This is a genomic window from Chryseobacterium sp. FP211-J200 (assembly GCF_001643375.1).
GTDB lineage: Bacteria > Bacteroidota > Bacteroidia > Flavobacteriales > Weeksellaceae > Epilithonimonas > Epilithonimonas ginsengisoli.
Genome location: NZ_LSHB01000025.1, coordinates 1 through 56,634, shown reverse-complemented (window position 1 = coordinate 56,634; position 56,634 = coordinate 1). Strand labels below are relative to the sequence as shown.

Annotated in this window: 67 protein-coding genes (1 of these 67 only partly in view); 51 read left to right on the top strand and 16 right to left on the bottom strand. The window is 35.4% G+C overall.

The window, feature by feature from the left end; genetic code table 11:
- From AXA65_RS09220 to AXA65_RS09060, 34 genes are all read left to right on the top strand, one after another.
- On the top strand, positions 1-487 hold the 3' portion of the coding sequence (locus AXA65_RS09220) for an N-acetylmuramoyl-L-alanine amidase (protein WP_063969821.1). The gene continues 245 nt to the left of window position 1, outside the view; only the last 487 of its 732 coding nucleotides appear in the window; its start codon lies beyond the left edge, outside the window; it ends in the stop codon at positions 485-487.
- Positions 488-790, top strand: coding sequence for an N-acetylmuramoyl-L-alanine amidase (locus tag AXA65_RS19505; RefSeq protein ID WP_086048140.1), 303 nt, complete (start codon positions 488-490; stop codon positions 788-790). It begins immediately after the preceding gene.
- Positions 783-1,757, top strand: a complete 975-nt coding sequence (locus AXA65_RS09210) for a hypothetical protein (protein WP_063969819.1) — start codon at positions 783-785, stop codon at positions 1,755-1,757. Before AXA65_RS19505 ends, AXA65_RS09210 begins: the two co-directional genes overlap by 8 nt.
- A 420-nt stretch (positions 1,758-2,177) precedes the next feature.
- Positions 2,178-3,233, top strand: coding sequence for a hypothetical protein (locus AXA65_RS09205; protein WP_063969858.1), 1,056 nt, complete (start codon positions 2,178-2,180; stop codon positions 3,231-3,233).
- A 13-nt stretch (positions 3,234-3,246) separates the two neighbouring features.
- Positions 3,247-5,478, top strand: coding sequence for a molybdopterin oxidoreductase family protein (locus tag AXA65_RS09200; RefSeq protein WP_063969818.1), 2,232 nt, complete (start codon positions 3,247-3,249; stop codon positions 5,476-5,478).
- Positions 5,479-5,491: 13 nt separating this feature from the next.
- Positions 5,492-6,067 (top strand): 4Fe-4S dicluster domain-containing protein, encoded by a 576-nt coding sequence (locus AXA65_RS09195; RefSeq protein ID WP_028122325.1) that lies wholly within the window; start codon positions 5,492-5,494, stop codon positions 6,065-6,067.
- Between the two features lie 10 nt (positions 6,068-6,077).
- The gene (locus AXA65_RS09190; RefSeq protein WP_028122324.1) at positions 6,078-6,605 is read left to right on the top strand and encodes a ubiquinol-cytochrome c reductase iron-sulfur subunit; all 528 of its coding nucleotides are present in this window, start codon (positions 6,078-6,080) and stop codon (positions 6,603-6,605) included.
- 154 nt (positions 6,606-6,759) lie between these two features.
- A complete protein-coding gene (locus AXA65_RS09185; protein WP_028122323.1) occupies positions 6,760-7,044 on the top strand; it encodes a DUF6755 family protein in 285 nt (94 codons plus the stop codon).
- Positions 7,028-8,026 carry a GTP 3',8-cyclase MoaA gene (moaA, locus tag AXA65_RS09180; protein WP_063969817.1) on the top strand — a complete coding sequence of 333 codons (999 nt, stop codon included), beginning with the start codon at positions 7,028-7,030 and terminating at the stop codon, positions 8,024-8,026. Before AXA65_RS09185 ends, moaA begins: the two co-directional genes overlap by 17 nt.
- A 70-nt stretch (positions 8,027-8,096) precedes the next feature.
- Positions 8,097-8,705 (top strand): molybdopterin-dependent oxidoreductase, encoded by a 609-nt coding sequence (locus AXA65_RS09175; RefSeq protein ID WP_063969816.1) that lies wholly within the window; start codon positions 8,097-8,099, stop codon positions 8,703-8,705.
- A gap of 64 nt (positions 8,706-8,769) precedes the next feature.
- Positions 8,770-9,966 (top strand): molybdopterin molybdotransferase MoeA, encoded by a 1,197-nt coding sequence (locus AXA65_RS09170; RefSeq protein ID WP_063969815.1) that lies wholly within the window; start codon positions 8,770-8,772, stop codon positions 9,964-9,966.
- Positions 9,954-10,280 carry a winged helix-turn-helix domain-containing protein gene (locus AXA65_RS09165; RefSeq protein ID WP_063969814.1) on the top strand — a complete coding sequence of 109 codons (327 nt, stop codon included), beginning with the start codon at positions 9,954-9,956 and terminating at the stop codon, positions 10,278-10,280. The genes AXA65_RS09170 and AXA65_RS09165 overlap by 13 nt, the downstream gene beginning before the upstream one ends.
- A gap of 29 nt (positions 10,281-10,309) precedes the next feature.
- Positions 10,310-10,879, top strand: coding sequence for a molybdenum cofactor guanylyltransferase (locus tag AXA65_RS09160; protein WP_063969813.1), 570 nt, complete (start codon positions 10,310-10,312; stop codon positions 10,877-10,879).
- Entirely contained in the window at positions 10,876-11,676 is an 801-nt protein-coding gene (locus tag AXA65_RS09155) for a TonB-dependent receptor plug domain-containing protein (RefSeq protein ID WP_063969812.1), read from the top strand. The genes AXA65_RS09160 and AXA65_RS09155 overlap by 4 nt, the downstream gene beginning before the upstream one ends.
- A gap of 153 nt (positions 11,677-11,829) precedes the next feature.
- Positions 11,830-12,063, top strand: a complete 234-nt coding sequence (locus AXA65_RS09150) for a MoaD/ThiS family protein (protein ID WP_063969811.1) — start codon at positions 11,830-11,832, stop codon at positions 12,061-12,063.
- 11 nt (positions 12,064-12,074) lie between these two features.
- Positions 12,075-13,163 carry a HesA/MoeB/ThiF family protein gene (locus AXA65_RS09145; protein ID WP_228391656.1) on the top strand — a complete coding sequence of 363 codons (1,089 nt, stop codon included), beginning with the start codon at positions 12,075-12,077 and terminating at the stop codon, positions 13,161-13,163.
- Positions 13,160-13,597, top strand: coding sequence for a molybdenum cofactor biosynthesis protein MoaE (locus tag AXA65_RS09140; protein ID WP_063969810.1), 438 nt, complete (start codon positions 13,160-13,162; stop codon positions 13,595-13,597). The genes AXA65_RS09145 and AXA65_RS09140 overlap by 4 nt, the downstream gene beginning before the upstream one ends.
- 57 nt (positions 13,598-13,654) lie before the next feature.
- Entirely contained in the window at positions 13,655-14,560 is a 906-nt protein-coding gene (gene moaCB, locus AXA65_RS09135) for a bifunctional molybdenum cofactor biosynthesis protein MoaC/MoaB (protein ID WP_063969809.1), read from the top strand.
- 164 nt (positions 14,561-14,724) lie between these two features.
- A complete protein-coding gene (locus AXA65_RS09130; RefSeq protein ID WP_063969808.1) occupies positions 14,725-15,681 on the top strand; it encodes a DUF438 domain-containing protein in 957 nt (318 codons plus the stop codon).
- A gap of 79 nt (positions 15,682-15,760) precedes the next feature.
- Entirely contained in the window at positions 15,761-16,192 is a 432-nt protein-coding gene (locus AXA65_RS09125) for an RrF2 family transcriptional regulator (RefSeq protein WP_028122311.1), read from the top strand.
- Between the two features lie 132 nt (positions 16,193-16,324).
- Complete coding sequence (nirK, locus tag AXA65_RS09120) at positions 16,325-17,359, top strand: copper-containing nitrite reductase (protein WP_028122310.1); 1,035 nt, start codon at positions 16,325-16,327, stop codon at positions 17,357-17,359.
- Positions 17,360-17,600: 241 nt separating this feature from the next.
- Positions 17,601-18,422 (top strand): formylglycine-generating enzyme family protein, encoded by an 822-nt coding sequence (locus AXA65_RS09115; RefSeq protein ID WP_086048139.1) that lies wholly within the window; start codon positions 17,601-17,603, stop codon positions 18,420-18,422.
- Between the two features lie 15 nt (positions 18,423-18,437).
- A complete protein-coding gene (locus AXA65_RS09110) occupies positions 18,438-19,001 on the top strand; it encodes an SCO family protein (protein ID WP_063969807.1) in 564 nt (187 codons plus the stop codon).
- Positions 19,002-19,012: 11 nt separating this feature from the next.
- Positions 19,013-19,438 (top strand): c-type cytochrome, encoded by a 426-nt coding sequence (locus AXA65_RS09105; protein ID WP_063969806.1) that lies wholly within the window; start codon positions 19,013-19,015, stop codon positions 19,436-19,438.
- A 214-nt stretch (positions 19,439-19,652) separates the two neighbouring features.
- Complete coding sequence (ric, locus tag AXA65_RS09100; RefSeq protein WP_063969805.1) at positions 19,653-20,378, top strand: iron-sulfur cluster repair di-iron protein; 726 nt, start codon at positions 19,653-19,655, stop codon at positions 20,376-20,378.
- 13 nt (positions 20,379-20,391) lie between these two features.
- Positions 20,392-22,638, top strand: a complete 2,247-nt coding sequence (locus AXA65_RS09095) for a nitric-oxide reductase large subunit (protein WP_063969804.1) — start codon at positions 20,392-20,394, stop codon at positions 22,636-22,638.
- A 153-nt stretch (positions 22,639-22,791) separates the two neighbouring features.
- Entirely contained in the window at positions 22,792-23,244 is a 453-nt protein-coding gene (locus AXA65_RS09090) for a hemerythrin domain-containing protein (RefSeq protein WP_063969803.1), read from the top strand.
- Between the two features lie 33 nt (positions 23,245-23,277).
- Positions 23,278-23,502, top strand: a complete 225-nt coding sequence (locus AXA65_RS09085) for a hypothetical protein (protein WP_034981154.1) — start codon at positions 23,278-23,280, stop codon at positions 23,500-23,502.
- Between the two features lie 160 nt (positions 23,503-23,662).
- Positions 23,663-24,409 (top strand): molybdate ABC transporter substrate-binding protein, encoded by a 747-nt coding sequence (gene modA / locus AXA65_RS09080; RefSeq protein ID WP_063969802.1) that lies wholly within the window; start codon positions 23,663-23,665, stop codon positions 24,407-24,409.
- Positions 24,410-25,093, top strand: coding sequence for a molybdate ABC transporter permease subunit (gene modB, locus AXA65_RS09075; RefSeq protein WP_063969801.1), 684 nt, complete (start codon positions 24,410-24,412; stop codon positions 25,091-25,093).
- Positions 25,090-25,713, top strand: a complete 624-nt coding sequence (locus AXA65_RS09070; protein ID WP_063969800.1) for an ATP-binding cassette domain-containing protein — start codon at positions 25,090-25,092, stop codon at positions 25,711-25,713. Before modB ends, AXA65_RS09070 begins: the two co-directional genes overlap by 4 nt.
- A 78-nt stretch (positions 25,714-25,791) precedes the next feature.
- The gene (locus AXA65_RS19500) at positions 25,792-25,938 is read left to right on the top strand and encodes a hypothetical protein (RefSeq protein WP_218281634.1); all 147 of its coding nucleotides are present in this window, start codon (positions 25,792-25,794) and stop codon (positions 25,936-25,938) included.
- Positions 25,939-25,961: 23 nt separating this feature from the next.
- Positions 25,962-27,164, top strand: a complete 1,203-nt coding sequence (locus AXA65_RS09065) for a hypothetical protein (RefSeq protein WP_063969799.1) — start codon at positions 25,962-25,964, stop codon at positions 27,162-27,164.
- A gap of 250 nt (positions 27,165-27,414) precedes the next feature.
- Entirely contained in the window at positions 27,415-29,217 is a 1,803-nt protein-coding gene (locus AXA65_RS09060) for a hypothetical protein (protein ID WP_063969798.1), read from the top strand.
- Positions 29,218-29,226: 9 nt separating this feature from the next.
- On the opposite strand, the gene AXA65_RS09055 is transcribed toward AXA65_RS09060, so the two are convergent.
- From AXA65_RS09055 to AXA65_RS09035, 5 genes are all read right to left on the bottom strand, one after another.
- Positions 29,227-29,664, bottom strand: a complete 438-nt coding sequence (locus AXA65_RS09055; RefSeq protein ID WP_086048137.1) for an RrF2 family transcriptional regulator — start codon at positions 29,662-29,664, stop codon at positions 29,227-29,229.
- Between the two features lie 175 nt (positions 29,665-29,839).
- Positions 29,840-31,126, bottom strand: coding sequence for an alginate export family protein (locus tag AXA65_RS09050; RefSeq protein ID WP_063969797.1), 1,287 nt, complete (start codon positions 31,124-31,126; stop codon positions 29,840-29,842).
- A gap of 6 nt (positions 31,127-31,132) precedes the next feature.
- Positions 31,133-31,597, bottom strand: coding sequence for a hypothetical protein (locus AXA65_RS09045; protein WP_063969796.1), 465 nt, complete (start codon positions 31,595-31,597; stop codon positions 31,133-31,135).
- Between the two features lie 21 nt (positions 31,598-31,618).
- Positions 31,619-32,950, bottom strand: coding sequence for an MFS transporter (locus tag AXA65_RS09040; protein ID WP_063969795.1), 1,332 nt, complete (start codon positions 32,948-32,950; stop codon positions 31,619-31,621).
- Between the two features lie 27 nt (positions 32,951-32,977).
- Positions 32,978-34,465, bottom strand: coding sequence for an MFS transporter (locus AXA65_RS09035; RefSeq protein WP_063969794.1), 1,488 nt, complete (start codon positions 34,463-34,465; stop codon positions 32,978-32,980).
- Between the two features lie 339 nt (positions 34,466-34,804).
- Between AXA65_RS09035 and AXA65_RS09030 the strand changes: the two genes are divergently transcribed.
- The 3 genes from AXA65_RS09030 to AXA65_RS20180 all read left to right on the top strand — a co-directional run bounded on the left by AXA65_RS09030 (position 34,805) and on the right by AXA65_RS20180 (position 37,824).
- The gene (locus tag AXA65_RS09030; protein ID WP_063969793.1) at positions 34,805-35,239 is read left to right on the top strand and encodes a cytochrome c; all 435 of its coding nucleotides are present in this window, start codon (positions 34,805-34,807) and stop codon (positions 35,237-35,239) included.
- A complete protein-coding gene (locus AXA65_RS09025; RefSeq protein WP_063969792.1) occupies positions 35,229-36,353 on the top strand; it encodes a cbb3-type cytochrome c oxidase subunit I in 1,125 nt (374 codons plus the stop codon). Before AXA65_RS09030 ends, AXA65_RS09025 begins: the two co-directional genes overlap by 11 nt.
- A gap of 1,117 nt (positions 36,354-37,470) precedes the next feature.
- Entirely contained in the window at positions 37,471-37,824 is a 354-nt protein-coding gene (locus AXA65_RS20180) for a hypothetical protein (RefSeq protein ID WP_228391655.1), read from the top strand.
- 632 nt (positions 37,825-38,456) lie between these two features.
- Here the strand turns inward: AXA65_RS20180 and AXA65_RS09015 are convergent.
- The 3 genes from AXA65_RS09015 to AXA65_RS09005 form a co-directional block, all read right to left on the bottom strand.
- On the bottom strand, positions 38,457-38,849 hold the full coding sequence (locus tag AXA65_RS09015) for a helix-turn-helix domain-containing protein (RefSeq protein ID WP_371131540.1): 393 nt from the start codon (positions 38,847-38,849) through the stop codon (positions 38,457-38,459).
- A gap of 87 nt (positions 38,850-38,936) precedes the next feature.
- Entirely contained in the window at positions 38,937-39,593 is a 657-nt protein-coding gene (locus AXA65_RS09010; RefSeq protein WP_228391654.1) for a nucleotidyl transferase AbiEii/AbiGii toxin family protein, read from the bottom strand.
- Complete coding sequence (locus tag AXA65_RS09005) at positions 39,593-40,075, bottom strand: transcriptional regulator (protein ID WP_063969790.1); 483 nt, start codon at positions 40,073-40,075, stop codon at positions 39,593-39,595. Before AXA65_RS09005 ends, AXA65_RS09010 begins: the two co-directional genes overlap by 1 nt.
- Before the next feature lie 550 nt (positions 40,076-40,625).
- Between AXA65_RS09005 and AXA65_RS08995 the strand changes: the two genes are divergently transcribed.
- From AXA65_RS08995 to AXA65_RS08955, 9 genes are all read left to right on the top strand, one after another.
- Entirely contained in the window at positions 40,626-41,021 is a 396-nt protein-coding gene (locus AXA65_RS08995) for a single-stranded DNA-binding protein (protein WP_063969788.1), read from the top strand.
- A 25-nt stretch (positions 41,022-41,046) separates the two neighbouring features.
- Entirely contained in the window at positions 41,047-41,469 is a 423-nt protein-coding gene (locus AXA65_RS08990; RefSeq protein ID WP_063969787.1) for a hypothetical protein, read from the top strand.
- 9 nt (positions 41,470-41,478) lie between these two features.
- A complete protein-coding gene (locus AXA65_RS08985) occupies positions 41,479-42,036 on the top strand; it encodes a hypothetical protein (RefSeq protein ID WP_063969786.1) in 558 nt (185 codons plus the stop codon).
- A 17-nt stretch (positions 42,037-42,053) separates the two neighbouring features.
- Positions 42,054-42,272 (top strand): PRTRC system protein C, encoded by a 219-nt coding sequence (locus AXA65_RS08980; RefSeq protein ID WP_028122929.1) that lies wholly within the window; start codon positions 42,054-42,056, stop codon positions 42,270-42,272.
- A gap of 17 nt (positions 42,273-42,289) precedes the next feature.
- Entirely contained in the window at positions 42,290-43,174 is an 885-nt protein-coding gene (locus AXA65_RS08975; RefSeq protein ID WP_317040344.1) for a hypothetical protein, read from the top strand.
- A gap of 278 nt (positions 43,175-43,452) precedes the next feature.
- Positions 43,453-44,175 carry a PRTRC system protein B gene (locus tag AXA65_RS08970; RefSeq protein ID WP_063969785.1) on the top strand — a complete coding sequence of 241 codons (723 nt, stop codon included), beginning with the start codon at positions 43,453-43,455 and terminating at the stop codon, positions 44,173-44,175.
- Positions 44,175-44,981, top strand: a complete 807-nt coding sequence (locus AXA65_RS08965) for a PRTRC system ThiF family protein (protein ID WP_063969784.1) — start codon at positions 44,175-44,177, stop codon at positions 44,979-44,981. The genes AXA65_RS08970 and AXA65_RS08965 overlap by 1 nt, the downstream gene beginning before the upstream one ends.
- A 595-nt stretch (positions 44,982-45,576) precedes the next feature.
- Complete coding sequence (locus tag AXA65_RS08960) at positions 45,577-46,251, top strand: DUF6904 family protein (protein WP_063969783.1); 675 nt, start codon at positions 45,577-45,579, stop codon at positions 46,249-46,251.
- 28 nt (positions 46,252-46,279) lie between these two features.
- Positions 46,280-46,984, top strand: coding sequence for a GNAT family N-acetyltransferase (locus AXA65_RS08955; RefSeq protein ID WP_063969782.1), 705 nt, complete (start codon positions 46,280-46,282; stop codon positions 46,982-46,984).
- Between the two features lie 24 nt (positions 46,985-47,008).
- Here AXA65_RS08955 and AXA65_RS08950 read toward each other — a convergent pair whose 3' ends face one another.
- The 8 genes from AXA65_RS08950 to AXA65_RS08915 all read right to left on the bottom strand — a co-directional run bounded on the left by AXA65_RS08950 (position 47,009) and on the right by AXA65_RS08915 (position 53,256).
- Positions 47,009-47,914, bottom strand: a complete 906-nt coding sequence (locus tag AXA65_RS08950) for a hypothetical protein (RefSeq protein ID WP_063969781.1) — start codon at positions 47,912-47,914, stop codon at positions 47,009-47,011.
- A gap of 657 nt (positions 47,915-48,571) precedes the next feature.
- A complete protein-coding gene (gene arsB, locus AXA65_RS08945) occupies positions 48,572-49,603 on the bottom strand; it encodes an ACR3 family arsenite efflux transporter (RefSeq protein ID WP_063969780.1) in 1,032 nt (343 codons plus the stop codon).
- Between the two features lie 3 nt (positions 49,604-49,606).
- Positions 49,607-49,984, bottom strand: coding sequence for a glycine cleavage system protein GcvH (gene gcvH / locus AXA65_RS08940; protein ID WP_063969779.1), 378 nt, complete (start codon positions 49,982-49,984; stop codon positions 49,607-49,609).
- 18 nt (positions 49,985-50,002) lie between these two features.
- Positions 50,003-50,776, bottom strand: a complete 774-nt coding sequence (locus AXA65_RS08935; RefSeq protein WP_063969778.1) for a metallophosphoesterase family protein — start codon at positions 50,774-50,776, stop codon at positions 50,003-50,005.
- Positions 50,777-50,834: 58 nt separating this feature from the next.
- Positions 50,835-51,968, bottom strand: coding sequence for a chromate efflux transporter (chrA, locus tag AXA65_RS08930; RefSeq protein WP_063969777.1), 1,134 nt, complete (start codon positions 51,966-51,968; stop codon positions 50,835-50,837).
- The gene (locus tag AXA65_RS08925) at positions 51,958-52,389 is read right to left on the bottom strand and encodes a DoxX family protein (RefSeq protein ID WP_063969776.1); all 432 of its coding nucleotides are present in this window, start codon (positions 52,387-52,389) and stop codon (positions 51,958-51,960) included. Before AXA65_RS08925 ends, chrA begins: the two co-directional genes overlap by 11 nt.
- Positions 52,390-52,400: 11 nt before the next feature.
- Entirely contained in the window at positions 52,401-52,874 is a 474-nt protein-coding gene (locus AXA65_RS08920) for a DUF6428 family protein (protein WP_063969775.1), read from the bottom strand.
- 55 nt (positions 52,875-52,929) lie between these two features.
- Entirely contained in the window at positions 52,930-53,256 is a 327-nt protein-coding gene (locus AXA65_RS08915) for an ArsR/SmtB family transcription factor (RefSeq protein ID WP_002981116.1), read from the bottom strand.
- A 204-nt stretch (positions 53,257-53,460) separates the two neighbouring features.
- Between AXA65_RS08915 and AXA65_RS20035 the strand changes: the two genes are divergently transcribed.
- The 5 genes from AXA65_RS20035 (at position 53,461) to AXA65_RS08890 (ending at position 56,618) form a co-directional block, all read left to right on the top strand.
- The gene (locus AXA65_RS20035) at positions 53,461-54,246 is read left to right on the top strand and encodes a hypothetical protein (protein WP_185114320.1); all 786 of its coding nucleotides are present in this window, start codon (positions 53,461-53,463) and stop codon (positions 54,244-54,246) included.
- A gap of 85 nt (positions 54,247-54,331) precedes the next feature.
- On the top strand, positions 54,332-55,249 hold the full coding sequence (locus AXA65_RS08905; RefSeq protein WP_063969773.1) for a hypothetical protein: 918 nt from the start codon (positions 54,332-54,334) through the stop codon (positions 55,247-55,249).
- A 62-nt stretch (positions 55,250-55,311) separates the two neighbouring features.
- On the top strand, positions 55,312-55,626 hold the full coding sequence (locus tag AXA65_RS08900; RefSeq protein ID WP_063969772.1) for a hypothetical protein: 315 nt from the start codon (positions 55,312-55,314) through the stop codon (positions 55,624-55,626).
- A gap of 33 nt (positions 55,627-55,659) precedes the next feature.
- Positions 55,660-56,211: a hypothetical protein gene (locus AXA65_RS08895; RefSeq protein WP_063969771.1), complete on the top strand. Its 552-nt coding sequence runs from the start codon at positions 55,660-55,662 to the stop codon at positions 56,209-56,211.
- Between the two features lie 53 nt (positions 56,212-56,264).
- The gene (locus tag AXA65_RS08890) at positions 56,265-56,618 is read left to right on the top strand and encodes a hypothetical protein (protein WP_063969770.1); all 354 of its coding nucleotides are present in this window, start codon (positions 56,265-56,267) and stop codon (positions 56,616-56,618) included.
- Positions 56,619-56,634 lie beyond the last annotated feature (16 nt).

Genomic DNA, 56,634 nt, shown 5'->3' with positions numbered 1-56,634 from the left:
TGGATATAAACAAGTTTCTGATGAAGATTTTAAATTTAAGATAAAAAAAATTTTCAATCGAATTTTGGAAATGAATTCTAATAACAATATTATTTATCTAAATTATTTTGATAGGTGTAGTAAAACTATTATAAAATATCCTAATAACGGAACTGATTATAACGGAACTTATATTATTAAAAATCAAAAAATGATTACCGATTTCTATTATCTACCAGAGTTAATTGATTATGAAAAAAAATATCCACAAATATATGATAATGAAAACACCGAATCAAATGTTGTTTATGATATTGCTATTTTAATGAAGGAAGCAATTGAAAAACAAGGACATACTGTATATATAACAAGAAGTCAAAGGAAAACAATTAAATTATCAGAAGAATCAAATTTTGAAAAATACTTAGGAGGTACTGCAACCAAAGCTGGTGCAATTAATTTTAGATCAAAAATGGCATCAACATTAAAAGCTGATTACTTTATTTAAATACACTGTGATGGATGGACTGACTTTTCAAAAGGAGCGCATACAATATACAATGATGAGACATCAAAGCAATTAGCTATTGATTTATTAGATAATTATGATATTACAAACATCTTGCCTAAATCTCCACATAAAAGAAGTGATTTAGGAGTATTAGGTTCATCAAATAAATCTAAAAAGAAAGTATTAATAGAATTGGGATACTTGACAAGTCCAATCGATGCAAAAAATATTGTTACAAATAAAAATAAAATTGCAACCCTTTTAGTAAATGGTTTAACTAAAAATATTAATAATGCTTAAAAATTTTCCAATCATCATAGTCTGTATTTTTATTTTTCTCTCATGTAAAAAAAATACAAATGCACAAGATTTTTCCGCCAAAAAAGAACTAAGAAATGATACTCTTGAAGTAAATTACTATTCCAATAAAAAAATTAAGGATGTTTTATTGTCTGAATATAAAGGAGAAAAAAATGTAAAATTATTTTTCTCACAAAATGGAGTACTCACATCTAAAACGACAAATTTCAACGAATATCCACAAATAAATTCAGAATATAATGGCAATGGTAAAGTAATACATCAATGGACAGAGGGAGATATTGGAGGGTGTATTGGTGTAAAAGGCAAGGAGTTTTTTTGGGATAATCAAGGAATTTTAATCAAAGAAATAATACATGAGAGTACAAATGCTAGTTGTAGTGAAAAAATTATTATTAGAAAAGAGAAAGAATATTATAATAATTCAAAAACTATTAAGACAATAAAGAATTTTCATGAAAGCTATGAGGGTAGTGAAGATTGTCCATGTGGTGAATGGTTAAACTACAATAAAAATGGAAATTTAATTGGTAAAAAAATATATACTTCTTGTGAAGAATTACCAATTTGTACTATGGATGTTTCAGCCTCAAATGAGGCTATTTCAGAAAAGTGGATTGGTAGTTATAAATTAATTATTCAAGGCAAGGGAAGTAGAGAAGGAAATCAATACAATGTAAATTTGAATATAAATAAAGATAATGTAATTTTTGAATTAGATGGTTATCAGGTATATCAAAATTTTATCCTTTCTGCCACAGAAAATAATAATGAAATTCAACTGACTTATAAGGAATCTATCGATGACACTAAATCTTGGGCATTGGAAAAAACTAAAAATTTTGGCGTTATTACACATAGTAACGACAAATATATATGGAGCAGTCCTTATTTGGATATAAGCTTTACTGATGGAAAAAAAAATCAATATGTGCTTAAAAAATAATTTACACTCATGAAATGTATTTTTCTTTTCATTACATGAAGATATCATCTCATTTACAGGTAAAAAAATTGAAATAATAAACCTCAATAAATTAAAATCAATCAAGAAATAATATAAAATAATAGAAAAAGTTTTTAAGCACCTTTTAATAGGTGTTTTTTTTTTGATTTTGATTGATGGATTGAATCTGAATAGGTGCGATTTGAAGAAATCACTTAAATAAGATCGGTATGATGCAAATCATATTAATGATAAAGGTTTGTCATTCAGTTAACTAGTTTGTATTATTTAAACTATTTATTTTGAATCATTTTAAATAAGATAAATTAGTCTTATTTAAGGATCTGTTGCTGTATATTTGTGAAAGAAAATAAACGTTCTTCTTTGATCGTAAGTGAGTTAGCATTAAAATTCTTCAAAATGTTCAGCATTTTTACAAATATCAATAAAAAAGCATTCATCAACGCCATTATTGCAACCCTCGTTGTGATTGCTGCCACGGTTATCGGCTCTGTCAATCTGCAGAATTTTGATGCGGCGCTCAGTATCTATTTCTTCGGAACCATTTGTATGACTTTCGGAGTGGTATATCATCACTCAGTCTGGAAACAGCGTCCTGCAACACAGAAATATTGGAAGCGCACCTGGGAATTCATTTTCAGCAAAGATTATCCTATTTATATGAAAGAGGTTGTTCGTCTTTCTATTCGTAATATTTTATTTCAAAAATTTATTATGCCAAGAGGAAGAATGCGATGGTTTGGGCATTTTCTCTTGGCTACAGGATGTTTGATTTCTTTTGCCGTAACATTTGGATTGACTTTCGGATGGATGCATTTTACCCTGAAAGAAGGCACAATCGATATGTACGAAACCCATATGATGGGTTTCACAGTGATGACTTTTCCTTTAAATACAGTAATGGCGACCATTCTTTTCCACATTTTGGTTTGGACGGCGATTATGGTCATCGTAGGTTGTTTAATTATGATGCACAGAAGGTTTGTAGATGAAGGATTAATCGCAACACAATGGTTTGAAAGAGATTGGCTTCCCTTGATTTTACTTGTAGCAGTTTCCGTCACTGGTTTGGGAATTTGGTTTGATTATTCTTATCTCGAAGGAAAGATGAGCCAGTTTATGGCAATTATTCACGCAATTACCGTTGCAATGTTTCTGATGTGGATTCCGTTCGGAAAATTTTTTCACATTTTTCAAAGACCGGCGCAAGTTGGCGCAAACATCTATAAAATTGAAGGAAAACGCCGTGGAATGCAAACTTGTCCACACACCGGCGATGAATATACGACTTCAATGCACATCGAAGATTTAAAAGAAATAACCCAAGAAATGGGATTCGATTTAGAAAATGAAGAAGGGAAAAGCTACTTGGATTTTAGTCCCGAAGGAAAACGGGCAATGCTTGCAAAAGCGCATCTGAAAGCACGACAAGAATCTGGAACTTATTTTGGTTAAAATTTAAAATAAAATGGCAAAATTACCCGTAACAGCCGACGAAATTATCAATGTTTTCGGACCGCACAAACATTATCCAAACAAAGGTACCGTGAGGTCTAATCCTCAAAATCCTGATGCTTTGGTAAAAACGCATTGCTGTTTTTGTGGTTTGCAATGTGGCATTCAATTAAAAGTAAAAGACAAAAAAGTAGTAGGTTTTGAACCTTGGAATGAGTTTCCGTTTAATGAAGGCAGACTTTGCCCAAAAGGTGTACAGCGCTACATGCAGGACAATCATCCGGACCGTTTGCTTTCACCGTACAAAAGGGTAGAAGGTAAAGGTTTTGTGCCGATAGAATGGGACGAAGCGTACGATGTTGTCATTAATGAAATCAAAAGAATACAGGAAAAATACGGGAAAAATTCTTTCGCAATGTTATCCGGCGTTTCTCTTACGAACGAGAAAAGTTATATGGTCGGGAAATTTGCCAGAGTTGCCCTGAAAACTGCAAACCTCGACTATAACGGTCGTCTTTGTATGGTAAGTGCAGGTGCAGGAAACAAAAAAGCCTTCGGGATGGACAGGTCTTCCAACAGTTGGGCAGATTTGGCGCACGCAGAAGTCATCATCATTACCGGAGCAAATGTAAGTGAATGTTTCCCTGTTTTAACCCATAAAATCTGGGAAGCTCGTGATAATGGAGCCAAATTAATTGTCATCGACCCACGCCAAATCCCGATTGCCAGAACTGCCGATATTCATCTGCCATTGAGACCCGGAACCGATTCTGCATTGACGAATACAATGTTGAAAGTTTTAATTGATAACAATTGGCTGGATAACGATTTTATTAATAATTACACTTCAGGATTTGAAGAAACCGTTGCAGCAGTACAAGAATGTACGCTAGAATGGGGCGAAGAAGTTACAGGAATTCCCAAAGAATTAATTTATAAAGCCGCAGAAATGTGGGGTAAAGCCAAAACCAGTTTCCTGATGCACGCTCGCGGAATCGAACATCATTCTAAAGGTGTTCAGAACGTTTCAAGCTGTATCAATTTAGTTTTGGCAACCGGAAGAATAGGAAAACCTTATTGCGGTTACGGAACCATTACCGGGCAAGGGAACGGACAAGGCGGTCGTGAACACGGTCACAAATGCGACCAACTTCCAGGAAACAGAGACATCGAAAATCCCGAACATCGAAAATTTGTTGCCAATGTTTGGGGAATCAAAGAAGAAGATATGCCCGGAAAAGGTTTAAGTGCCTACGAAATTATTGAGGCGATTAACCGAGGCGAGATTAAAGGTTTACTTTCAATTTGTTTTAATCCTTTGGTTTCTTTGCCAAACAACAGTAACGTTCGTGCAGCATTAGAAAAATTAGAGTTTTATGCCGGAATTGATTTCTTTTTATCAGAAACTTTGCGCCACGCCAACATTATTCTCGCTGGTTCTTTGCAGGAAGAGGAAGAAGGAACAACAACTTCTGCGGAAGGTCGCGTCATCAGAATCCGTGCAGTGGTTGACCCACCGGGAAAAGCTAAGCGAGACAGCGAAATTTTAATGGAGCTCGCCAGAAGATTAGACCAAGGTGATAAATTTAATTATAAAAACAGCGAAGAAACTTTTAATGAATTAAGAGTTGCATCCAGAGGAAGCGCCGCAGATTATTACGGAATTACCTACGAAAGAGTAGAAAAAAATCTCGGAATTTTCTGGCCTTGTCCAACCGAAGACCATCCCGGAACACCGAGACTTTGGGAAGACAAAGTTTTCAATACAAACGATAAAAAAGCGCATTTCAACCCAACGCCTTATAAAAAACCAACTGAAGAACCAGATGAAGATTATCCTATTGTGTTGACGACGGGTAGAGTTGTAAGCCAATATTTAAGCGGTTCACAAACCCGTAGAATTGGGAAATTGGTTGATTTGTATCCGGAACCTTTGCTGGAAATTCATCCAAAATTGGCAGCAAAATATGGCATCGAAGAAAATGATTTGGTTAAAGTTTCTACAAGACGTGGAAGCGCATTATTTCCTGCAAATGTGGTGGAGACCATCAGACAGGACACTGTTTTCATCCCTTATCATTGGGGCGGAGTGAATTCTGCAAACCAATTAACCATCGATGCTTTGGACCCGGTTTCAAAAATTCCTGAGTTTAAAGTTTGTGCCTGCAAAGTGGAAAAAACAGGACGTAAAAAAGGAGAAAATTCAGAAGAATTTGCCAACCAAAGTAGAGATATTCAATATTAAATTTTAAAAAATTATGGCGGAGCAATTTGAAAAATTTAATGATATGGAGTTCTTCGTGGATATGCAGCGATGCATTGGCTGTCACGCGTGCGAGATGGCTTGTGCAGAGTGTGAAACCAACGGAGAAACCTCAATGATTCATATTCATTATGTTGACAGAGCAGAGACGATTCAGACTACAGTTCAGGTTTGTATGCACTGCGAAGACCCTATTTGCGCAAACGTTTGTCCGGCAGACGCAATCACAAAAGATGAATACGGAATCGTGCACACAGCAGATACTTCCAAATGCATCGGTTGTGCCAATTGCGTCATCGGTTGTCCGTTCGGCGTTCCACAGATTCCGGATCAAAGCGCAATGTTGATGATGAAATGCAATATGTGCTACGATAGAACAAGTACTGGACTCAAGCCAATGTGTGCAACAGTTTGTCCGAGTGGCGCATTAACCTTTGATACCAGAGAAAATGTGGCGAAGAAAAGACCAAACAGTTCACCTGTCAACCGCTTTATTTTCGGGAAAGAAGTCGTGAATACCAAAGTGAATATCATGATGCCGAAAGGCAGCGAAGAATTAAAAGTTTTTTAATCATAATACAATGTCAGAAGATAATAAAAAAATCCCCGCCTGGAAAGCCGATTTTCCCATCAAAAAACGAGAAGCAGCCTACGTTTCCCGCAAAGAATTCATCAAACTCATCACCTTTTTCTCTGGGACTTTAGCATTGGCAAATGTTGCGATTCCGGTGTTCAATCATTTCAAAAAAGAGGAAAAACTCGGCGAATATTTCGTGGGATTGACCACCGACCTCAATGTTGGTGGTATGCGGACTTTCTACATCAACGAAGACCACAGAAATCCCTATATGCTCATCAGATTAGCCGAAGACAAATGGAAAGTTTTCGAGCAAAAATGCACGCATCTTTCGTGTTCTGTCCTATACAATCACGATGAAAAAGTGATAGAATGTCCTTGTCATCATGGTTTTTTCAATCCGGATGATGGTTCTGTCATTCAAGGTCCGCCACCAAGACCGCTTCCACAATTGACGGTTGTTATCAAAGAAGATAAAATTTTCGTGACAGATTTCATCAAAGAAGCCAAGGAAACAAACGGTCACGGATAAAACGATATTTAATTTGGCAACTATTTCCGTCTTAAGTCCCCGCTTTTTTGCAAATTTCCCGAGGCTTTTCCCAAGTTAAAATTCACAAAAAGAGCTCGGTTCAAGCCGGGTTGCAATCATTCGAAGGTTCTAAATAAACTTTAAAAATAACAAAATGTCAATACGAAAGAAACCCATCAAAAAAGTAACCTTCCGCGTCAACGAAATGTTGGTTGCCATCATCAGCATTTACATATTGTTGGTCAGTATGCAGATGTGGCTTTTGTTTGGAACCATCAACAAAGCTTTAGACAAAGAACATATCGATTTTGCGTGGTATTCCGCAATCGGTTCTGTTGTGATATTTCTCTGTACCATTTTCTTTTTGAGATATGTACCCGATGTTCCGACCGGACAAATCAAAAATTCAGAAGCCGAAAACGATGACAAAGCCTACTGATTTACTCGATTCCTTCGGGCGAAAACACGATTATCTCCGACTCTCGATTACCGATAGTTGCAATTTCCGATGTCTGTATTGTATGCCCGATGAACCGTTCAAAAGTACACCTTCCATCGAGTTGATGAACAGTCAGGAAATTTTCGAAATTTCTAAAATTTTCGTTCAACAATTTAATATCAATAAAATCAGAATTACAGGTGGCGAGCCTTTGGTAAGAACCGATTTTGAAACCATTATTCAACGAATTTCTACCTTGGATGCGCGTATTGGAATTACAACTAACGGCGTTTTGCTTCATAAATATTTTGATTTATTTGAGAAATGTGGCGTCAGAAATCTCAATATCAGCATCGATTCTCTTGATCGGGAAAAATTTAAATACATAACGAAAAGAGACCTTTTTCAAACGGTTTGGGACAATATCAAAGAAAGCATAAAACGTGGATTCAATGTAAAACTAAATGTTGTTGTGATGCGAGGTTTCAATGAGGACGAAATCCCTGAATTTATCGCACTCTCTCATCATTATCCCATAGAGTTGAGGTTTATAGAATTTATGCCATTTACAGGAAATTCTTGGGAGAAAAATAAAGTCATTCCCATTTCAGAAATGCTCACCTTGGTTTCAGAACATTTCACTTACGAAAAGGTGGCAGACGGCAAGAGTGATACCTCCAGAAAATACAGAATTAATAAAGAAAGTAAAGGTGTCTTTGGTTTGATTTCTACAATGAGCAACTCCTTTTGCGCTGGTTGCAATCGAATCCGTATCACATCTGACGGAAAAATGAAAAACTGTTTGTTTGGTGCCGATGAATTCGATTTGTTAAAATCTTTTAGAAATAATGAAAATTTAACCGAACTTATCCAACTCGGAATCATCAAAAAACACAAAGAAAAAGGCGGACAGTTCTCCGAAATGGAAAATGTAAACAACCAGAAAATCATCAACAGAAGTATGATAAAAATTGGCGGATAAAAATTTTGCCAACCGATAGGATAAAAAAAACATAACCATAAGATTTCAAACAATTCATTAGTAATTACCAATGAAAAAATTATCCAATTTGATTACGATTGTGATGATTGCAATCACAATGTTACAATGCAAAAAATCTGAAGCAACCAATACAGCGAACGATAATTCTGCAAAAACTTCTCAAAAACATTCTGAAGAAAAAGAAAACCACAAACACGACGAGAAAGATGATTTAAAATATGTGAGTAAAGAAATAAAAGTAACAGGGGATGTCGTAACACCATTGACTTTAACGGTCGATTCTTTGAAAAAAATGAAAGTCGTAGAACTCAACGATTTCAAAATTGTTTGCCAGACAGGATTGACCAAAGACAGCATAGAATCTACAAAAGGAGTTTTGCTAACCGACATTTTGGAAAAAGCAAAAATCGCACAACAAGAGCATAAAGACCGCAATTTCTACATTGTTGCAAGAGCTTCAGACGATTACAAAGCCACATTTTCTTGGGCAGAATTATTCAACAATCCGACTGGCGAAAAAGTATTTGTATTATTTGAGCAAAACGGAAAACCGCTGAAAGAAAAAGGAGAAATGATTTTAGTAAGTATGACTGATGCCAAAACCGGTCCACGCCATGTCAAATGGCTGAAAAGCATCGAAGTAACCCGCGTGAAATAATTCGAAATTGTGTAAGAAATGACCTTTAAGACTTCCATCATCAAACATTCAACACTCATCAAAAATGAACCATTACATCTCCGTTTCCGAAGCTAAAAAAATAATAGAAACACAAATTTTCCGTACAGAAAAAGTGACGCTCCCAATTTTAGATGCACAAGGTTCTTACACCTCAGAACCGATTTTTGCAACATTAGATGTTCCGTCTTTCGACAATTCTGCGATGGATGGTTACGGATTTCGATTTGAGGATTTGGAAGATTTTTCAGAGTTAAAAGTCACTGAAATCATTCCTGCTGGTATTTCCAAAAACGATTTTATTTTGAGTAGAGGAGAAGCGGTGCGCATTTTTACGGGAGCAAAAATTCCTAATGGTGTCGATACCGTGATTATGCAGGAAAAAACAAGCAGAATTGACGACAGAATACAATTAAATGATGATGAAATTTCAAAAGAAAAAAATATTCGTTTGAAAGCTTCTCAAACCAAAATCGGAACAAAAATAATCGAAGAAAATACGTTGGTCAATCACGCAGTCATCGGGTTTTTAGCAGGATTTGGAATTGAGAAAATAGCCGTTCACAAAAAATTAAAAATCGGATTTCTGTATACGGGAAATGAATTGGTGGAAATAGGGAAACCACTTCTGGAAGGGGAAATTTACAATTCTAACACCTACACCCTTCAATCGGCTTTGGCAGAAATTAATCATCAGTTTTCGTTCACTAATCACGTTGAAGATACGGAGGAAGCAACTTTTTCTGCTATAAAAAAAGGCTTAGAAACGGTGGATGTTTTATTGATTACAGGCGGAATTTCTGTAGGAGATTATGATTATGTGAAACCCGCTTTGGAAAAAATAGGTGTTTCAGAATTATTTTACAAAATCAAACAAAAACCCGGAAAACCTTTGTATTTCGGAAAAGTTGAAGAGAAATTTGTTTTTGCGTTGCCCGGAAATCCAGCTTCTGTTTTTTCCTGCTATCATCAATATGTGAAGCCGTTTTTGCTCGGTTGCATTGGACGAAAAGAGTTTGATGAAGAACAAGATTTGGGCATTTCAGAATCTTTTGCAAAGAAAAAAAACAAAGAGCAAACCCAGTTTCTGAAAGCTTTTTACGCAAAAGGAAAAGTACAAATTCTCAATGCGCAGGAATCTTATAAAATGGATTCTGTAGCACAAGCCAACTGTCTGGTGGAATTTGCTGAAGGCGAAACAGAAATCAACATCGGAGAAAAAGTCAAAATATGGAAAGTCTGAAAATCAAAGGCAGAATCTGGATTGAAACCGAATCCGGACTGAAAATCGGCATCGGAAGAGCTAGGCTTTTGGAGCAAATCGATGAGTTGGGTTCCATCACAGAAGCTTCAAAAATTTTGAAAATTCCGTATCGAAAAGCGTGGGGAATTGTGCGGGACATCAACGCCAATTCGTCCAAAGAAATCGTCATCAAAGAAGCGGGCGGGAAATCCGGCGGAAAAAGTTCACTCACAGAATACGGAAAAAAAATTGTAAAAAAATTCAAAACAGCCGAGGAATGTTTTATGAAATTTTCTGAAGATGAGATGTTTTGATGTTCCAAAATTTTAAATAAAATAATAAAATGCAAGCCATCATTTTAGCAGGAGGCAAAAGCTCCAGAATGGGACAAGATAAAGCCTCGATGATTTTGGGCGGAAAAACCGTGATACAGCACGTTATCGATAATTTGTTTTTTGTTTTTGAAGAGATTTTTATTTCAGGAAATCATAATAATTATCCTATTTCGAAGGGTATTATTAAAGATGTTACGACACAAAAAGGTCCCATTGGTGGAATTCGCTCCGCCTTAGAATTTTGCCAGGAAGATATTTTTGTTTGCAGTTGCGATATGCCCTTCGTTTCTTCAGATTTAATTAAAAATATTCTTCAAAAAAAAATAGAAAACAGAATCAATGTCGTGCGTTTTGGCGAAAAATTGTATCCGGTTTTAGGCATTTATCCTTTTTCTATTCTTACAGATTTAAAGAAAACCATCGAAAGCGGAAACCTCAGAATGATTAGCTTTCTGGAACAACAAAACGCTCATTACATCGATTTAGAAGACAGTTTTGAGCATCAGCTTTTAAATATAAATACGCCGGAAAACTTCCGGAATGCAGAAATTATATTCAACAACAATTTATACAAATGAATAAGAATTATGCAGTGGCAGGAGCAATTCTGCTATCATTAAACGTGTACGCACAGGAAAAAACTAAGATAGATTCCTTAAATAATTATTACGAAATCCAGGAAGTAAATATCTTGGGAAAAGAAAAAAATGAAGGCCCAATTCACAAGATTGATGCGCAGTTGATTAAGGATTTTAATAAAACGAATGTTGTAGATGCAGTCAATCTTTTGTCCGGTGTGAGTATTACGCAAATAGGTGCTATAAATGAGGGAAGTATTTTGGTAAGGGGATTCAACTCGCTCAGAACGCCTGTTTTTTTTGATGGAATTCCTATTTATACGCCTTACCATGGCAATTTTGATTTGAGCCGTTTTACGACTTTTGATATTAATAGTATTTCTGTGGAAAAAGGTTTGGTTTCTGTACAATATGGGCCAAATACGATGGGTGGAGCTGTGAACATCGTATCCAAAAAACCTATCAAAGCTTTGGATATTAATGGTCAATCGGGCGTTGGTTTTGCGGACGGAACGGGTGTGAATTCTTATTTCACGGCGCTCAACATCGGATCCAGACAAGATAAATTTTACATTATGGGTTCTGCTTCTTTTTTGAACGTTGATAATTATCTGAGTTCAAGAAAATTTGACAGAACTCCGCTACAACCTTCATTGGAAAGGGTAAATTCTAAATTTATGGATGTGAGATTGAGTGCGAAATTCGGTTACACGCCAAACAAAACAGACGGGTATTCATTCAGTATTATTTCCCAAAATGCGGATAAAGACATCGCCTCCGCAATTTACCTTGGTTAATGCAAAATTATCGGTAAATATTGTCAAAGGAGTCAACTTCGATTTGGGTGTTAGAAATTTATTTGACAAAAATTATTACCTTTCTTACTTCTATCCAAAAGAGGGTAGAAAATTCATCACAGCAGTGAATTATCATTTTTAAATTTAATTAAAATGAAACTAAAAATATTTGGAAAACTGACCGATATTTTCAACGGAAACGAATACGATTTGGATTCTGAAAACGTAACGTCTGTTTCAGAATTAAAAGTAAAACTCTTCGAAAAATTCCCAGAATTGAAAGAATCAACTTTTTTAATTATCGTAAACGGCGTGAAAGCAAACGATAGCAAAATCATTTCCATACCATCAGAAATTGCTTTGTTACCGCCATATTCGGGAGGTTAAAATGTAAAATTATGATGAATTTAGAAAGATACAACAGACAAATCATCCTTCCGGATTTTGGGATTTCTTCGCAAGATAAATTGTTGAATTCTTCTGTGTTGGTGGTTGGTTCGGGAGGTTTGGGTTGTCCTGCGCTTCAGGTTTTGGTTTCTTCGGGAATTGGAAAAATCGGGATTGTAGATTTTGATGTGGTTGAAATTCAAAATCTGCATCGCCAGTTTTTGTTTGATGAAAAAGATATTGGTTTCCCCAAAGTTATCGTTGCCGAAAAACATCTGAAAAACAGAAATTCCGAAGCCGAAATTGAAATTTTTAATGAGCGCATAACGACCGGAAATGTTATTCATTTAATTGAAAATTACGACATTATTGTAGATTGCACCGACAATTTTAAAACCCGATATCTACTGAATGATGCTTGCTTTTTGATGAAAAAACCTTTGGTCTATGCATCGATTTTTCGGGATGAAGGTCAGGTTTCGGTTTTTAATGTGGAAAAGGAAAATCAAGTGACCAATTATCGTGACCTTTTCCCGATTCCGCCCAATCAAAATGAAGTTCCGACTTGCAATGAGGCGGGAGTTTTGCCGTCGCATTCGGCTGTTATCGGGACTTTTCAGGCGAATGAAGTCATCAAATTAATAACCGGCTCTCCCGAAACTCTAATTCACCAATTATTGATTTTTAATACCAAAAATTATCAATCAATGACAATTAATTTTAATGAAAATCAAGAAAAATCGGGACCAAAAACTATTGAAGAATTTCAAAACTTTGATTATAACGAGTTTTGTAATCTTAATAAAAATGATGAAATAAGTTCGTTTTCAGAGCTTCAATTGTTTTTAAATCAAGAGGATAGCATTTTGATTGATGTGAGAGAAGCCGATGAGCAACCGAGAATTTTATCATTAAAAATCTTAGAATTTCCTTTAGTTTCATTAGAAGAAAATTTAAATCAATTCAATTCCTATAAAAATCTCTGTTTCGTTTGCGCATCTGGAATCCGAAGCAAAAAAGCATTAGAAATCGCAAAAAACCATTTTCCGGAAAAGGAAATCAAGCATTTTCCAGCCGGAGCAAAATCAATTTTAAAATGAAAAAAATCAAAAATATCTTTATTGAAGGTCCCATCAATCCTACCTTTGTTGCGGAAAGTATTACAAAACACACCGTTAAAACCACGATTGGCGGACACAGCATTTTCCTAGGTCAGATTCGTGAAGATGCGATTGATGACAAAAAAGTTCAGGCGATAGATTTTACAACTTACGAAGAAATGGCGCTCGAAAAAGCCCATGAAATCCGTGAAGAGATCATCACAAAATATGGGTTGACCTGCGCCCATATTTACCATTCCTTGGGAAAAATTAAGGTTGGGGAAATTTGTCTTTTCGTTTTCACATCTGCGCCACATCGCAAAGAAGCCATCAATGCGTGCGATGAAATGGTGGATAGAATCAAGAAAGAAATTCCACTTTGGGGAAAAGAAATTTTGGAAGACGAATCTCATTCTTGGAAAGAGAATAAGTAATTTTTTTCAATTTATATTTTTATCAAATTCATTAAAATAATTTAAAAATAGTAGATAATGGTTAATATTACTCATAAAAATAACACACTCAGAAAAGCAATTGCTGAAGCCGTTCTCAGCGTGAGTTCGCAGGAAACAATCGATGCGATTGTGAACAACAAAGTTCCTAAAGGAAATGTTTTCGAAATGTCAAAAACAGCTGGATTATTCGGAGCGAAAAAAACCAGCGACATCATTCCCGATTGTCATCCGCTTCCTGTCGAATATGCTTCAATTCAGTTTGAAATCAGGAATCTGGAAGTTTATATCACATCTGAAATTCATACCATTTACAAAACCGGAGTAGAAGTAGAAGCGATGCATTCGGCTTCTGTAGTGGCTTTGACGATGTACGATATGCTGAAACCCATCGACAAAAATATCGAAATCAAAAACATCAGATTGATTGAAAAGAAAGGTGGGAAATCTGACATTAAAGATTCAGGAGAAGGAATTAATGCTTCAGTTATTGTTTGTTCCGACAGTATTTTTGCAGGAAAAAAAGAAGACAAAGCCGGAAAAGCGATTATTTCATCTTTGGAAAAGAATAATGTAACAATAAACGATTATGTGATTATTCCTGATGAAATTTTAGATATTCAAAATAAAATAAAATCTGATGTTGAAAACGGAATCGGCTTAATAATGATTACTGGCGGAACTGGACTTTCAAAAAGAGACGTTACACCGGAAGCTGTTCGTCCGCTTTTAGACAGAGAAATTCCTGGCGTTGCCGAAGCCATCAGAAGTTACGGGCAATTACGTACACCATATTCTATGCTTTCCAGAAGCGTTGCAGGAATGATTGGCGACACTTTGGTCATCGCACTTCCCGGTTCTACAAAAGGCGCGGAAGAATCGATGGATGCAGTGTTTCCCGGGATTTTGCATATTTATAAAATTTTGAATGGTGGGAAGCATTAATTTGAACTGATTAATATCAGATTAATAAAATACTAAAACATCTTTTATTTGAATTTCAAACCTTAAATTTGTCAATCTAAAAAGGAAAAGAGAAAACCAAAACACTTTGGTTTTCTTTATTAAAATAAAAGACAAAAAGATATTAATATTTTATTAAAATTAGAATGGATAAAAATCAATTGAAGGCGGGGCATCCTGTTCATACGTATTTGGTGGAAGAGGAGCTGATTATTTCTTTGTTAGAAGAACTTACCAATACAAATCCTAACGAAGAATTTCAGAAATTTTATAATCTGTTTAATCATTTAGCGACGGTAGAAAGACGATTTGAGAGAAAGGAAAATCAGTTGTTTCCGTTTTTAGAACAAAAAGGCTGGACTGGACCTTCCAGAAATATGTGGTCTTTCCACGATACGATTCGGGATATTTTTAGAATTATTAGAAAGAATATTGATGAAAAAGATTTAGATTCCGCCAAACAAAATGTAGAATACGCTGGTCAGAATTTGAAAAACCTGATGGATGTTGAAAAACGGGTTTTGTTCCCAAATGCAATGGATATTCTTATAGACGAAGAATGGATAAAAATGCGTGAAGGCGAAGATGAAATCGGCTGGATGCTGAGCGAATCGCCTGCAAAATATCCCGAAGAAAGCCAATATGTACATCCTTCGGAAGACACCACTGTGAGAACTGACGTGGTTTATGATGAAAATGCATCACATTTTGACGAAGGTTATATGACGATTGAGCAAGTCAATCTTTTGTTTAGAACTTTGCCACTCGATTTGACCTATGTTGATGAAAATGACCGGGTTATTTTCTATAACCGAGGCGAAGAGCGCGTTTTCCCGAGAAGTGCAGGAATCATCGGTAGAGAAGTGCGTTTTTGCCATCCACCGAAAAGTGTAGATACCGTTTTGAAAATTTTGGAAGAATTTCGAAAAGGCACACAGAATGAAGCTTCGTTTTGGTTCAATTATCGGGATAAACTGATTTATGTGAGATATTTTGCAGTTCGGGATTCCGAAAAAAATTATCGAGGGGTGATTGAGATGTCTCAAGATATTTCCGAAACCAAAAAAATTGAAGGCGAAAGACGATTGTTGGAGTGGGAATGATAATTGTCATTTAAAATAAAATACTAATTTGTCTTTTATTTCAAATTAGATTTATATCTTTGCTATATAAAAATAACAAATGTTTTCTAAAACCTGCGAGTACGCCATCCGAGCTTTGATTTTCATCGCACAGAAGTCTAAAGACGGAAGTCGGGTAGGGATTAAAGATATATCAGCAGGAATAGATTCTCCGGAATATTTCATTGCGAAAATATTGCAGGATCTCAGCAGGAAAGGCTTTGTACAGTCAGCAAAAGGTCCGAACGGCGGTTTTTATATGGAAGGGAAAAATCTTCAGCAATCTGTTGCAGATATCGTGAGAGAAATCGACGGAGACAAACTTTTTTCGGGTTGTGGTCTAGGTCTCAAAGAATGTTCAGAAAATCATCCTTGTCCTATTCATAACGATTTTAAGCATATCCGACAGGAAATAAAAGATATGCTGGAAAATTCTAAAATCGAAATGTTTGTCAAGAATTTAGATTTAAAACTCACATTTCTAAAAAAATAAAATCAATATTATTGAATTAAAATATTTGAAAACAATAAAATTTCATTAAAATAAAATACCAAAAGGTATTTATATCTTGTTAAAATATTTTTGAAATTAAAACCAACTAAAAATCGTAAAAATTCTGAAAAAATGAAAAAATCACTCTTCCTTGCAGCTGTTTTGTCTGCGTTCATCGGGTTGAATTCCTGCAAACAAAACGAATCTGCTTCCTCAGAAAATAAACAGGATGCAGAACAAATCAAAACCGACGGAACCACCGAAGAACACAAGTTTGCAGTTGCACCAAATGTTCCCGCACCCATCGGAAATCGTTCCGCAAAAAAGGTTATCGTTAGATTAGAAACCATTGAAAAAGTGGGCGAGTTGGCAGACGGAACTCAATATAATTTCTGGACATTCAACGGAACGGTTCCCGGAAGTTTCATCAGAGCAAGAGTGGGAGACGACATCGAACTTCATCTTAAAAATAACGAAAATTCTACCTTTCCTCACAACATCGATTTACACGCTGTAAACGGTCCTGGAGGCGGAGCAGAAGCCACTTTCGTAGCGCCGGGAAAAGAAAAAGTTTTCACTTTTAAGGCGACAAACCCAGGTTTGTACGTTTACCATTGCGCCACCGCACCAGTTGGGATGCACATTGCGAACGGAATGTACGGTCTCATTTTAATTGAACCAGAAGGCGGATTGCCGAAAGTTGACAAAGAATTCTACATTATGCAAGGTGATTTCTACACCAAGGGCAAATTTGGTGACAAAGGTCTGCAGGAATTTGATATGGATAAAGCCATCGCCGAACATCCAGATTATGTAGTATTCAACGGCAATACAGGCGCTTTGTTGGGAGAAAATGAACTTCAGGCAAAAGTCGGTGAAACCGTAAGATTTTTTGTCGGAAATGGTGGACCAAATTTGACATCATCATTCCACGTTATCGGCGAAATTTTCGATAAAGTGTATATGGAAGCTGGAAGTAAAATTAATGAGAATGTACAAACAACGGTAATTCCTCCAGGCGGAGCTTCAATCGTAGAGTTTAAAGCGACAGTTCCGGGCGAATATGTGATTGTTGACCACGCGATTTTCCGGGCATTTAACAAAGGTGCTTTAGGCAAAATCAAAATTACAGGAGCTGATAATCCAGCCGTCTACAAAAAGAATTAAAACTTAGAAATAATTAAAAATCCATTTTATTTGGGCAGCTTTTCCGCCCTCCACTCCTGCTTTTTTGCTCCTCGTGCCTAGTTACAAAAAGAACTCCGTTCAGGTCAGGTTTCGATAAACTGATGAACCAGATTCATCGATTCAAATTAAAAGTAATTAGTAGAAGATATTCGCCGGAATAAAATGTTAGAAAATAAAAAGTTTTACTTGTGGTTACATTGAGGTTTTAAAATTAGAAATAATGAGATTTTGGGTTAGTATGTTTTTAGCAATTGCGGTAACGCTGTTATCCTGTTCCGGATCTTCCGAAATGCCAGAAACGGAAACCCGGATTCAAGGCCGTTTAAAATTAATCTCCAACTCAAAAAAAATGGTCAAAATAAGTGGTGGAACCTACGAAGCTTTTATCGGAAAAGATTCCGGCAGAATTGTAAAAGTTCCAACCTTCTATCTGGATGACAGTCCCATTACCAATGCAGAGTATCTCCAGTTTCTCAAAGCAAATCCTCAATGGGCCAAAAGTAAAGTAAAACGATTGTACGCAGACAGCACCTACCTTCAACATTGGAAAAGCGATTTCGAAATTCCCGAAAACCTTAGTCCAAATGCGCCAGTAACCAATGTTTCCTGGTTTGCAGCAAAGGAATATGCGAAAAGTGTCGGGAAAAGATTGCCCACAATTGATGAATGGGAATTTGTAGCATTGGCAGACCGGAAAACCAAAAATGCCTCAAAAAAACCAGAATTCACAGATTTTATTTTAAAATCGTATCAGAAAAAAGACAAAGCAAAACAAGTAGTAGCGCTAGATTCGGCCAATTACTACGGCGTTCACAATATGTACGGAATGGTTTGGGAATGGACGTTCGATTTTAATTCGGTGATGATGAGCGGAGAATCCAGAAAAGACAATGCCACAAACGACAATCTTTTCTGCGCCGGAGCAGCGGTCACTTCTTCAGATCTTCGGAATTACGCCGCATTCGTAAGATATGCACTGCGAGGAAGTCTGAAAGCTGATTATTGTCTGAATAACCTGGGTTTCCGATGTGCAAAAGATTAATTTAAAACTAAAGAAATGAAAGAATTACTATACTTTTTGATTGCATTGATTTTATTTTCCTGCAGTCAAAAAGTCGAACAGCTGAAACCAGATTCCATTTTCAACGTCAATTCTGAATGGGAAAAGCAAGATGGAAGCAAGATTTCATTAAAAGATTTCAAAGGAAAAGTGATAGTGACAGCAATGATTTTCACTTCCTGCAAAACCGCTTGTCCACGGCTCACCTCCGAGATGCGAAATATTTCTAAAAAAGTAGGGAAAGTAAATCCAGATGAAATTCAATATGTGTTAATCTCCATCGATCCTGAAACTGATACACCGGAAGTGATGAAAGCTTATCTCAAAACCAACCAATTTGACGAGAAAGAATGGACTTTCATCCGAAGCAGTGAAGAAGATACGAGAGAACTCGCCAACATAATGGCAATCAAATATAAAGAGATTTCTCCGATGGAATTTTCGCATTCCAACATCATCAGTGTTTATGCAAAAGACGGAACGCTCGCATTCCAAAAAGAAGGTTTAGATGAAAACATTGAAGTCACCGCCAACGAAATTAGAAAACAAATAGAATTATAAAATCAGAAATTATGAAACGATTATTTTTAGCAACATTAATGTTGTCCTTAGCCCAAATTTCCTGTTCCAAAAAAGAGGAAGCTCCAAAAGAAAAACCTCCAGTTGCAGATAATACATCTTATGAGCCGGATGCTTTTCCCACAGTGAAACCTGCCAATCCGGATGAACCGGTTGCAACAGACGGTATTTCTGTAGGCAAGTCTTTAGTGGAAGGCGCTGACTGTCTCTCTTGTCACAAGATCGATGCAAAACTAGTAGGTCCTTCTTATCAAGATGTTGCTGCAAAATATACCGATGCAGATATTGATCATCTTGCTACAAAAATAATAGATGGTGGAAAAGGTGTTTGGGGCGAGATTCCGATGACGCCACACGCAGGATTGAGCAAAGAAAATGCACAGAAAATGGTAAAATATATTCTGTCTCTGAAAAAGTAGGGTAGAAGATGATAACCAAATGGGAACGAAAATTTTTTATGTCTTCAGTTCCCGCTTTTTTACGGCATTGCGAGTTTTAATTGTAGTTAGTTTTTAGTAGTTTATCCTTTCGCAATGCTGTAAAAGAGTATTAATTGTAATCCATTTCATTTAGAATTTGACATTAAAAAAACAAAAATTTTTAAAATAATAAAAGATAAAAAAGTATTAAATTATGAATACACAAACAGATTTTATAGGAGACATCGTAGCAGCAGATTTCAGAACCGCAGCAATCTTTAAAAAATACGGCATTGATTTTTGCTGTAAAGGCGGAAGAACAATAGAGGAAGCTTGTAGTCCGAAGAGTTTGGATAAAGATCAAATCTACTCAGACATAGAAAATCTTCCGAAAACGGATGGAAATTCTATCGATTTCAACAGTTGGCCCTTGGATCTTTTGGCAGATTATGTGGAGAAAACACATCACCGTTATGTGGAAGAAAAAACGCCAGTTCTACAACAGTTTTTAGATAAATTATGCAAAGTTCACGGTGGCGCACATCCGGAGTTATTCGAAATTAGAGATTTGTTTTTTGCGTCTGCACAGGATTTGGCAGCACACATGAAAAAAGAAGAATTGATTCTTTTCCCTTTTGTGAAAAATATGGTGAAGGCGAAAATTTCTAATGAAGCCATTCAGCAACCTCATTTCGGAACAGTAGAAAATCCAGTAAATATGATGAAGCACGAGCATACTGTAGAAGGTGAAAGATTAAGAAAAATCGCAGATCTTACCAACGAATATACACCGCCTGCAGACGCTTGTAATACCTACAAAGTGACATTTGCTATGCTTCAGGACTTTGAAAACGATCTTCATAAACATATTCATTTAGAAAATAATATTCTTTTCCCTAAAGCAATTCAATTAGAAAAAGAATTTTCTGTAGAACATTAAGATAAAGAGGATTATGACAACTAAAAAATTATGGACCTGGCTCGCCGCCGTCATCATCGGTTCATTTGCCGTTTTGATTTTTTATGGTGTAGATATTTACAGAAAAATTCCGCCCGTTCCTGACAAAGTAGTTACTACGGACGGAACAATTGTAGCTACCGGACAAGACATCAAAGATGGTCAAAATGTTTGGCAATCGATTGGCGGACAAACCGTTGGAAGTATTTGGGGACACGGCGCCTATATCGCACCAGATTGGAGCGCAGATTTTCTTCACCGGGAAGCGTTACTTTTGTTAGATGAACTCGCTAAAAAAGATGGAAAAATTTATAAAGATCTTCCCGATGACGAGCAGGCAAAATACAATGTACTTCTCAAAAAAGAGGTTCGTGTAAATACTTTAGATCAAGCTACAAAAACGATTGTCATTTCTCCCGAGAGAGCAAAAGTTCAGGCAGAATTAGCTAAATACTATGCTAAAATCTTTATGAATGATGCCGAGATGGATCAGCTTCGAGATCATTACGCCATCCCGAAAAATACGGTGAAAACAGATGAAAGAATGGCAAAAATGAATGCATTCTTTGCTTGGGCAGCTTGGGTTTGTATAACAGATCGACCTGGAGACACGGGAATTACTTACACCAACAACTGGCCTCACGACGAATTAATCGGAAACATTCCGCCACCATCGCTGCATTTGTGGTCTGGTTTAAGTGTTTTGATGTTGCTCGGCTGTGTAGGATTACTCGTTTTTTATCACGCTAAAAATAAGGAAGAAGAAATCAGTGAAGAACTTCCTTTAGAAGATCCATTGCGAAATATGAAACCTACACCATCTATGCGTGCGACTTTAAAGTACATTTGGGTGGTAGCATTATTGATTTTGGTTCAAATGTTTGCGGGCGTTATCACAGCACATTACGGGGTGGAAGGAAGCGCATTTTACGGCTTTCCGTTAGATGAATATTTGCCTCAATCGGTATCTCGAAGTTGGCACGTTCAGCTCGCTATATTTTGGATTGCAACTTCTTGGTTAGCAACAGGATTGTACATTGCACCCGCAGTTTCGGGTTACGAACCGAAGTATCAGGTTTTGGGTGTCAATATTTTATTCGGCGCTTTATTAATCGTGGTTTTCGGTTCTTTAGCAGGACAATGGTTGGGCGTGATGCAAAAGTTAGGTTATGTTGACAATTTCCTTTGGGGACATTCCGGTTACGAGTATGTAGAATTGGGAAGAATCTGGCAGATTTTATTGTTAGTTGGATTAATTCTTTGGTTAATTCTTATGGTAAGAGCACTTCTTCCAGCCTTGAAAAAGAAAGATGGCGACCGACATTTACTGTTATTGTTCACGCTTTCCGCAGTAGCAATTGCACTATTCTACGGAGCCGGATTGATGTACGGAAGACAAACCCATATGGCCATTGCAGAGTACTGGAGATGGTGGGTGGTTCACCTTTGGGTAGAAGGATTCTTCGAAGTTTTTGCAACCGTTGTAGCAGCATTCTTGTTCACAAGACTGGGATTGTTAAGATTAAAAGCCGCAACTCACGCAGTTTTATTTTCAACCATTATTTTCCTTTCGGGCGGTATTTTGGGAACTTTCCATCACTTGTATTTCAGTGCGACACCAACAGCAGTTTTGGCTTTGGGAGCGACATTCAGCGCATTAGAAATTGTTCCTTTGGTATTGATTGGGTTTGAAGCCTATCAGAATTATCAAATCAGTAAATCTACCAAATGGATCAAAGCGTACAAATGGCCCATCTACTGTTTCATCGCAATGTGTTTCTGGAATTTCTTAGGTGCCGGTATTTTTGGATTTGCCATCAATCCGCCGATTGCTTTGTATTATATTCAAGGATTAAATACGACTGCAGTTCACGGTCACGCCGCACTTTTTGGAGTTTACGGAATCTTAGGAATTGGTTTGATGATGTTTATGCTGAGAGGTTTATATCCAGACAGAGAATGGAACGACAAACTCATCGGTTGGGCGTTTTGGCTAACCAATATCGGATTGTTGGTGATGGTTACCATCAGTTTGTTACCAATTGGAATTATGCAATCTGTAGCCTCCATCAAAGAAGGATATTGGTACGCACGTTCCGCCGAATTTATGCAAACCGATATGATGAATACTTTGCGTTGGCTACGTGTTCCAGGTGATATTTTATTGGCAGTAGGAGAGATGCTGTTGGTGATTTTCATCATCGGACTAAAAACCGGTTGGTCACTGAAAGATAAAAGATAGTTAATTGTTAAATCTTTAGAACTGTCACTATTATTGTAGTGGCGGTTCTTTTTAATTTAAAATATGAAATCACCATTACATTATTTATGTTACAAAATACCAATGAGAAAATGGCGATAACATAAGACCATTAAAAACTATAAAAATCTACTTATGAAAAGAAATGAAAATCTTATCCCACTATCCCGAGATCACCACTTTGGATTGCTTTGCAGTTGGAAAATCCGTCAGGGAATTAAAAAAGATATTTCTTATGACAGAATCAAAAATTACATCAACCATTATTGGGAAGAAAATCTGAGCCGACATTTCGAAATTGAAGACATCGTTCTGCCAGAAACGGAAAACAACAGCCTTCAGGTTCAGATGGAAAAAGAACATATTGAAATTAAAAAATTATTGAAAAGCATTAATAATTCTAATGACAAAAAACTTTTAGGAGATTTTGCCGATGCATTGCGCAATCATATTCGTTTTGAAGAGCGCATGTACTTTCCACATTTGGAAGAATATCTGACTGATGAAAAAATGAACGAAATAGGACATCAGCTCAACCAGATTCATCAGAAAGAGGAAGATAGTTATGATGATGAATTTTGGAAATAAATAATCGATTATTATTAAATTAAATAAAAAAAAATGAGCATCAACATTCAATCAAAATTAGGAGATTATTTATATTTGGCGATGGGCGATTGCAACGGTCACAAAGTGGTGATGGCAGTTGGTTACACCTACGATTACGCCGACAAAAAAGCGAAACAATTTGAGAAAGCAAGCCTCGGAACAGTAAAATATATTGATATTTCCGTTGTAAAATCTGGGGATAAAGAAAAATGTAAAACTTTGGAAAAACTGGCTTAAATCCACATATTTAATCAATTTCTTTTTGAATTTTCAATGGATAACCTTATCTTTGAAAAGGATAAGGAAGTCTTATTTTAAATCTTTCTTTTTCGTATGATTTATGAAAAATTGGATTTATGTAAGACTTTCTTTTTGCTTATTTTTAACGTCACTTTTGATGTTAAACTGCGAAAAAACGGAATCTGATTTCACCCAAAAATCGAAACAAAATTCTACAATTTCAGTTGCCGCCGCAGCAAACCTTCGGGATGTTTTGGAAGAATTGAAGCAGATTTATATGAATGAAAATCCAGATAAAAAAGTCGAGATTACTTTTGGTTCATCGGGTTTGCTGGTTCAGCAGATTTTAAACGGAGCATCTTTCGATTTGTTTCTATCAGCCGATTCTACTTTTCCAGATATGCTAAAAAGTAAAAATAAAACTTCCGGAAATTCTGAAATTTACACCTACGGAAAAGTCGCTTTGTGGAGTTCAAAAGCCAATGTTTCCGAAGGTGTAAAATTGGTTTTAAATCCTGAAATAAAAAAAATCGCCATCGCAAATCCAGACCTCGCACCTTATGGAAAAAACACGGTCGAAGCTTTGAAAAAATCAGGATTATATTCCAAAATTGAAAATAAAATTGTTTGGGCAGAAAACATCAATCAGTCTGCACAATTTGCTTCAACAGGAAATGCCGATGTCGCATTCATCGCACTTTCCAATGCTAAAAATAAAGAAATGATTAAAAGGGGAAATTTCTACGAATTATCAGCAAGCGAATGTTCGCCAATCGCCCAAAGTGGAATTGTTTTGAAAAGTAAAAATCAAACCGAAGCAAAAGATTTTTTTGATTTTATTACAAGTAAAAAAGCCAGCCAAACTTGGGAAAAGTACGGCTATCAAACAGAAATTTCAAACTAAATGCTCGATCAGGATTTTATTTACACCTTATTGCTTACCGGAAAATTAGCGTTGGTAACAACAACGATTCTAATATTCATCGGTGTTCCGGTTGCGTATTGGCTCACTTATTCAAGGTTTAAACTGAAATTTATCGCCGAAACTTTAATTTGTATGCCAATGGTTTTGCCACCAACAGTGATGGGATATTACTTGTTAGTCGCATTCAGTCCCGAAAATGCGTTCGGAAATTTTTTGCAGGAATACTTTGATGTCCGACTCGCTTTTTCCTTCAACGGAATTGTGGTTGCGAGCGTTATCGCGAATCTTCCGTTTATGATTCAGCCTTTGCAGAACGGCTTTTCCGCATTGAGTGATGATTTGCGACAAATATCTTACACAATGGGAAAATCTAAAATTACAACTTTATTTAAAGTTTTGATTCCGAATATTAAAACGTCTTTCATCACGGGAATTGCGCTCACTTTTGCCCATTGCATCGGCGAATTTGGAATCGTAATTATGGTTGGCGGAAATATTCCAAAAGAAACAAGAATCGCTTCTGTCGCAATTTACGATCAGGTTCAGGCACTTAATTTTGAAGCTGCAAACCGTTATGCATTCGTACTTTTCATAGTTTCGTTTTTGATTATATTATTGATTTACGGCATTAATCGAAAAATTAATTTTACCACCTTACGATGATTGAATTGAATATAAAACATCAGATTTTCACTTCTTCCGGAAGCAAATTTCTAGAGGTTAGTGAAATGATTGAAAAGGGAAGTTTTATTCACATTTCGGGCGATTCCGGAATTGGAAAAACGACTTTTTTCAAGATCTTAGCAGGAATTATTACCCCAGATTTTGGTTTTATTAAAGTCAATAACTCCATTTTATTAGATACCGAAAACCGAATTTTTCTGGCAGCTCAAAAAAGAAATATTTCGATAATGTTTCAGAATTACGCTTTGTTTCCAAATATGACTGTAAAGCAAAATATCGCTTTTGCACAAAAAGACAAGAATCCAGAAATAATCGATTATTATTTAGAAAAATTTAATCTAAAAATTCTGGAAAATGTTTTTCCATCGAAACTTTCTGGTGGACAACAGCAAAGAGTTGCTTTAGCCAGAACTTTGGTTCAGAATGCCGAAATTATTTTGCTTGATGAACCACTTTCCGCTGTTGATGCATCTTTACGACAATCGATGATGGAAGAAATTTTGAAAATTAATCAAAATCAAGGTTCGACGATTTTTATGATTAGTCATAACGAAAGAGAATTTCAAAATGTTAGTTTAAATAATCTGATAATCAGCTAATTTTAAGTTTTAGTCTCCCGAATTTATTCATTTATTAGCTTTGAATTATTTCTGGTGAAAAATCCGGGTAAAGATAATATGGAAATTATCACAAAAGAAGGCGGAAAAATTAATAAATATACACCTTCGGAAGACAAAAAATCGTCTGACAAAAAAGGCAACAAATCGGAATTGCGTATGAGCTGGAAAATGGTGAAATTATTTATGTTCCGGAGTAATTTTTGAGTTTGAGAAATCTTGAATAAGAAATGAAAAACTTTAATTTTTGGTTAAAAATCTGCGTTTTCAATTTCTTCGTTGTATCGGTTGTCGCTGTGATGATGCGCTACAATATGGCTTTTTCGTTGTCCGGATTTAATCATAAATTTATGCAGGAATCGCATTCTCATTTTGCATTTTACGGTTGGGTTTCGGCGGGAATTTTTCTATTCGTGACGAAATATTTAAGTGAAAATTACCCAAAAATCAATCTTAAGAAATATCAATATTTAATGATTTCCAATCAAATTGGTTCCTACGGAATGTTGTTCACATTTCTTTATGGAGGCTATTTTTGGTTGTCGATTGTTTTGTCGTCGATTGCTTTGTTTACTGGCTTTGCGTATTTTATTTTTTTGTTGATTGATACAAAATCGAATAAAAATCCTGAAATTATGTGGTTAAAATCAGGCGCTTTTTTTGCCACCATTTCTGCGATTGGAATTTTCGGATTGGCGTATTTTTCAACAAAAAAAGATGAATTTGAAGTGCTTTTTCGAGCCTCAACTTATTTTTATTTGCATTATCAGTACAACGGATTTTTCATATTTTCCTGCATTGGCTTATTGTTGATTTCATTAAAAAAACTCGGAATTGAAATCGAAGAAAAACTCAACAAGACCATTTTCTATCTTTTGTTTTTTGGATGTTTTTTAGGTTATGGATTGTCTATTTTATGGATTGAAATGAACCCAATATTCTACGGATTTTTTATTCTGATTTCCATAGTTCAATTGTTCGGCGTAATTTTATTTTTGAATTGGATAAGAAAAACGGATCTTTTTAATAATCAAAATTTTATACAGAAACTTCTTATCAGTGTTTTTGGTTTCGCCTTTATTTTAAAATTTCTGCTTCAAGGTTTGTCGGCAATTCCGGCTTTGGGTATTTTTGCATTTAGCAATATTAATATCGTGATTGCATATTTGCATTTGGTTTTGTTAATGGGAATCAGTCTATTTTTAATTTGGAAAATATTACAACTGGTAGAAATTGAATTTAATAAATTGTTGAAATTCAGTATTCTATTGCTGGTTTTTGGAATTGTTTGTAATGAAATTGTATTAGCTTTATCAGGAATATTTTCGATATTTTATATTCCATTTTTAAGTGCAAAATATTGGTTGCTCTTTGTATCGGTTGTGATTATGATTTCTATTGGAATTTTTATCAAATCTTTGAAATTAAACTGATATTTTATAATTGCTTGGTTTTCATAAGTGTTATCATCAAATTTCTCATATTGTTTTTATCGAATTAACAATGATTTTTGCGATAAAATTATGATGATATAAATCGTTTTTTCTTAGTATAAAAACAGATCCTATTCTTGACATAATAATGCTGAAATTCTTAAATTTGATAGGACTTTCAAGCGGTTATTTTCTCACATAACAACTGCGAAATCAAGGAACTGAATCAATTAAATCAATATTATAAATAATGAACAAAAAACCTGCACACAATTTTCATATTCCTGTGATGGGATTGGCTTACACGATAGACAGTCCAATCCGCGTTGCCCAATTTGGGATTTCATCGGTAGTTTCAATTATCGATGACGAAATCATAGAAAGAATGCGAGATTTTTACAGCAAAAAATTCAATTTCGATTACACTGCAATTTCAATAAAATCCGAAGATCACCGAGCGGAGAGAATCACCGCTTATCTTGATATGATGGACGATATTGTGACCAAAAAGTTTAAGAATTTCAAAGAGGAAATTTCGAAAAATACAGAAAGTCTTAAGCAATTTATAGGAATGTTGCCCAGCACTTCCGGCTTGAAAGATGGTTTGCAAAATATCCTCAATAAAAGAGATAATCTGACGGAAAGCATCAAAAATTTCATCGATCATAATTTTAATCCAGGCGAAATAGATGTGAACATTATGACCAAAGTGGACAAAGATAATTTTATAAAAAATGTTCAACTTCCAACAATTTATAACGATGCACACGCTTCTTTGCGGGGTTTTGCGAACAGTAAATTATCATCATCTGTTATTTTTTCTGCGGGAATGAATCCAAGATTGTACAGTTATCTGGAAGAGTTTGAAGATTTTTTTCCTAATCAAAGCGGTGAACTCAAAAAGAAAATTATTCTGAAAGTCAGCGATTTTCGCTCTGCGATGATTCAGGGGAATTTTTTGGCTAAAAAAGGACTTTGGGTTTCAGAATACAGAATCGAATCTGGCTTAAATTGCGGTGGACATGCTTTTGCAACAGACGGACTTTTGATGGGACCAATCATGGAAGAATTCAAACAAAAGAAAAATGAGCTTCAAACTTCGGCTTTTACCCTTTGGAAATCAGCCTTGGAGCAGAAAGGGAAAATGACGACTTCCGAACCTTTGGAAATCAAAATTTCTGTACAAGGTGGCGTTGGAACTTCCGAAGAACACGATTTTCTTTTGTCTAATTATAATGCAGACAGCGTGGGCTGGGGTTCGCCATTTTTACTGGTTCCGGAAGCAACTTCTTTAGATCAAGAAACTAGAAACCTCCTGACAAAGGCAAAAGAGGAAGATTATTATCTGAGCAATATGTCGCCATTGGGCGTTCCGTTCAACACAATCAGAGGAACGAGTAATGATGAAATCAAGGATTTTAATATTTCAAATCAAAAATTTGGTAGTTCATGTCCAAAGAAATTTTTGGCGCTTAGCAAAGAATTTACACCAAAAGGAACTTGTACGGCTTCCAAAAAATATCAGGATATAAAATTGAATGAACTGGAAACTAATAAGTTAAACTTCACGGATAAACAATACGAGAAAAATAAGAAAAATATTACAGACAAATCTTGCCTTTGCGTTGGGCTTGCAAATTCTGCGTATCTGGAGCTAGAGATGCCGATAAAAGGGGAGAAGCAAGGCGTAGTCGTTTGTCCTGGACCGAATCTTAGTTTTTTTGATAAAGAAGTTTCGCTTTCGGAGATGGTTCGCCACATTTATGGCTATGAGAATGTTTTGCAAGATGACCGCCGTCCGCATTTGTTCATCAATGAATTGAAGTTGTATGTTGATTATTTCAAAAATGAAATCGTGGAATTTTCAGATGAAATTACCAAATCTGACGTGAAAAAGTGGGAGAGTTTCAAAGGAAATTTGCTGAAAGGAATTGCTTATTATGAAGAACTTTTTGCCGAAACTAATCATTTCAAACCGAAATTAGATTCTATTTTTTCTGACCTGAAATCTTTCAAATTGAAATTGGAAAAAATCAAAATTCCTCAATTATAATTATTGAATTTACAAATCACTTGGCACAGCCATCATCTGCATCACGCTTCCAAGATCTTTCAAATCTTTGATTTTGTATTGGAACATAATTAGAACATTTTCTCTAACAGCGATCGCCAGATGGTGGATGGGACAAGGATTTTCTCCACTGCACTGTTTCAGTCCCAAGAGGCAAGACGTTAGAACTTCTTTGCCTTCAAAATTTTCATAAATGTCTTTAATAGTAAGGCTTTCAAACTGTTCATCACTCAAATAAAATCCGCCGCCTTTTCCTTTTCCGGAAGAGATCAATTGTTTTTTTGTCAATTGTTGAAGGATTTTGGATGTGAAAGCGGTTGGTGTCCCAATGACTTCGGAAATATCAATAATTCCAACTTTTCTTTTTTCTGTTGCCAGTACAATGCAAGCTTTGATTGCGTATTGACAAGTATGTGAAAATATAAGCATTTGTGCAATTTATAGTCGGCAAAGATCGCGACTTTATTAGTTTTTATTAATATTCAATTTTGATACCTAAATTGCTGAAAACGATTATTTATTTTACTATGATAATGATTTATAAAAATGATTAATGAAATTAAAAATGTCCTTAGTTTCTATTAGAAAAACTAAGGACATTTTTTTATTTAATTTTAAAATTCGGAGCGATTCTAAAAGCAATCCACGACCAAGTTTGCAGGTTTTTTGGTTCAGGAACATTCTTCAGATATTCCATGCTTTTTCCTGAAAACATAAAAGAATGACCAAGATTTGCAGTAATTGATTTTCCGATTTTATGAGTGAAAACTAAATCTAATTCTGTTCCCAAATAAGAAGGGATTTTTTCTCCAGAAGTGTCAAATCCCAATTTTCCATTTGAAGTAAAAGCGTGCAAATTTGCTTGTAGAATAGAGTTGGGGCTGAATTTTAAATTTGATTTTAAATAATAATCATTCAAACCAAAACTGTTGAAATGACTGTTTCCAAAGTAAAAATAATCCATAAAACCATTGTGCAAATGATTGGTTCCGTACATCGGACTGAACGATTTGTTTTCACCGGAATCTGTGTCAAAATTTCTGCCGGAAAGCCATTCTGTTCCCAAAATTACATTGAATTTTGAATGAATTAGAAAATCAACGTTTGCAGAAAATTGATAAGCATTTTTACTTTGCGCAAGCGTATTTTTCCCGGTTTGGTAATAAGCAGAACCGAAGAATCCAATGTTTTCTAAATATTTTTTTGAGTTAATTCCAACCGTCAAGAGGTCATAATGCGCTCCTGATGGATTTTGCAAAACCTGATTCATCGCAATCGCAGAAAACTGAAATTTATTTTTACCCGAATAATCATAATGAATTATTTGTAAAGATTTTGTTATTTCTCCTGCTTCTGCAATACTGTAAATTTCTTTTTCGGGCAAATCATTCAAATCATTGTCATCGTTATTATACGTTACAACGGCTTCTAATTTAGAGTTTGGATTAAATTTATAAATACCTTTCAAAGCATCAAAACTTCGTCCTTGCATCGCCCAGTCAAGTGATCCGACTAATCTTTCGTTATCATAAGAAAGAATTTGCCTACCTAATTTTAAACCCAATTTTTCTGAAACCTGATATTTTGCCCAAGCTTCATTGAGAATGAAATTCTGATTCTTACTTGTCGTAGTAGTTGTTTCTCCCCAAGTTCTTACGTCCTGAGCAGAGAAATAAATTTCCAGATTTTTGTAGTAATAATCAACCCCGAATCTTGCTCTGGAAACAACTGTCGTTTCAGCAGATTTTCCTTTGGAAATCAATGTTCTTGCGCCATTGTCGAGTTCTGCACGTGTTCGTAGATCGAGATTCATTTTTAGGCTGTCAACTTGTGCATTGATATTTCCAAAAATGAAAGCAAGAGAAGCTGCGGTTATTAATTTTTTTACCATAACGAGTTATTTTTCAACAGAAATTTTATAGGTTTTATGACAGGCAACGCAATTATTCAACAGCTGATTGAGTTTTTCCTGAGTTTGTTGTCGATCGTAATTTTCTTTAGCCATTTTTGCCATTACATCAAAAAGTTCGTGGGTTTCGAAGCCCATTTTTTTGAAACCAAGCGGTAAAGATTTAACCAAACCTTTTGGAACTCCATCAACTTTGCAAGAGCCCGATTCTTGCCCTACTTTTTCAATTATTTTAGGATCATTTTTAGCAATTCCCTCATTTATTTTCTGAACACTTTCAAGAAACCCTCGCATTTCTGCCATCACATATTCTCGGTTTTCTGGAGTCATTTTGATTTCACTTCTACCGTCTTTAGCCAAACTCACTGTTTCTCCTGCATAGAAAAATTTGTAAATTAATCCAACATTTAGAAAAACGGAAAGGAGTAAAAAGAATGGAATGATTTTTTTCATTGAGACTTTATTTTTATAAATTTAACAAGGTCTTGCGCAACCTTTTCTTGTGTAGAAATACCAGTTAACCGCAGTTGCCATCACACATCCTACTACCAAAAACCAAAAGAATAATCTTGCGTCTCCGGAAATTGCTCGGGATTGGGTAATCAAAACATTGAAAACGAATGGTCCGAAAGCGGCTACTGCAGCCGTCCAACCGATAACTCCGGCTGCTTTTCTTGGAGATTCTGAGAAAATTACTGGGAATTGCTTGAAAGTTGCTGCATTTCCGATTCCTGTAAAGAAGAAAATGGCTAAGACGATTACTAAAAATCCTTGAAACTGATCGGGTGAAGTTGGTGTCAAATAACCTCCCAAAATCAATCTTGAAATTAAAATAATCAACGCTATTCCTGTGATGTGAGTCAAAATTGCGCCTCCAGTTTTATCGGCAATTTTTCCGAAAATAACTCTAGATGCCGAACCGATTAATGGTCCGTAAAATGCAAATTGCAAAGGATCAATGGTTTTGTCGAGTGGAGCATAAAGATTTTTTATCATTAATGGAAATGCAGCTGAAAATCCTGCGAAAATCCCAAAAGTCATAATGTATGTCATTGTACAATATAAAGTATGACGGTCTTTGAAAATATCTAACTGTTCTTTGAACGAAGCTTTTACGGGAATACTTTTTAGAGAAAACCAAGCCCAAATTCCGATAATAAATAATGGAATAACGTAGATGAATGCGATGTTTTCGAGATAAATGGTTTTTCCGGTTTCAACGATGATTTGTCCGCCTCCTAAAAATGAAAATAAAGTTAGACTCATAATCAAAGGTGAAAGAAGCTGTACCAAACTTACCCCGAAATTCCCGACTCCAGCTTGAATTCCGAGTGCGGTTCCGGCTTCTTTTTTTGGAAAAAATAAAGAGGTTGAAGGCATAAATGAAGAGAAATCTCCGCCACCAATTCCTAATAATATTCCGATGAACATAAAATATCCAAATGAAGTTTCTGGATTCATCACGGCGAAACCAAGCATTAATAAAGGAATTATCTTGATTAATGAACTGATGGAAATGATTTTTCTGGTTCCGTAAATTGGGATGAGAAAGGTGTTGATGATTCTTAAAAATCCGCCTGCAAGTCCGGGCATTGCTGCCATCCAGAAGAGTTGATCGTCTGAAAATTTAAAACCGATCTGGGGAAGTTTGATAACGATAACGCTGTATAGGAACCACGTTGCGAAAGAAAAGGTGAGTGCCGCAGTGGTAATTGTAAGGGTTTTCCAGGCGATTTTTTTGCCTTTTTTGTTCCAAAACTCTTCGTTGGACGGGTCGTAGTCGGTTAACCAATGTGAATTGTTCATATTTTCAGTTGTTTATTCTTTTAAAATTTAATCTTTGTTGTTGTTCACGTGTTCGATTTTATCTTTGAGGTGAGGTGCTTCGTTGTGCATCATTTTTTTAATTATTGTATTCATCCAAAACAAGGATATGGCGGAAACGATGAAGACGAAAATCCACGAACTCGTCCATAATCCCGAAAAATCCAGAAGATATCCAAACAAAATAGGACCTATGAAACCTCCCAAACCACCGATTAATCCTACCATTCCGCCAACAACGCCGACTTCATTCGGAAAATATTCCGGGATGTGTTTGTAAACCGCAGCTTTCCCGATTCCCCACATAATTCCGATGAGAATCACGAGGAAGGAGAAAACCCAGATGTGCGCTTCAAATTTGATTAAGGTTACGCCTTGAGCGAGAAGTTGCTTTTTCTGAACTTGCTCGTTTTGTTTTACTAATACTTCCTGCCACGAAAAAGATTCGGGTAAAACTGAAGTTTGTTGTGGGATTTCTGGTTTTGAAGTGATTTCAAATTCGCCAGTATTTAAGATGATTTTTTCTTTTTCGATGGCGGTTACAATTCCGGCTTTCTTAGCAGTGATGCCTTTTCCCGGTGTTAATATTTCCATTTTTGGAAGCATTAATAATCCACTTAATATTAATGATGAATATAAAACCCAATACATCACTTTTCTTGCCCCGAATTTATCTGATAAATAACCACCAAATGCTCTGATAATGCCACTCGGTAAACTGAAAGCTGAAGCCAAAAGTCCGCCTAAAACCAATGAAGTTTTGTAAACACTCACGTAATACGGCATCAACCATTGCGAAAACGCTACAAACAGACCGAAAACAAGGAAATAGTATAATCCAAATCTCCAAACACGCACATTAGAAAGTGGCGCTAGAAGTTGTTTTGTGGATTTATTTTGAACCGCTGCTTTTCTATTTTGAACAAAAAATAGAAATATCAAACCAATGATAACCAATGTGATTCCGTAGATAATTGGGAGTAATCTCCAACCATTTTCCGGATCGTTTTCTGAGAAATAATTGAGTAGAGTAGGTGCGAAAAAAGTGGTGAGAGCCGCTCCCGCATTTCCCATCCCGAAAATTCCTAACGCACGACCTTGCCATTCTTTCGGGTACCAGGCTGATGTAAAGGCAATCCCGACTGCGAAACCGGTTCCTACCATTCCGAATAATGCGCTTAAAAGAAAATAAACCCAATAAGAATCTGCAAAATAGAGCAGAAATAATGGAATGCTACACAACAGAAGTAAAATTGAGAAAACGGGTTTTCCACCATATTTATCGGTCAGAATTCCCAAAGGCAATCTCATAATAGAACCCGTAAGAATAGGAATCCCAAGAAGCCAACCAGTTTCTACAACCGACCAGTTAAAGATATTATTATCAACAAGATAGGTGACGAGAACGCCATTTAAAGTCCAGCAAGAAAAGCAGATTGTAAATGCCAATGTGTTTAAAAACAACATTTTATGGGCAGAAGAAAGATTGGGATTCATTATAGTAGTTCTAGTAGTTTTTGTTCATCTCTTTTTCCGAATACAAAGATATTATAAATAAGATCTTTTTGTCTTATTTTGTTTTTTCATTTCTACTTTTATGTTATAAATCATATCAACCATTTTATTTATAAAAGATGTTGTTGACAAATTGATACTATTAAAAATCACTTTGCTTATTAATAATGTACTCAATAATGGAAGTTGAGTAACTTTTTTTGATTTACGATAGAAAATTCCAAGTAAAAGACACAGTTTTTAAATCATATATGATTTTGATTGATGTAAAAAAACTTCAACTCAAATCTTTATAAATAATTTATTGGAAAGATAAAATCTATGAAATTTCATCGGTACTACGTGAGTGTCTTTTTTATTCTCGTCATCGTTTATGCTTTTTACAATCGGGAAATCTATACCGAAAAAAGCAACTTCGGAAACATCAAACTATCACACCAAGCGCTTGAAGGAGAAAAACTTTGGCTAGAGAATAACTGCAATTCTTGCCTCCAACTTTATGGTCTCGGCGGATATTTGGGGCCAGATCTTACCAACGTTTCTTCGCATCCCAATAAAAGTGCAGAGTATCTGAAAGTGATGATGATAAGTGGTGTAAAGTCTATGCCCAAATTTAATTTCTCGTCAGAAGAGCAGAATCAGCTTGTTCAATTTTTAAAAGAAGTTGATAATACAGGCTATTATCCTAATAAAAACGCACAAATAAAGTATACAGGCTGGGTTCGATATCAAGAAAAAGAAAATAATGAAAAATAACGCGTATCCATTTTATTACATCATTGTCGGGTTATTAAGTCTTGCTTTATGTCTTCTGGTCGGTCTTCTTTCGGGTGTTCAATATGCAATTCCGGATTTCATAGAAGATAGTTTGCCCTTCACAGTTTTGCGACCGTTGCACACGCTTTTTGCGCTTTCTTGGATTTTTATGACGGCAATCGGCGGGATTTTCTGGTATATTCAAAATGAAAAAATCAATCCTGTGATTATGAAGTGGCAATTCTGGATTTTTACAGTGACGGGTTTGATGATATCAATCTGCTATATTTTTAAAAAATTTGAAGGCAAAGAATATTTGGAATTTCCGCATTGGTTTTATATTCCAATTTTGGCTGGCTGGCTGTTGTTTGGAATTTATTATTTCCGTGTGATGTGGCAAACTTTCTCAAAATGGCCGGTTTATTATTGGATGTGGGGAACGGGAATTGTGTTGATGATTTTTCACTTTACCGAAGCTCATCTTTGGATTTTGCCGTATTTTAGAGAAAACTATATTCAGAATTTAACAATGCAATGGAAAGCTGGCGGAGCCTACGTTGGTGCGTGGAATATGCTGGTTTACGGTTTGTCAATGTTTGTAATGGAAAAAAGTAGTGGCAATGATTTCTACAGCCAATCTAAAACAGCATTTTTCTTCTTCTTATTAGGTCTCGTCAATGTAATGTTCAATTGGGCTCACCACGTTTATCCGGTCCCAAATGCGAACTGGATTCGCTTCGTTGCTTATGCCATTAGTATGACAGAGTGGATTATTTTGTTGCGCATAATTTATCTCTGGAGAAAAGATCTTTCCAAGGAGAAGAAGAAACATTTTTCGGTTTCATATTCTTTGATGATGCTTTCCGATTTATGGATTTTTATCAACCTATTTTTGGCGATTCTGATATCTATCCCAGCTCTCAATCTGTTTACGCACGGGACGCACATTACTGTTGCACATTCTATGGGAACCATTATTGGCATTAATACCACGATTTTGCTTTCGTTTCTTTGTTTTATTTTAGAAAAGATTAAACCAATATCAGAAAAGATTAAAAATAGATTTCTTTCGGTATCAAAATTTTCAATATTTCATTTATATTATTCTTCGTAACACTTTTAATAATGGGTGTTGAACGGACAAAGTGGGTTTATTTTTCCGAAAACGTTTTGTTTGGAAAATTTCAGGAATCTAATCACTATTTGCATATTGCTTTCGGCATTTTTGGATTTGGCTTGTAGTGGGAATTTATGTTGTGATTTATCAATTGATAAGACAAATCATCTACGTGATTTTTTCTTCAAAAAAAATATGAAGGTATTATTTTGAATAAATTAGGTTTAATAATATAAAAATATTATCTTATAAAAATAATTCCATATTTAGATTTAATTAGAGTTATTTGAACGTTTATGAAAACTCACAGAACAATATTAAACCACTTATTAACAAATATAGATGATATTATTAATGGTTTTACTTAATTTAGGTTATACATAAATTGGAAAAATTCAAAATGCTAATCTGGGTAATTCAGGATTCAAAAACAAAAATGGCTCAATTTGGATTACATTGGAGTCAATTGGCTGTTTGAGAACTTAACGAGCATCTATTCAAACTCTTTTGTCGATGATTTAGTTCGTTTGAGCAAAATTAAAAAGGATTTAGCAATTTAGAATTTAAATTTGAAACTATATAATTTTTTTAATGTTTCGCACATAAATTTACTAAAACAATAAAAAAGATTAATCTGGATTATTCTAGAATCAAAAACAAAAAAAATGGCTCAATTTAGATTACATTGAAGCCATTTGGACGTTTGTGACCTCGACAGGACTTGATTCAAACCAATTAATATTGATAATATTTTAAAAGCATTATATCGAATCTAAATTATAAGTAGAATTTACTTTTAAATTACGAAACTTAAAATTTTGGTAGTAGTAATCTTGCTAACTTAGGTATTAAAATCCATTGTACATTCCACCACACATTTGAACAATTTGGTACGGTATCACATCCATATTATTTTTGTCATCATGGCTGCGGGATAAGGATCAATGCTGTTTTTCTTAATGATTGCTATCAAAATAGGCTTCAGCAATTAATACTGTCAAATAATACAATTGAACTATTTAAGGATATTTTAGAAGATCAGAATATAAAGACTCAGAAAGCAAGTTATTTATACTCTCAAAAATTAATAGAGAGAAAGGTAAAAGAGGAGCATTTGACTCTTTCTCGAGGTAGAAAATTATTTATCGCGGGAGTATTGAAGATTGACGATTATAATGAATTAAAAAAGGAAAATCAGGTCAATATTAAAAATCTTAAGAAGGAGGCGTGTGATACTGTTCTTAAATTAAATGCTATTGATAGAAATAATAAGATAGAGGATAAAGCACTCGTTGAAGTTTTCCAAAAATTTTCCGAGTTTGGTACTCAGGATAAAAAATATCTTGTGAATCTTATTCCTCCTGTCAATATTGATTATAAAACAGGAGATCTTTCTTTAGATTTAAATCCAGCATTTTTAAAAATATTATCAGCAAAAACTCATCGAAAAAACAATAAAAAAAATTAATTTTATTGATAGGAATGTTTCAGTAGAGCAACCAATTATTATTATTCTGGCCAAGAATGGAGTTCAGGTAAATGAGAAAGAAGCTAAAATCATATTAGAATTATTATATTTAGTATCAAAAAGTTATAATAAGCCAAAAGAGAAAAAATACTAGAACCTTAATGAGATTTCAAACCATACTTAAATGCCGATGAAATCTCTGATGTAGCAATTTTAGGCTGTATATTTTAGATAAGCTAAAGATTTCAAGTGAAAAAATTCAAACCATAAAATGTCAAGCTATAACAGTTTGATAAATAATTTGTTATGTCTATAAAAAAGAGACAACTAATAAATAGTTGTCTCATTAAGTGACTTGACAGGACTCTATTCAAACCATCTAGTGGAAGATATTAATAATATATTACAGGTTATCAGTAACTTACAATAAACTCATTTTAAATACATTCGAAGAATTTTTATTGAATAAAAAATTGGAAAATTATCTTTTTTTCAAATGATGTTTATCTAAATAATTACGCGAAACAATAAATAAAATTTAGATAATACCAAATGCAATACTTACCAAAAGTGTTATTTGAGTTATATCCAACAATCGGGTACAAATTATTTGTTTTAAACTATTTTTAAAATCAATTCAAATTCCTATACTCATTCGGCGTATAACCAACTCGTTGCTTGAATAAGCGAGTAAGATGCTGTGGATATTTAAACCCAAGATCATAGGCGATCTGACTAATAGATTTTTCGGCATCAAAAACCCTTTCTTTTGCAACATCAATGATTTTGTTTTGGATGTATTCCTGCGCCGTTTTACCGGTTTCTTTTTTGATCAGATCTCCAAAATAGTTGGGAGAAAGATTGAGTTCATCCGCACAATATGCGACAGAAGGCAATCCCAGATTATTTGGTTTTTCTGAATTAAAATAGCTGTTCAGTAACTCTTCAAATTTCTCCAAAACACCTTTGTTTACATTTTCTTTGATAATGATCTTAATGGAAGAGCTACCAAAAAAATGATTCAAAATGATCACGATAATGTAGAAGACTGTTCTTTATTGTATATCGATTTCAAAGATCTGAACGAATGGTTCTGTAATTTCAATGAAAAATTATGACTTCTGGTACTTGTTGACTGCCTCTTCAATATCTTCTTTGATAAACTCCCAATACTTTCCCTGAAGACATATAGGGTCGAAATCGTCATCAGCAGATGTGAAGTCAATAAAATTCTTTAATATTAAATCCCTGTCGTGACTGTATGGATATCGCTCTTCGTGAAGCTCCAGCATTTTGCCGATCCCATAATTCGAAAGGCACTCGTGCAGATCCCAAAAATCTTTTTTACGACCGCCTCTGTGGACGACATCTATTTTCATTGCAATGATCTCCTCAATTGTTGCCAGTCTTATTGCTTCAACTGTCAGTACGGGCCGTATAAACGTATCTGTGTAATAAATATCGAGTTTTACGGTATTGTCTTTATCAGTTCCTATGAGATAGGATTTTCCCATTGCAGGATCAAGATCATTGGAAGAGTCTACATAAGTAAAAGCAGATCTGAGAAAAATGTCCAGTTCATTAAAATCAATACTTCTATAAATTGCATCACTGAACAGGTCTATGTCTATAGACATACGATGACCCAACTGAAGGCTTAAAGAGGTTCCTCCCACAAGCCTGAAATCTTTAAAGACTTCTGGAGCCATCAGAATCTGCAGGCTATTTTTCAGTAATTCATTGACGGTATTGTAATACATATTGCTCATTATGACTTTTTATGCAGCTTCATTGGTTGCGTAGTGGTTGACTTTAATGCTGATTCAACTTTTCTTTTTCCGTAGAAACGGATGGTTTCGTTTTTTTCATCATCATTACCGCGTTCAAAAACCCTTTTTATAACTGCCTTGTGCTGTCTGTTCCAGTCAATCCGGTCGATATCGGTATCCCAGAACAAAGACCTGCGAAGAACTGAAAGTTTTGGCGTTTCTTTCATTTTATCCTTTTCAAGCTTGATGTCATAATAACTTTGAAGGATAACGATGCTCCCTTCTTCGAGCTGAAGTTCTTTCTCGATCTTCAGTGCAAGGGCAACAGGAATCTTTCTTTTTCCATTTGTGATGTTATTTATGGCCTGAGCAGATTCACCGATAGATAAAGCAAAAGGACGCTTTTTGAGCGAACGCTTCTCCAGCTCCCGTTCAAGAACGATTCCCGGGTGTATCCCTTTATATTTTAACAGTGATTTCATAATACAAATATAAACAAATTTGTTTACATATTTTATAGGTTTATATTTTAGAAATTGAAATAAGCCAGCTTCTTATATTGAATTTTACATTCCGAAATATCATCGACTATCTATGTAATTAAGTACAACTGATGTCTTGCTTTTTACTAATGCAAATGTAGGGCAGCATCAGTCACACCAAAAAATATTTTTGGGTTTCTATAAAAATTCTTTCCACACGTTCCAATAATTTTTCCAGACACTCCTGAATCCTGCGGACAAAAATATTTCGAGCCTTCTCCTCCAAAGTGTTGGAGGCTCGCGGTTTCATGTGCCTGATACTTTCCTATGATCATCGGCAAAGAAAAAGCCGGAACCTCAGTTATACGAATCAATCACATCACAGACGGTCTTTGACATCAGCGGAAAAGCAATAAATCAAAAAACGAAAAAAATGCTTTTCCAATTCAGTAAAAGAAAAGAAAAGCCGAGTGTCCTCGGAACCAAATCAATCAGATCTGAAAATTTAAAATTAACAAAAATCAATTATTAACATTTAAAACCGAAAATTATGAACATCGTAGGCAGAATTACTAAAAACGCAGAAATCAACACTTTGAAAAATGACAAAAAAGTAGTGAATTTCTCGGTAGCCATCAATGATAGCTACAAGACCAAACAAGGTGAACGCAGAGAAGAGACAACGTATTACAATTGCTCGTACTGGATCAGTGAGAATGTGGCAAAGATCCTTACCAAAGGGACTTTGGTTGAGCTAACAGGCAGAGTGAGTTGCAATGCGTGGATAGGTAAAGACGGAGAGATCAGATCAGGTCTTAATTTCCATACGTCAAACATCAAGTTGCACGGAGGTGGTCAAAAAACGGAAACTGTTGAAAAAGTCAAATCAAAACCACAGAACGCTAAAGTGAAAGAGGGAGAAAATGATGGTGATCTGCCATTCTAATTATTAACAACTAAATATCAACAAAATGAAAATATCCAACATTCCAACCGATTACCTTTTGATAAAAGCTTTTAACGATTCAGAACTTTGTGACTTTGCTATTATCAATACAACAGCAGAGTGGAAAGAAATACAAAAGGAAAGGCTCAACAGTGTAAAGGCATTTGAAAATGACGATTCATTCAAATGGCTCAATTATAATGACGAGGCAGTCGATTTTTACCGCTATTCCAATGAAAGTTATCCCGAGATTCAAAAATGGCTTGGTGACGATTCTGTTCTTTTTATCGAAACCAATGAGGAAGAGCTGAAGGGAATAGATTTTAAATTGTCAAGTTATCAGATGCAGATATTCAGTAACGGCAACGCTGTTTACAGCTGCTTTGAAAAGAATTTAGGCGATGAATTTTGGACATCCGAATTTTCATTGAAAGAGCTAACCAACTAAAACAAGATTATGCAGACCAATTTTTTTAGACAGATCGCCAAGCTTGATCTGACAGGAGATTTACAGATCATACTTCGAAATACCACAGATAATAGTTTCGTTCTTTCCGTACTGCTCAATAATGAGCAATGCGGTGACGAAGCGAGAAAAATGATTCCGCCCCTTAATTTAAGAGGTACAGCGGAAGAACTGGACAACGGATTTTTTGAAAGTATTTCTATGCCATTACAAACAGCTTCCGGATTGATGGTCGATATGGAATCTTTTATGAAGCAACTCGAAGAAACCAAGAAGAAATCAGCGATGGAAAAGCAGAAAACTGATAAAGAGAACAAGGAAAGGGAAGCGAAGGTCAAAAAGTACAAAGAATGCTTGCAGAAAGCTGAAGAACTTGAAAAAGAAGGGAAATATAAGGATGCCTGGACTGTACTTCCGAAAATTACAGATTATCCTGAATATACTGACACCATCCGCAAAAAGCAGGATGAATACGAAAGGCATTTTGCACCAAGTCTTTTTTCTGAAACCACGACTAACGATTTTACGGAAAATCAAGTCATTTCTTAACCCCAAAATTCTAAACTATGTTATTAGCAACGCAATTAGAACGAGTTTTTATACTTAAAGACAACGGACAGGAAATCCGACTGAACGACCCCGAACCAAAATGGAACGTAGAATCGGTAATGAATTTTTACGCCAATATGTACCCGATTTTGACAACTGCAAAAGTATCTGCACCGCAAATAAAAGATGATGCAATAGAGTACAAATTTGAGAGTGTAATGGGTACGAAAGGTTAAAACAAAATTATAAAGCGATGAATTATGCAACGCCACATTATATCGGGAGTTATCAGTATACCAGAACAGAAACGGCAACGGCAATTGCACCGACAGTTGGGCGAGTTCGCCAATTGGATGCAAAGACCAAAGGACGCCAACCAAGTGCAGAAAGACAAACAGAAATCCGTACCGATAGCAATGTTGCCAATGCTATTCTAAAATGTACATTTCTGCCTAAACTGAAAACGGCAAAATCCGTACAGGCTTGTCAGAAAACGGAGAGGGATTTTTACAAGTCCCTTTCCCGACTTGCCGAGCATTACAGCATTGAGCCCATGCAGACCAAAGATTTTGATTTTCCATACAATATAACCTTGGCTATGTGGGATATGGAAACCAAAGTAAAACGAACCAATATCAATTGGGATAGTTTCAAATTGGTACAGGACAGTAAGAAAACCTACTTAACAAGTGAGGAACGATACAATACAGGTACAACCTTGTATTACATTCCTATTGTACCGCTTTTTAAAATGCTCAAAGACCCGAAGCGTAAAAAGAATGCACAGCTTTTACTATCGGTATGCAGTTATCTGTACCACATCGCCCAAATTCCATATTACAGACAGGAAGAAAGTTATTTGTATTGGCTCTACGAAATGATGAATGATTGGGTGGAGCAGGACGAGCAAACAGACGATATTGAAAAGTATAAATGTGAGTTGAGAAATGCCGAATATACGGGCGATAAGATAGAACAAAAGCTATTCAACCGTATCAATCTACAGGTATTTGAACAGCGTTTGAACCGATTTAAAATTGCTGATGCGTTCGATAGCGAATGCTGGCAAGTTGCTCACAATGCGTTTGCACTTCTTACAGAATATCCGAACGCAACCATTTTCAGAAACGCACTTTAGCCCGAACAAGACCCTTGTAATGATGATGACGAAAATGAAGTAATCAGAATGGAAAAGTACATTTCATTTATCGCAGACACAAAAGGTTGGTGATAGGAAAGTCTCTCAGATACCATCAACAATCAATTTAACGAGTACGGAGCAATGGAAGAACCGACAATTTCCAAGCGATTTGACGGCAGCGAAATACCAACAGCCAACCTCGATTTTGAGAACCGTTTATTTGATTTATTGAGTGATTTGAGTGGATTATTATACGAATACAAAACAATAGAAAAATGAATAATACAACCGACATAAAAGACTCTTTTGGCACCTTATACTATCCAAAATCTGCATTGGTTTTCTATGAAACCAAAGGATCTGAAACCGATATGTATGTGGAGCATTTCGATATGGACAGCAACGGAATGCCTATCAATGCCCATCCATTAACCGTAAAGGAAGCTAACGTTTTAGCCAAGTCCTTACAGACCGATGAAGAAAAGAACCGAGCCTTTTTAAAACCAAAGGGAATCTTGCCGACCGATATCCTGCATATCAATCCAAATGCTGAAAAAGGTACGGTACTTTGGTACACCAAAACACAACAACGGAAATTGTACTTTGTGGATAGTTTGGGCATACCCAGCGGAATGGCAAAAGTACCATCAATGCTTTGGTTGGCGAGCAAAAGCAGTCTAACTGTATTTGCTTTGGCAAGCGACAGAAGACCAACGGAAAAAACGCCATTGCATTATGCGCCTTTTTTCAATATCTACGAAAAAGGCAATGTCTGTATGGGTACGGTGAGTATTGATATTAAAAATTCGGCTTCGGTTGAGGAATTTACCCAGGCGTGGGAATATTATTTTTTCAATTCCTATTTCAGCCATTCATTATGCGAAAACTTGACGAAAAAAAACATTGTGAACCTTTGGAAAGACCTTATCAATACCGATAAACCCTTTCCTAAAGAAGTATTGAAAAAGAATAATAAAACCCTTAAAAATCTATTGTGATGAATACGACAAAAACAGCAGTTCATTTTACGGACAACTATTTACTCAATCCTACCAACCCGATTTCGGTAAACCTTATCGGAGCAGGTGGCACAGGATCAAAAGTATTGACCGCCTTAATGGAGATAAACGAGAGTTTGATATCATTGGGACACGCAGGGTTGCAAGTCCGTCTTTGGGATGATGATGTTATCACGAGTGCTAATTTAGGCATACAGCGTTTTGCAGAAAGTGAAACAGGATTATACAAATCCGTTGCTTTAATCAATCGGTGCAATCGCTGGGCAGGTACAAATTGGAAAGCCGAAACGGTAAAATTTGAAAAAGACAATTTTGGCAGACTGCCCGAAAAATCAAGGGCAACAATTACCATTACTTGTGTGGACAATGTACAGGCGAGGTTTGACGTAGCTGAAATTCTTAAAGAAACAAGCTACCGCAGGCACTACCAAGACGAGCCAAGATATTGGCTGGATTTTGGCAACAGCCGAGATACGGGACAAGTTATACTTTCTACCATCGGAGAGATTAAGCAACCCAATTCCGAAAAGTACGAAACGGTGGAAAGTCTGCCATCTATTATCGATGAATTTGGCGAATTGCTGAAGCAATCCGAACAGGAAGACAACACGCCAAGTTGTTCACTTGCAGAAGCATTGGAACATCAAGATTTGTTCATCAATTCATCATTGGCACAAATGGGATGTTCTTTGTTGTGGAACTTGTTTCGCAAGGGAATGACCGAATACAAGGGATTTTTTCACAATCTGAAAGATTTCCGCACCCAACCGATAAAAGTCGCCTAAAAGCCGGAATCGGCGGGCAAAAATGCGATTCCTCCCTGCGGTCGGAAAAGCATTTTTGCGATTTAAAGCGGATGCAACACTTTGTCAAAATGAACAGCTACACAATACCCCTCTCGTACATTTTACCAAACAGATTGCGAGTTTTTTGCGTGGGATATTCATTATCCCATTTGTTATATTTAGCACTTACTTCCTCTTCTTTTTAATTCACAAAGCAGTCCAATTAAGTAAGTGCAGTGAGTATCATACTAAACTGTTAACGATAAGGTTTTATTCGAAGAGAATACCTCGAGGCTTGCCTCGGGGTTAAAAGAGGAAAAGGTTGAAAAATGGAAGGTTTTTTCATAAAACTAAAAATAGAATCTATTCCATTGAATACCTCGGGGCTCTGCTCAGGGGATTATTTATTATAGGCGACTCTATAGGTTGCTTTTTAAAAGAAACTTCGCCTGAATCGACTTGGAGGGTATTCCGAGCGTTTTTAGGTCTGGTTTTGAAAAAAAGTTGCAGATTCACATTTAAGCATTAAACCGAATAATAAACTTTTAAAGATAGATTTTCTTGATTAAATTTGTTCAAAACAAAACCATCAGAAATGATCTATGCTGTACCGACAAAAAAAGGATTAGGAGTTGAAATATGGGGAACCCGTGATGATTTAGAATACCTTTATGAAATTATTTCCAAATTCTGGAATGACGAATCTTTTTATCATATCAAAGGTTACGAAGACAAAAACAAATTGATCAGCAGTTTTTCGTATGAAATACGAAAAGCATCCTACGGAAGCAGATTAACAAAAGACCATAGTCATTATTCCATTGAAGAAATTCCTTATGTCGGGTTCAAAATTTCCTGGCCGCATATTGTTTTTTCCATTATTGCACTAAGATACAATATGAGAATGGTCGATGGTAATAAAGCTGACATTGCAATGTTTCTACATCTCGAATACTGGATAGAATTGGCGATGGAAAATTATGATTCTGCCGGCACCAAAAAGCTCTTACCTTATCTCAATGGTGCTGTAAATGCGGGGAATGAATATTTGTATCTGTTTATGAGACATATTAATGCGTCATTTTTTGAAATGAACGGCGGCAAGAATTCTTATAGAAAATTAGCACATCTAATGAGAGTTTCTATATATTCTTCAGAAGAGTATAATGACCTACTAATTTTTCTTCAGTCGGAGGCGAAAAAGTATAATTGTAAGATAGAAGATCTGGAATTAAGTGATGATGATAAAATATATGAAATAGAGTGGTAGGTCTTTCAGCTAAACCAATAAATAAAAAATGACAAATGAATCACTACAATCTTTGCTTGAAGGATTAAATGAAAATAACCAAATATCTAGTCTAATTTATCGTAGACCTCTAAGTTCAAATGTGGATTTTGCCAAAATATGGGATGATATACCCAAATTGACAGATAGTGTAACTTCTTCTGATGGACCTGACAATTTTTATCTGATAAAAAATGCAGAGAACATTTTTGTAGCCATTGTATATGATATGGTAAGAGATTTACATTGGTTTGTACTACCGGAATATCGGGGAATGGGACATTTGACAAATGCCTTGAAGCAAAGCATTATTCCTCATTTGTTTTTAAAGAGAGATGAACAGAGAATAACGATTAACGAAGTTGAAATAGGTAAAGATAATTTTACAGCTTCCGAAAAAGTGGCGCTCAGGTTGGGCTTTATAAAGAGTGATGATAATGATGGTGAATATCTTTTGTCAGATAATTGTTCTAATGCTGAGGATTATAATTTCGGCAATGATTCTGAGATTTCCTATGACAGAATGAATGAGTTAAAAAAGCATATCAATTTTTTGAGCAGGTCTCTTTGGACAATACAGACTGAAATTGAAATGAAGCTTGGGCAAACTGATTACTCTGACGAACTAAAAGATTTAGTCCACGAAATTAGAAATCATACCTGGAAACTGGAGGATTTTTGGTGGTCAAGAAATACCGATAATAATTCTCGGTAGAATAATATATCATCAGTTTTATGATTACTTAAATGACAGAAGATAATTAAAATCAATTTCAAACTTTTTCTTTTCATCCAATTTATCATACCTTTCCTTGACCAAGGGAAATTTATTTGTAATATTTTTTATCATTATACTGGTCATCAGATAGGAATAAAAAAGCATAAGGTAAAGGGTTTCCTTCATATGTTCGTGTTCCATCAGATGTTTGGTCTCTTTTAACTGAAGGGCAAGAATGCCTTCTGAATGAGCATAAACAGAAGCCGTATAATAAAGTTTTGAGAATACGCCTATTTCACTGAATTTTGATTCTAAAAATAGAGTATCCCAACTTTTAAACAATTTTCCGGAACCATTTTCCAGCAAGCTTTTTTGTTGTTTCTCGGAAAGTTTTTGAAAAATTTCATTGTTTGAAATACTTTTGCGTAATCTCATAATTGCTTCTTGTTCATTCTCAAACCTCTGCTTGTCAATTGCTGTCGACCGAGAGAATACTTTAGACCTTAGCATCATAGAAGACATAATCCACGACTCAAATCTTAATTTTTGTTCGTTTTCACAATCGGAATTAATGTATAAATGTTGATACATTAAAAGAGACTCATACTGTGACCTCACAATTGTAATAATCGAAGACAGATCTAAAAACTTAATATGTGGAGCTTTGTTCTCGTAAAAATTAGATTTGATTGAATGTCCTTTTGATAGCTCTAACAAGCTTAAATTCTGAAGGTGCAATTTAATGACCAATTGTTCCGAGTACATATCTTTCTCCTGTAGCTTTAGGTTTTTTTCCGCTAAGATTTCGTGTAGATATATCATAATATCAGAAATGTCGAACAGCCTCTTCTTTATTTCGTCAATATTTCTGCTTTCGTACAACTTGTAAAATTCTAATACCCAAGTAATCTCTTTTCCTAAATCCATTTCTTCTCTGCTTATTTAGTCAAATTTATTGAATTATCATTTTATATCTTATTGATTTCATTGTTGTATTTAGATATTTGTTCAACTTTGGGTATTATAAATGGAACTTAAGTCCTTCTTGTATCTGCGTAAAGAAACTATAGATTTAATATCCTACCTGTATAAAATAATATAAGTTCATTCTGGAACCTGTGTAAAACAAGCACAGGTGTAATCTTATACCTAGGTAAAATAGTAAGGTTGATTGTAAGCCTGCGTAAAATGACTACAGCTTAAGCCTTCGTGAAGAAAATACAAGATTTGTTTTTATCAGCCTGTGTAATTTAAATACAGGTCATTACTTAACCTGCGTGAAAAAGATAAAGGTTTAATCTATACCTGCAAAATTAGAATACAGGATAATATTTTCTTATAATATTGTGATTTTTTTTCTCTCTATGACAATGCTGATTTAATATAAATGAATAATTATCAGCGTTATAAATTGTACAAAAATTCTTTTTCAGAGCTCTGAAAAAAACGGCACACTTTTATGGCAAGATCGTCTTTGTATATACAAACTTTTCAAGTTTGATATCCAAAGACGATCTTGCCTTTTTTGCAAAAAGGGAAAAAAAACTGCGGAACTTGTTTTTAGTGTTTCAGCTAATATTTTGTTTAAGAATAGTATTTTCTTTTTAACCATAAGCTAACCCTAACCAGTAAGATCAGCACTGGTACTTCTACCAGTGGTCCGATGACCCCAACAAATGCTTGTGAAGAATGAATTCCAAAAACTGCTATAGCAACAGCAATAGCTAATTCAAAATTGTTTCCTGTCGCTGTAAAAGCGATAGATGCATTTTTGTCGTACGGTACTTTCAATGCCTTACTAATGAAAAAGCTGATAAAGAATGTAAGAACAAAGTAAATCACTAATGGGATTGCAACTTTAACAACATCCATTGGTAGCTCTAAAATTTTATCGCCCTTCAAACTAAACATCAATACAATGGTAAACAGTAAAGCATACAAAGTAATAGGTGAAATAGCCGGAATGAATTTTCTATTGAACCACTCTTTTCCTTTTAATTTGATCAAAAAATAACGGCTCAAAAATCCTGCAATAAAAGGAATTCCTAAATAAATGAATACACTCTCGGCAACATCTTTCATTGGTACAGCAACATTGAAATTACCTAAGCCAAGTTTTTGTGGCAGGACGTTGATGAATAGCCAAACATAAAAACTATAAAACACCAATTGGAAAATACTGTTTAATGCGATCAGCAGCGCTGCATACTCCCGATTACCTTTTGCTAAATCGTTCCAGACAATTACCATTGCAATACATCTTGCTAGACCGATCAAAATCAGACCAATCATATAGTCTGGCTCATCTCTTAGAAAAATGATAGCTAATACAAACATTAAAATAGGGCTGATAATCCAATTGAGTAGTAATGATACCGACATTACTTTTTTGTCTTTAAAAGCCATTGGTAATAGAGTATAATCCACTTTTGCCAAAGGCGGATACATCATTAAAATTAAGCCTATTGCTAGGGGAATATTAGTTGTTCCGACAGACAAAGAATTTGTGACAGTAGAAATATTAGGAAAGAAATATCCCAACCCAACACCCAAAAGCATTGCTAAAAAAATCCATAGGGTAAGAAAGCGGTCGAGGAATTTTAATTTTGGCTGCATCGTCTAGTTATTGAGTTGAGCGTACTGTTCCGCTGTTAATAAATTTTCAGTTTCTCTTAGGTCTTCAATTTCAATTTTCACCATCCATCCATTATCAAATGGATTAGAATTTACAATCGTTGGCTCTTTTAAAAGTTGCTCATTGGTTTCAATAATTTTTCCTGAAAGAGGCATAAATAGGTCGCTGACGGTTTTAATTGCTTCTACAGAACCAAATACTTCGTCTTGTTTGAAATTATGATTAACATTCGGTAAGTCAACATATACGATTTCTCCCAATTCCTTTTGAGCAAATGCTGTAATACCGACAGTTGCAGTTTTGTTCTCAATATGAACCCAAGTATGTTCTTTAGAATAATGTAGATCTTTTGGAAGTTCCATTTTTTTAGAATTTAAAGATTAATAGCCACGTCTTAGATTTTCTGCGTACTCATTCGGAAGCGGACTGTCTTCTACTGCTTTTGCTGCCTTTTCAAAGTCATAATCGAAGCGGATAAATTCGACACTAATACTTTCATTGTTTAAAACAGAACTGTTTTCATTAATCGTTAACATCACATAACCGCCTCTTATGTCGTTGTCTTTCGGCTTCCCAACGGAGCCAATATTTACTGCGTGACGAAAATGATCTTGTCCATCAATACCCGAATTTAAAACTCTGTGATATGGTTTGTGGGTATGTCCGAAACACATAATGTCAGCGTCAGCCTGTTCCATAATACGAAGCATACTTTTTTCTTCACGGTCTTCGAAAAGATATTCGTTTATTTTCCTCGGACTCCCGTGTACCAAAAGCAGGTTTAGTTTGTCTTCGTTCAATTGAAATTCTATTTTTATATGTGCCGGAAGTGTTCGCAGGTAAGCACGCTCATCATCCTTCATCAAAGAATTGGTAAAAGAAATGGAAATGTTTCCATTGTCCTTCTCAGCGTCTGTTTTGTAAGCGCAACCGCATTCATTGCTCATTCTCCCAATGCCAAAATCGTAGTTACCTGCAATAGTTGGTATTTTTCTTTTACGGATTTCATTGATGACCTCGTTCGGCCAGATGTTGTAACCCACGAGGTCGCCCAGACAATAGATGCTGTCGGGATCTCTTTTTTCAACATCTGCAAAGAAAGCTTCCAATGCAGGAAGGTTGGCGTGAATGTCACTGAATAATGCAATTTTCATTTTATCTGTTTTTATTAGTATTGATAAGAAGATTTATTTTTAAGGATCTTAAGTTTAATTAAATTGTATTTAAAATATAACCTAACAATGCACCTCCTAAAACGATAAATGCACTATTAACTTTTTTAAATTTGAAAACAATAAAGGCACTGATCAATGCAATAGTGATTGTTCGCCAATCCGTAACGGTTTCTTTACCCATTGTAAAACAGACGGCAACTATGATTGCCACAGAAGCTACATTGACGGCATCAAGAAAAGCCGACAAGCTTTTATATCTGCGTATCCTTTTCATCAGCGGATTGAGCAATGCAACGAAAATAAATGACGGAAGGAATATGGCAATGGTAGATAGGATGGCGCCTGATAGTCCATTGATCTGATAACCGATAAAGGTCACGGAAGAAAAGACAGGTCCCGGCGTGAACTGGCCCACTGCGATCGCATCCATCAACTGTTGTCTTGTGAGCAAACCAGTGGCTACCAATTCGGTATCTAAAAAGGCAAATAGTACATATCCGCTTCCATACAGAATTGAACCGATCTTCAGGAAGATCCAGAACAATTTCACATTTGTTTCTGAAAGAAATTCACTTTGACCAACCTTGAAAAATAATAAGGGAACAAAACCCTGCATAGTGTTACCATTATTCCTGTTTTGAAACAAGAATACAGCTACGGCCAGTAGCCCAGCACCAAACATCAGATAGATTTCGCTGATCCCTGATAAGGAACCTAATAATACAGCCATACCGACCAAAGCCAGAAACGCAGATTTGATCGACTTCTTTGCCAATGGGTACACTGCGCCGATGATCACTGCAATGATCGCAGACTTGATACCGTAAATGAACGGTTGAACTTCGGGCAGTTGTCCGTATTGATGATATAAGAAAGCGAATATTCCTGTGATCAAAACGGCGGGAAAAATAAAGCACAAGCCGGCTGCCAGCAGGCCTTTCCATCCGCCTTTGTCATAGCCGATGTGTATTGCCATTTCGGTGCTGTTGGGACCGGGGATGAGGTTGACAGCTCCTAGCAGATCAAGAAAATGCTGTTCGTCCATCCATTTTCTTTTGACCACCACCTCGTTCTGCATCATTGCAATGTGTGCTGCAGGACCGCCAAATCCGATAATACCCAGTTTGAGAAAGAGCAGGATGATCTCTTTGGTGTTGACCTTATTTTCCATCGGACACCAACATTTTATCGAATGACCAACAACCTGCACCTTTGATCAGCAAAAAAATACTTCCCAAAAGCATCGCCCAGTCGGTTCGGCTTCCGTGCAGCATTTCCCAAAATCCTTTTTCTAAGTACACTTCTGTTTTGGTGGTAGCAAGAGCGACAAGCATAACGATGATCAGAGGAATGCTGGCTAACCTTGTAAGCAGTCCCAGCAATACGAATGTCCCGCACAAAATCTCAAATGCCCCTACAAAATTTCCCAAAAATTCAGGCGATGGCAAGCCGATTTTTTCAAATCGGCCGGCACCTCGCAATGCAGGGAAGAGAAATTTTTGGATGCCTTCCGAAAGGAACACGGCGCCTACCATTAGACGAATTAAAATGGTGGTTTTGTTGTTGGCGGTAAAAAGTATTCTTTGATACATAAAAACCTGTTTTAGCAACACCCGCTTTCTGGTGTACACGTATTAGTACTATTAACATTTAATTGCGCGAGATTCTTGTTGAGTTTTTCTGTTGGAATTCCACAAGCATCCTGTGCTAAACAAGCTGTAGTCTTACTTTTTAGAATAAATGTTTTTCCATTGAATTCTAGATCATATTTTCCAATAGTATCACTTTGATATTCAACTTCAATATCAAAATCCTCGATTCTTAATTTATCCTCAGAAAGTTTGATAATGTTGAGTAATTTGTTAGGCTTTAAACGATGCTCAAAATCGTCCGCATTCCAAAGCTGAAAGTTCACAACCTTCTCTGAACGGATCACACCGCCATAATCAATAAAGTTTTTATTAATCATTCCTACTTCTGTAACGTGAAAATGTTCCGGAACAAAAGCTCCATTTTCTAATTGGAATTCAACATTTTCTAATGTTGGTAAAATTTGTTTTATTTCTGATAATTTCATAATTAAATGTTTATAGGTTAAATGCAATATTGCGATATGTTTAGATAAAAAAATGCTAACAGCATTTTGATTTGGTAACAGTTTGTACTATTGCGGAAAAATAAGTGTTTAGAATTTCGATAGTCTTTTCGTCTATGCAATAGCAGATAGCGTTTCCGGAAATGTTTCCTTTTATAATCCCTGCGTTTTTCAGTTCTTTCAAATGTTGAGAAACGGTTGGTTGAGCTAATGGCAATTCGTTCACAATATCCCCACAGATGCACTCATTGACTTTCATCAGATATTCAATAATTGCTATTCTGGCTGGATGCCCTAATGCTTTTGCAATTGTTGCAATTTGATTTTGCTTATCTGTAAAATGTTCTGTTTTAGTAGCTCCCATAGTTGCAATGTTTAATATTGCAATATTACGATTAATATTTTGAAGAATCCAAATTAATCCAGATTATTCTTTTTTAATCTTCTGAAGTTTCCATACTAATCCAGATTATTCTTATTTAGCCCAAACCCCTTGAATACTATTGTTTTGGAAGGTTTTAACACCCACTTTGTCACAGAATTTTTAATCAAAATATTAATGAAAAAATTGAGTCATCTTCTACTATCATTAATAGTAGTATCAATCCAAGGTCAGGTCGGCATCAATACCGAAACTCCAGAGGCGACTTTAGAAGTGGTAGGAAAACCAAATGATGTCAATCATTATGACGGAATTATTCCTCCACGAATTACAGGAAACCAACTCGCTGCAAAGACCTATTCATCTACAAAAAAAGGAACTATCGTCTTTGTAACATCTCCGGCTACCAATTTATCAGGACAAGTCATTCAAATAACCGAACCCGGATTGTATTATTTTGATGGCAATTTGTGGCAAACATTTTCAAAAGAAAAGCAACCCACTGAATATAGAATTCTATTGACATTTGACCATACCAGCACTGCGGCTCTTAGTGCAACTTCTACATGGTCCGCTCCGGTTGATTATAATGTAAATACAAATAATTATTTAACCGCTTCTAAATACTATACCATTGGGACCAAAAATTATGGAGGCTTAAAAGGATCCGTATCATTCAGAAAAGTTAATGGTATCGTCAATGTAAAATTTCAAATATTCAGGTCGACTGATTCAGAACCAATTACTTCAGACGCACTTATAAATATTCCGGACATCTTTAGTGACATAGGGTATATTCCTAACCAGATTGTTTTTTTACATCCTGAGAATTCAACAATGCTTATTCCTGCCTTGCTTGAAAATTTTACCATAAAAATTCCTCAAGCTTCTTTAGGCGCAATATCAACATCATATTTTACTTATGGAGAACTTCAGGGCTACTCAAATTGGATCAGACCCTATCTACAATAGGATGCTGAAATTATAGCAATTAATATAAATTATACACAGTTACTACGATTTTTAAGACCAAATGAATTTTAATTAAAAAAACAAAATGAAAACATTAATTTATTTTTTTCTGCCTTTCATAGCAATATCAATACAGGGACAGATTGGCATCAACACCCAGACGCCCGAGACTACTTTAGAAGTTGTAGGGAAACCAAATGACACCAATCATTATGACGGGATTATTCCTCCAAGGATTACAGGAAACCAACTCGCAACAAAAACATATTCATCTGCAAAAAAAGAAGCGATCTTGTTTGTAACATCTCCAGCTACTAATTTATCCGGTCAGGTCATTCATATCACAAAGTCCGGGTTGTATTATTTTGACGGTGATCTATGGAAGTCATTTATACAGGAAGACCCACTAGATACAGTTGCGCTCAAGGGCAACACTTCTACGGTTGAAATTATTGTCAGGAACAGTCTGCATCTTGATTTTGATGAGAAAGAAAATTACATACTGGGCATTTCCAGAAGTCCAATCATAGGTGATTACAATTCTATTTTTGCAACAGATTCTAATATAACGTCCGGAAAGGGAAATTCAGCCAGCGCTTACGCAATGTCTCAAGGCGAAATTACAGGTAAACTTAATTATGGAGCAGGAGTTTCAGCATTGAACGGAATCTTAAATGGAGTGATTTCCGGAAGCAGAAATATCGGAATTGGTCCTGGAGCCATGTCATACATCACTTCAGGAAACGATAACATATCTATCGGCTACCTGTCAGGAACAGGAAACCGAACAGGATCTAACAATATTTTCATTGGTATTGGTGCAGGCAGCCCAGCCACAGGAAACAGAAGCATAAGTAATAAACTGGCTATACATTCAACCCCCGTCACAACAAGTTCAACCAGCTTTTGGGATAGTATCACGAATAATTATACGGATTACAAATTTGCTTTGATGAAGGTGTTAATTCAGATAAAAAATTCACAATATATCCTATACTACTAATTCAGGATAGAATATTTCAGAGTCCCGGAGTCAATTATAGACTAAATGATTGGTATAGATCAATGGCCAAAGAAAAGCTGGGCCACAATTACGATAAAAATTATATCAAAGGATTAACTGTCATTGATATCGATACTTTAATTTTTTGGGCACCCTATTTAAAACAAAAGGATAGACATTTTAAAGAAATTTTGATTGATCATTTAAAAAGAATGGAAACTCATAAAAAGATCAATGCTCCTACAGAACAAGAAGCACTTTATCGAACAAATAAAAATTTAATGGAACAACTCAGTTCAATATCCACTAGACAAATACCTTTTAGAGTTTCAACAGAAGATTTTGTGCAAAAGTTTAAAGAAGTAATAGTAGATTAGATTTACTCATTTTTATTGAATAGTTTTTACTTTATGAAACAATCTGAATTTCTTCTTCAAATTCACAAAAGGATTTCCATTATTTCGGTAGGTGCTTCGGCGCTTAGAAATCAAGGTGCATCTGGTATTATAAAAATTGCAAGAGATTATTTCTATCAAATAGAGATTATTGAGTTTGTAAAGGTGCTGGAAAGCGAAAGCTCTTATAAACTCTTTCTTAATGAGCATACTAAAAGTTTAATTTCTAATTTTCCAGAAAATGGTAAATCGTGGGGAGCTGCAAGAAAAGGGTTGAATTTATTTTTTCGTGAGATTATCTACAATAAATTCTTTTCTGATCAGTATGGATTTCCTAAAGATTTATTAGAATTTAATAAAAAATTCACCTTTTTGGAAGTACCTCTGGACAGAGATGTCGCATTAGGTATTTATCATGAGACTGATATGATTTTACCTAAGTGGAAATCAATAAAAACTCTGACTCAAGGCAGTAGTGATCTCTATCAAGCGGCAGCACATAAAATAGCCGAGAATGAAAAAACAGCAAAAGTGAATCTGGATTTAAAATATTGGAGAAATAATTAAATCTAGTGTTGAAATTTAAAAACTATGAAAATTATAGCTAAATTTTCTCTAAAATGAATTCTACAATTTCCTTAAAACTATTCTCCTTTGGTATTCAAAAACTCCATGATCCTAACTGGACTGGTTTGGAGCTATTTGATAAACTAAAACAACATGTTAGGCAAAGAATTGAACCGAAGAATATGTTATTTGAAACCTTACAGAGCGGATTATTATTGCATTTAGGGATGTGGATTTATGAGGAATATCTAATACATCATGAAGAAGAATTTATTGAATTAGAGGGCGAGTACATTTTATGGTATTTAGAAGATTACATAGATCTTTTAATCGATTCGGGAGTTGGTCAAAACGACCCCTTAATATCAAGAACTATTGCACAGATTAATAGCTTTAATATATTATAACCCGTAGTGCATTATA

Bases quoted from the DNA above. Each gene is read 5' to 3' on its own strand.
- AXA65_RS08970 (WP_063969785.1), top strand. From the start codon at position 43,453: ATGAATAATACAACCGACATAAAAGACTCTTTTGGCACCTTATACTAT.
- AXA65_RS08980 (WP_028122929.1), top strand. From the start codon at position 42,054: ATGTTATTAGCAACGCAATTAGAACGAGTTTTTATACTTAAAGACAAC.
- AXA65_RS08960 (WP_063969783.1), top strand. From the start codon at position 45,577: ATGATCTATGCTGTACCGACAAAAAAAGGATTAGGAGTTGAAATATGG.
- AXA65_RS09210 (WP_063969819.1), top strand. From the start codon at position 783: ATGCTTAAAAATTTTCCAATCATCATAGTCTGTATTTTTATTTTTCTC.
- AXA65_RS09140 (WP_063969810.1), top strand. From the start codon at position 13,160: ATGAAAAAAATCAAAAATATCTTTATTGAAGGTCCCATCAATCCTACC.
- arsB (WP_063969780.1), bottom strand. From the start codon at position 49,603: ATGCAGCCAAAATTAAAATTCCTCGACCGCTTTCTTACCCTATGGATT.
- AXA65_RS08990 (WP_063969787.1), top strand. From the start codon at position 41,047: ATGAAAATATCCAACATTCCAACCGATTACCTTTTGATAAAAGCTTTT.
- AXA65_RS09150 (WP_063969811.1), top strand. From the start codon at position 11,830: ATGAAACTAAAAATATTTGGAAAACTGACCGATATTTTCAACGGAAAC.
- AXA65_RS09095 (WP_063969804.1), top strand. From the start codon at position 20,392: ATGACAACTAAAAAATTATGGACCTGGCTCGCCGCCGTCATCATCGGT.
- modB (WP_063969801.1), top strand. From the start codon at position 24,410: ATGCTCGATCAGGATTTTATTTACACCTTATTGCTTACCGGAAAATTA.
- AXA65_RS08925 (WP_063969776.1), bottom strand. From the start codon at position 52,389: ATGTATCAAAGAATACTTTTTACCGCCAACAACAAAACCACCATTTTA.
- AXA65_RS08950 (WP_063969781.1), bottom strand. From the start codon at position 47,914: ATGGATTTAGGAAAAGAGATTACTTGGGTATTAGAATTTTACAAGTTG.
- AXA65_RS09005 (WP_063969790.1), bottom strand. From the start codon at position 40,075: ATGAAATCACTGTTAAAATATAAAGGGATACACCCGGGAATCGTTCTT.
- AXA65_RS08900 (WP_063969772.1), top strand. From the start codon at position 55,312: ATGGCCAAAGAAAAGCTGGGCCACAATTACGATAAAAATTATATCAAA.
- moaA (WP_063969817.1), top strand. From the start codon at position 7,028: ATGACAAAGCCTACTGATTTACTCGATTCCTTCGGGCGAAAACACGAT.
- AXA65_RS09065 (WP_063969799.1), top strand. From the start codon at position 25,962: ATGAAAAACTTTAATTTTTGGTTAAAAATCTGCGTTTTCAATTTCTTC.
- moaCB (WP_063969809.1), top strand. From the start codon at position 13,655: ATGGTTAATATTACTCATAAAAATAACACACTCAGAAAAGCAATTGCT.
- AXA65_RS08975 (WP_317040344.1), top strand. From the start codon at position 42,290: ATGAATTATGCAACGCCACATTATATCGGGAGTTATCAGTATACCAGA.
- AXA65_RS09155 (WP_063969812.1), top strand. From the start codon at position 10,876: ATGAATAAGAATTATGCAGTGGCAGGAGCAATTCTGCTATCATTAAAC.
- nirK (WP_028122310.1), top strand. From the start codon at position 16,325: ATGAAAAAATCACTCTTCCTTGCAGCTGTTTTGTCTGCGTTCATCGGG.
- AXA65_RS09070 (WP_063969800.1), top strand. From the start codon at position 25,090: ATGATTGAATTGAATATAAAACATCAGATTTTCACTTCTTCCGGAAGC.
- AXA65_RS09090 (WP_063969803.1), top strand. From the start codon at position 22,792: ATGAAAAGAAATGAAAATCTTATCCCACTATCCCGAGATCACCACTTT.
- AXA65_RS08915 (WP_002981116.1), bottom strand. From the start codon at position 53,256: ATGGGAGCTACTAAAACAGAACATTTTACAGATAAGCAAAATCAAATT.
- AXA65_RS08935 (WP_063969778.1), bottom strand. From the start codon at position 50,776: ATGAAAATTGCATTATTCAGTGACATTCACGCCAACCTTCCTGCATTG.
- AXA65_RS09130 (WP_063969808.1), top strand. From the start codon at position 14,725: ATGGATAAAAATCAATTGAAGGCGGGGCATCCTGTTCATACGTATTTG.
- AXA65_RS08965 (WP_063969784.1), top strand. From the start codon at position 44,175: ATGAATACGACAAAAACAGCAGTTCATTTTACGGACAACTATTTACTC.
- AXA65_RS09085 (WP_034981154.1), top strand. From the start codon at position 23,278: ATGAGCATCAACATTCAATCAAAATTAGGAGATTATTTATATTTGGCG.
- AXA65_RS08995 (WP_063969788.1), top strand. From the start codon at position 40,626: ATGAACATCGTAGGCAGAATTACTAAAAACGCAGAAATCAACACTTTG.
- AXA65_RS19500 (WP_218281634.1), top strand. From the start codon at position 25,792: ATGGAAATTATCACAAAAGAAGGCGGAAAAATTAATAAATATACACCT.
- AXA65_RS08985 (WP_063969786.1), top strand. From the start codon at position 41,479: ATGCAGACCAATTTTTTTAGACAGATCGCCAAGCTTGATCTGACAGGA.
- AXA65_RS09045 (WP_063969796.1), bottom strand. From the start codon at position 31,597: ATGAAAAAAATCATTCCATTCTTTTTACTCCTTTCCGTTTTTCTAAAT.
- AXA65_RS08895 (WP_063969771.1), top strand. From the start codon at position 55,660: ATGAAACAATCTGAATTTCTTCTTCAAATTCACAAAAGGATTTCCATT.
- AXA65_RS08955 (WP_063969782.1), top strand. From the start codon at position 46,280: ATGACAAATGAATCACTACAATCTTTGCTTGAAGGATTAAATGAAAAT.
- AXA65_RS09025 (WP_063969792.1), top strand. From the start codon at position 35,229: ATGAAAAATAACGCGTATCCATTTTATTACATCATTGTCGGGTTATTA.
- AXA65_RS09030 (WP_063969793.1), top strand. From the start codon at position 34,805: ATGAAATTTCATCGGTACTACGTGAGTGTCTTTTTTATTCTCGTCATC.
- ric (WP_063969805.1), top strand. From the start codon at position 19,653: ATGAATACACAAACAGATTTTATAGGAGACATCGTAGCAGCAGATTTC.
- AXA65_RS09160 (WP_063969813.1), top strand. From the start codon at position 10,310: ATGCAAGCCATCATTTTAGCAGGAGGCAAAAGCTCCAGAATGGGACAA.
- AXA65_RS09205 (WP_063969858.1), top strand. From the start codon at position 2,178: ATGTTCAGCATTTTTACAAATATCAATAAAAAAGCATTCATCAACGCC.
- AXA65_RS09105 (WP_063969806.1), top strand. From the start codon at position 19,013: ATGAAACGATTATTTTTAGCAACATTAATGTTGTCCTTAGCCCAAATT.
- AXA65_RS09170 (WP_063969815.1), top strand. From the start codon at position 8,770: ATGAACCATTACATCTCCGTTTCCGAAGCTAAAAAAATAATAGAAACA.
- AXA65_RS08920 (WP_063969775.1), bottom strand. From the start codon at position 52,874: ATGAAATTATCAGAAATAAAACAAATTTTACCAACATTAGAAAATGTT.
- AXA65_RS09125 (WP_028122311.1), top strand. From the start codon at position 15,761: ATGTTTTCTAAAACCTGCGAGTACGCCATCCGAGCTTTGATTTTCATC.
- gcvH (WP_063969779.1), bottom strand. From the start codon at position 49,984: ATGGAACTTCCAAAAGATCTACATTATTCTAAAGAACATACTTGGGTT.
- AXA65_RS09185 (WP_028122323.1), top strand. From the start codon at position 6,760: ATGTCAATACGAAAGAAACCCATCAAAAAAGTAACCTTCCGCGTCAAC.
- AXA65_RS09200 (WP_063969818.1), top strand. From the start codon at position 3,247: ATGGCAAAATTACCCGTAACAGCCGACGAAATTATCAATGTTTTCGGA.
- AXA65_RS09040 (WP_063969795.1), bottom strand. From the start codon at position 32,950: ATGAACAATTCACATTGGTTAACCGACTACGACCCGTCCAACGAAGAG.
- AXA65_RS09050 (WP_063969797.1), bottom strand. From the start codon at position 31,126: ATGGTAAAAAAATTAATAACCGCAGCTTCTCTTGCTTTCATTTTTGGA.
- AXA65_RS09195 (WP_028122325.1), top strand. From the start codon at position 5,492: ATGGCGGAGCAATTTGAAAAATTTAATGATATGGAGTTCTTCGTGGAT.
- AXA65_RS08890 (WP_063969770.1), top strand. From the start codon at position 56,265: ATGAATTCTACAATTTCCTTAAAACTATTCTCCTTTGGTATTCAAAAA.
- modA (WP_063969802.1), top strand. From the start codon at position 23,663: ATGTTAAACTGCGAAAAAACGGAATCTGATTTCACCCAAAAATCGAAA.
- AXA65_RS08905 (WP_063969773.1), top strand. From the start codon at position 54,332: ATGAAAACATTAATTTATTTTTTTCTGCCTTTCATAGCAATATCAATA.
- AXA65_RS09190 (WP_028122324.1), top strand. From the start codon at position 6,078: ATGTCAGAAGATAATAAAAAAATCCCCGCCTGGAAAGCCGATTTTCCC.
- AXA65_RS09010 (WP_228391654.1), bottom strand. From the start codon at position 39,593: ATGAGCAATATGTATTACAATACCGTCAATGAATTACTGAAAAATAGC.
- AXA65_RS09175 (WP_063969816.1), top strand. From the start codon at position 8,097: ATGAAAAAATTATCCAATTTGATTACGATTGTGATGATTGCAATCACA.
- AXA65_RS09035 (WP_063969794.1), bottom strand. From the start codon at position 34,465: ATGAATCCCAATCTTTCTTCTGCCCATAAAATGTTGTTTTTAAACACA.
- AXA65_RS09115 (WP_086048139.1), top strand. From the start codon at position 17,601: ATGAGATTTTGGGTTAGTATGTTTTTAGCAATTGCGGTAACGCTGTTA.
- AXA65_RS09060 (WP_063969798.1), top strand. From the start codon at position 27,415: ATGAACAAAAAACCTGCACACAATTTTCATATTCCTGTGATGGGATTG.
- AXA65_RS09110 (WP_063969807.1), top strand. From the start codon at position 18,438: ATGAAAGAATTACTATACTTTTTGATTGCATTGATTTTATTTTCCTGC.
- AXA65_RS09055 (WP_086048137.1), bottom strand. From the start codon at position 29,664: ATGCTTATATTTTCACATACTTGTCAATACGCAATCAAAGCTTGCATT.
- AXA65_RS09165 (WP_063969814.1), top strand. From the start codon at position 9,954: ATGGAAAGTCTGAAAATCAAAGGCAGAATCTGGATTGAAACCGAATCC.
- chrA (WP_063969777.1), bottom strand. From the start codon at position 51,968: ATGGAAAATAAGGTCAACACCAAAGAGATCATCCTGCTCTTTCTCAAA.
- AXA65_RS09145 (WP_228391656.1), top strand. From the start codon at position 12,075: ATGATGAATTTAGAAAGATACAACAGACAAATCATCCTTCCGGATTTT.